This window comes from Bacillus sp. ES1-5, from assembly GCF_022487605.1.
Taxonomy (GTDB): Bacteria; Bacillota; Bacilli; order Bacillales; family Bacillaceae_G; genus Bacillus_A; species Bacillus_A wiedmannii.
This window is the reverse complement of sequence record NZ_JAKVPU010000003.1, coordinates 90,161-147,831: the sequence shown is the minus strand read 5'-3', so window position 1 is coordinate 147,831 and position 57,671 is coordinate 90,161. Positions and strand designations below refer to the sequence as shown.

Annotated in this window: 44 protein-coding genes and 14 pseudogenes (2 of these 58 running past the window's edge); 20 read left to right on the top strand and 38 right to left on the bottom strand. The window is 32.1% G+C overall.

The window, feature by feature from the left end; all coding sequences use genetic code 11:
• Positions 1 to 431, bottom strand: a pseudogene (locus tag MKO96_RS13070) (tyrosine-type recombinase/integrase) (it extends 669 nt beyond the left edge of the window).
• A 798-nt stretch (positions 432 to 1,229) separates the two neighbouring features.
• A complete protein-coding gene (locus tag MKO96_RS13065) occupies positions 1,230 to 2,435 on the bottom strand; it encodes a GmrSD restriction endonuclease domain-containing protein (RefSeq protein ID WP_240587659.1) in 1,206 nt (401 codons plus the stop codon).
• 478 nt (positions 2,436 to 2,913) lie between these two features.
• Here MKO96_RS13065 and MKO96_RS13060 point away from each other — a divergent pair, with 478 nt between their 5' ends.
• On the top strand, positions 2,914 to 3,102 hold the full coding sequence (locus tag MKO96_RS13060; protein WP_240587658.1) for a hypothetical protein: 189 nt from the start codon (positions 2,914 to 2,916) through the stop codon (positions 3,100 to 3,102).
• A 189-nt stretch (positions 3,103 to 3,291) separates the two neighbouring features.
• Here MKO96_RS13060 and MKO96_RS13055 read toward each other — a convergent pair.
• The 4 genes and pseudogenes from MKO96_RS13055 to MKO96_RS29500 form a co-directional block, all read right to left on the bottom strand.
• Positions 3,292 to 3,435: pseudogene (locus MKO96_RS13055) on the bottom strand (recombinase family protein); the annotation flags it as partial.
• A 167-nt stretch (positions 3,436 to 3,602) separates the two neighbouring features.
• Positions 3,603 to 4,283: a hypothetical protein gene (locus tag MKO96_RS13050; protein ID WP_240587657.1), complete on the bottom strand. Its 681-nt coding sequence runs from the start codon at positions 4,281 to 4,283 to the stop codon at positions 3,603 to 3,605.
• A 15-nt stretch (positions 4,284 to 4,298) separates the two neighbouring features.
• Complete coding sequence (locus MKO96_RS13045; RefSeq protein ID WP_240587656.1) at positions 4,299 to 4,886, bottom strand: AbiV family abortive infection protein; 588 nt, start codon at positions 4,884 to 4,886, stop codon at positions 4,299 to 4,301.
• 34 nt (positions 4,887 to 4,920) lie between these two features.
• Positions 4,921 to 5,522: pseudogene (locus tag MKO96_RS29500) on the bottom strand (tyrosine-type recombinase/integrase); the annotation flags it as partial.
• 224 nt (positions 5,523 to 5,746) lie between these two features.
• Here MKO96_RS29500 and MKO96_RS13030 point away from each other — a divergent pair.
• The gene (locus MKO96_RS13030) at positions 5,747 to 7,045 is read left to right on the top strand and encodes a PIN-like domain-containing protein (protein WP_240587654.1); all 1,299 of its coding nucleotides are present in this window, start codon (positions 5,747 to 5,749) and stop codon (positions 7,043 to 7,045) included.
• A gap of 98 nt (positions 7,046 to 7,143) precedes the next feature.
• Here the strand turns inward: MKO96_RS13030 and MKO96_RS13025 are convergent.
• Positions 7,144 to 7,653 (bottom strand): annotated as a pseudogene (locus MKO96_RS13025) (tyrosine-type recombinase/integrase).
• Between the two features lie 45 nt (positions 7,654 to 7,698).
• On the bottom strand, positions 7,699 to 8,469 hold the full coding sequence (locus MKO96_RS13020; protein ID WP_240587653.1) for a hypothetical protein: 771 nt from the start codon (positions 8,467 to 8,469) through the stop codon (positions 7,699 to 7,701).
• A 164-nt stretch (positions 8,470 to 8,633) separates the two neighbouring features.
• On the opposite strand from MKO96_RS13020, the pseudogene MKO96_RS29495 reads away from it, so the two are divergent.
• The 6 genes and pseudogenes from MKO96_RS29495 to MKO96_RS13000 all read left to right on the top strand — a co-directional run.
• A pseudogene (locus MKO96_RS29495) lies at positions 8,634 to 8,827 on the top strand (aldo/keto reductase); the annotation flags it as partial.
• Positions 8,828 to 9,227: 400 nt separating this feature from the next.
• The gene (locus MKO96_RS29490) at positions 9,228 to 9,404 is read left to right on the top strand and encodes a GIY-YIG nuclease family protein (RefSeq protein WP_369294515.1); all 177 of its coding nucleotides are present in this window, start codon (positions 9,228 to 9,230) and stop codon (positions 9,402 to 9,404) included.
• A gap of 333 nt (positions 9,405 to 9,737) precedes the next feature.
• Positions 9,738 to 10,808, top strand: a complete 1,071-nt coding sequence (locus tag MKO96_RS13015) for a hypothetical protein (RefSeq protein WP_240587652.1) — start codon at positions 9,738 to 9,740, stop codon at positions 10,806 to 10,808.
• A 1,059-nt stretch (positions 10,809 to 11,867) separates the two neighbouring features.
• Positions 11,868 to 12,371, top strand: a pseudogene (locus tag MKO96_RS13010) (DinB/UmuC family translesion DNA polymerase); the annotation flags it as partial.
• Entirely contained in the window at positions 12,368 to 12,709 is a 342-nt protein-coding gene (locus MKO96_RS13005; protein WP_240587651.1) for a YolD-like family protein, read from the top strand. The pseudogene MKO96_RS13010 and the gene MKO96_RS13005, both read left to right, overlap by 4 nt.
• A 48-nt stretch (positions 12,710 to 12,757) precedes the next feature.
• Positions 12,758 to 13,132, top strand: a complete 375-nt coding sequence (locus MKO96_RS13000; protein WP_240587650.1) for a hypothetical protein — start codon at positions 12,758 to 12,760, stop codon at positions 13,130 to 13,132.
• 95 nt (positions 13,133 to 13,227) lie between these two features.
• On the opposite strand, the gene MKO96_RS12995 is transcribed toward MKO96_RS13000, so the two are convergent.
• The 3 genes from MKO96_RS12995 to MKO96_RS12985 are packed head-to-tail and all read right to left on the bottom strand — an operon-like array spanning position 13,228 to position 15,515.
• The gene (locus MKO96_RS12995; RefSeq protein WP_240587649.1) at positions 13,228 to 14,247 is read right to left on the bottom strand and encodes a hypothetical protein; all 1,020 of its coding nucleotides are present in this window, start codon (positions 14,245 to 14,247) and stop codon (positions 13,228 to 13,230) included.
• Positions 14,248 to 14,988 carry a hypothetical protein gene (locus MKO96_RS12990; RefSeq protein ID WP_240587648.1) on the bottom strand — a complete coding sequence of 247 codons (741 nt, stop codon included), beginning with the start codon at positions 14,986 to 14,988 and terminating at the stop codon, positions 14,248 to 14,250.
• Positions 14,985 to 15,515, bottom strand: coding sequence for a hypothetical protein (locus MKO96_RS12985; RefSeq protein ID WP_240587647.1), 531 nt, complete (start codon positions 15,513 to 15,515; stop codon positions 14,985 to 14,987). The genes MKO96_RS12990 and MKO96_RS12985 overlap by 4 nt, the downstream gene beginning before the upstream one ends.
• A 668-nt stretch (positions 15,516 to 16,183) precedes the next feature.
• Between MKO96_RS12985 and MKO96_RS12980 the strand changes: the two are divergent.
• A pseudogene (locus tag MKO96_RS12980) lies at positions 16,184 to 16,276 on the top strand (recombinase family protein); the annotation flags it as partial.
• A 422-nt stretch (positions 16,277 to 16,698) separates the two neighbouring features.
• Here the strand turns inward: MKO96_RS12980 and MKO96_RS12975 are convergent.
• On the bottom strand, positions 16,699 to 17,331 hold the full coding sequence (locus tag MKO96_RS12975) for a hypothetical protein (RefSeq protein ID WP_240587646.1): 633 nt from the start codon (positions 17,329 to 17,331) through the stop codon (positions 16,699 to 16,701).
• Between the two features lie 946 nt (positions 17,332 to 18,277).
• Here MKO96_RS12975 and MKO96_RS12970 point away from each other — a divergent pair.
• On the top strand, positions 18,278 to 19,696 hold the full coding sequence (locus MKO96_RS12970; protein WP_240587913.1) for a right-handed parallel beta-helix repeat-containing protein: 1,419 nt from the start codon (positions 18,278 to 18,280) through the stop codon (positions 19,694 to 19,696).
• A gap of 143 nt (positions 19,697 to 19,839) precedes the next feature.
• Here MKO96_RS12970 and MKO96_RS12965 read toward each other — a convergent pair whose 3' ends face one another.
• A complete protein-coding gene (locus MKO96_RS12965; protein WP_200900946.1) occupies positions 19,840 to 19,968 on the bottom strand; it encodes a Phr family secreted Rap phosphatase inhibitor in 129 nt (42 codons plus the stop codon).
• Positions 19,965 to 21,077 carry a response regulator aspartate phosphatase gene (locus MKO96_RS12960; RefSeq protein WP_240587645.1) on the bottom strand — a complete coding sequence of 371 codons (1,113 nt, stop codon included), beginning with the start codon at positions 21,075 to 21,077 and terminating at the stop codon, positions 19,965 to 19,967. Before MKO96_RS12960 ends, MKO96_RS12965 begins: the two co-directional genes overlap by 4 nt.
• 499 nt (positions 21,078 to 21,576) lie before the next feature.
• Here MKO96_RS12960 and MKO96_RS12955 point away from each other — a divergent pair, with 499 nt between their 5' ends.
• The 3 genes and pseudogenes from MKO96_RS12955 to MKO96_RS12945 form a co-directional block, all read left to right on the top strand.
• Positions 21,577 to 21,918, top strand: coding sequence for a hypothetical protein (locus MKO96_RS12955; protein ID WP_240587644.1), 342 nt, complete (start codon positions 21,577 to 21,579; stop codon positions 21,916 to 21,918).
• Positions 21,919 to 22,187: 269 nt separating this feature from the next.
• Positions 22,188 to 23,309: an IS200/IS605 family element RNA-guided endonuclease TnpB gene (tnpB, locus tag MKO96_RS12950; RefSeq protein ID WP_240587643.1), complete on the top strand. Its 1,122-nt coding sequence runs from the start codon at positions 22,188 to 22,190 to the stop codon at positions 23,307 to 23,309.
• Between the two features lie 267 nt (positions 23,310 to 23,576).
• Positions 23,577 to 23,906, top strand: a pseudogene (locus MKO96_RS12945) (DUF5123 domain-containing protein); the annotation flags it as partial.
• Between the two features lie 796 nt (positions 23,907 to 24,702).
• On the opposite strand, the pseudogene MKO96_RS12940 reads toward MKO96_RS12945, so the two are convergent.
• From MKO96_RS12940 to MKO96_RS12900, 9 genes and pseudogenes are all read right to left on the bottom strand, one after another.
• Positions 24,703 to 25,108: pseudogene (locus tag MKO96_RS12940) on the bottom strand (GTP pyrophosphokinase).
• A gap of 182 nt (positions 25,109 to 25,290) precedes the next feature.
• A pseudogene (locus MKO96_RS12935) lies at positions 25,291 to 26,724 on the bottom strand (IS4-like element IS231Q family transposase).
• 462 nt (positions 26,725 to 27,186) lie between these two features.
• A complete protein-coding gene (locus MKO96_RS12930; RefSeq protein WP_240587642.1) occupies positions 27,187 to 28,095 on the bottom strand; it encodes a VanZ family protein in 909 nt (302 codons plus the stop codon).
• 320 nt (positions 28,096 to 28,415) lie between these two features.
• A complete protein-coding gene (locus MKO96_RS12925; RefSeq protein ID WP_016089907.1) occupies positions 28,416 to 29,600 on the bottom strand; it encodes an FtsW/RodA/SpoVE family cell cycle protein in 1,185 nt (394 codons plus the stop codon).
• Between the two features lie 411 nt (positions 29,601 to 30,011).
• Positions 30,012 to 30,668, bottom strand: coding sequence for a lysozyme family protein (locus MKO96_RS12920; RefSeq protein WP_016089906.1), 657 nt, complete (start codon positions 30,666 to 30,668; stop codon positions 30,012 to 30,014).
• Positions 30,669 to 30,793: 125 nt separating this feature from the next.
• Entirely contained in the window at positions 30,794 to 31,936 is a 1,143-nt protein-coding gene (locus tag MKO96_RS12915) for an acyltransferase family protein (protein ID WP_240587641.1), read from the bottom strand.
• Positions 31,937 to 32,217: 281 nt separating this feature from the next.
• Positions 32,218 to 32,545, bottom strand: a pseudogene (locus MKO96_RS12910) (IS4 family transposase); the annotation flags it as partial.
• A 325-nt stretch (positions 32,546 to 32,870) separates the two neighbouring features.
• Positions 32,871 to 33,818 carry a DUF4179 domain-containing protein gene (locus MKO96_RS12905; RefSeq protein WP_240587640.1) on the bottom strand — a complete coding sequence of 316 codons (948 nt, stop codon included), beginning with the start codon at positions 33,816 to 33,818 and terminating at the stop codon, positions 32,871 to 32,873.
• Positions 33,819 to 33,821: 3 nt separating this feature from the next.
• Positions 33,822 to 34,352 (bottom strand): RNA polymerase sigma factor SigX, encoded by a 531-nt coding sequence (locus MKO96_RS12900; protein WP_016089902.1) that lies wholly within the window; start codon positions 34,350 to 34,352, stop codon positions 33,822 to 33,824.
• A 1,023-nt stretch (positions 34,353 to 35,375) separates the two neighbouring features.
• On the opposite strand from MKO96_RS12900, the gene MKO96_RS12895 reads away from it, so the two are divergent.
• Together MKO96_RS12895 and MKO96_RS12890 are read left to right on the top strand one after the other, a co-directional pair.
• Positions 35,376 to 35,741, top strand: a complete 366-nt coding sequence (locus tag MKO96_RS12895) for a hypothetical protein (protein WP_064475132.1) — start codon at positions 35,376 to 35,378, stop codon at positions 35,739 to 35,741.
• 138 nt (positions 35,742 to 35,879) lie between these two features.
• The gene (locus tag MKO96_RS12890) at positions 35,880 to 36,152 is read left to right on the top strand and encodes an HU family DNA-binding protein (RefSeq protein WP_064475131.1); all 273 of its coding nucleotides are present in this window, start codon (positions 35,880 to 35,882) and stop codon (positions 36,150 to 36,152) included.
• Between the two features lie 489 nt (positions 36,153 to 36,641).
• Here the strand turns inward: MKO96_RS12890 and MKO96_RS12885 are convergent, their stop codons facing one another.
• Positions 36,642 to 37,157, bottom strand: a complete 516-nt coding sequence (locus tag MKO96_RS12885) for a hypothetical protein (RefSeq protein WP_240587639.1) — start codon at positions 37,155 to 37,157, stop codon at positions 36,642 to 36,644.
• Positions 37,158 to 37,908: 751 nt separating this feature from the next.
• Here MKO96_RS12885 and MKO96_RS12880 point away from each other — a divergent pair.
• Positions 37,909 to 38,001 (top strand): YjcZ family sporulation protein, encoded by a 93-nt coding sequence (locus tag MKO96_RS12880; protein ID WP_080548958.1) that lies wholly within the window; start codon positions 37,909 to 37,911, stop codon positions 37,999 to 38,001.
• Positions 38,002 to 38,080: 79 nt separating this feature from the next.
• Here the strand turns inward: MKO96_RS12880 and MKO96_RS12875 are convergent, their stop codons facing one another.
• The 3 genes and pseudogenes from MKO96_RS12875 to MKO96_RS12865 all read right to left on the bottom strand — a co-directional run bounded on the left by MKO96_RS12875 (position 38,081) and on the right by MKO96_RS12865 (position 39,787).
• On the bottom strand, positions 38,081 to 38,815 hold the full coding sequence (locus MKO96_RS12875; protein WP_240587638.1) for a DUF874 domain-containing protein: 735 nt from the start codon (positions 38,813 to 38,815) through the stop codon (positions 38,081 to 38,083).
• A 304-nt stretch (positions 38,816 to 39,119) separates the two neighbouring features.
• The gene (locus MKO96_RS12870) at positions 39,120 to 39,590 is read right to left on the bottom strand and encodes a DUF6773 family protein (protein WP_240587637.1); all 471 of its coding nucleotides are present in this window, start codon (positions 39,588 to 39,590) and stop codon (positions 39,120 to 39,122) included.
• A 1-nt stretch (position 39,591) separates the two neighbouring features.
• Positions 39,592 to 39,787 (bottom strand): annotated as a pseudogene (locus MKO96_RS12865) (helix-turn-helix transcriptional regulator).
• Positions 39,788 to 39,955: 168 nt separating this feature from the next.
• Between MKO96_RS12865 and MKO96_RS12860 the strand changes: the two are divergent.
• Positions 39,956 to 40,194, top strand: a pseudogene (locus MKO96_RS12860) (IS4 family transposase); the annotation flags it as partial.
• A gap of 242 nt (positions 40,195 to 40,436) precedes the next feature.
• Here MKO96_RS12860 and MKO96_RS12855 read toward each other — a convergent pair.
• Positions 40,437 to 40,616, bottom strand: coding sequence for a DUF4083 family protein (locus MKO96_RS12855; protein WP_139869140.1), 180 nt, complete (start codon positions 40,614 to 40,616; stop codon positions 40,437 to 40,439).
• Positions 40,617 to 40,950: 334 nt separating this feature from the next.
• Here MKO96_RS12855 and MKO96_RS12850 point away from each other — a divergent pair, with 334 nt between their 5' ends.
• On the top strand, positions 40,951 to 41,397 hold the full coding sequence (locus tag MKO96_RS12850) for a hypothetical protein (RefSeq protein WP_226546058.1): 447 nt from the start codon (positions 40,951 to 40,953) through the stop codon (positions 41,395 to 41,397).
• 336 nt (positions 41,398 to 41,733) lie between these two features.
• On the opposite strand, the gene MKO96_RS12845 is transcribed toward MKO96_RS12850, so the two are convergent.
• From MKO96_RS12845 to MKO96_RS12810, 8 genes are all read right to left on the bottom strand, one after another.
• Positions 41,734 to 42,333, bottom strand: a complete 600-nt coding sequence (locus MKO96_RS12845) for a TasA family protein (RefSeq protein WP_240587636.1) — start codon at positions 42,331 to 42,333, stop codon at positions 41,734 to 41,736.
• 256 nt (positions 42,334 to 42,589) lie between these two features.
• Positions 42,590 to 46,831, bottom strand: coding sequence for a S8 family serine peptidase (locus MKO96_RS12840; RefSeq protein ID WP_240587635.1), 4,242 nt, complete (start codon positions 46,829 to 46,831; stop codon positions 42,590 to 42,592).
• 403 nt (positions 46,832 to 47,234) lie between these two features.
• Positions 47,235 to 47,876 (bottom strand): response regulator, encoded by a 642-nt coding sequence (locus MKO96_RS12835; protein ID WP_240587634.1) that lies wholly within the window; start codon positions 47,874 to 47,876, stop codon positions 47,235 to 47,237.
• 1 nt (position 47,877) lies between these two features.
• Positions 47,878 to 49,710, bottom strand: a complete 1,833-nt coding sequence (locus MKO96_RS12830; protein ID WP_240587912.1) for a GAF domain-containing sensor histidine kinase — start codon at positions 49,708 to 49,710, stop codon at positions 47,878 to 47,880.
• A 638-nt stretch (positions 49,711 to 50,348) separates the two neighbouring features.
• Positions 50,349 to 51,101 carry a quorum-quenching N-acyl homoserine lactonase AiiA gene (gene aiiA / locus MKO96_RS12825; protein ID WP_000216603.1) on the bottom strand — a complete coding sequence of 251 codons (753 nt, stop codon included), beginning with the start codon at positions 51,099 to 51,101 and terminating at the stop codon, positions 50,349 to 50,351.
• A 291-nt stretch (positions 51,102 to 51,392) separates the two neighbouring features.
• On the bottom strand, positions 51,393 to 51,866 hold the full coding sequence (locus MKO96_RS12820; protein ID WP_003193530.1) for a GNAT family N-acetyltransferase: 474 nt from the start codon (positions 51,864 to 51,866) through the stop codon (positions 51,393 to 51,395).
• A 171-nt stretch (positions 51,867 to 52,037) separates the two neighbouring features.
• Complete coding sequence (locus MKO96_RS12815; protein WP_098235915.1) at positions 52,038 to 53,126, bottom strand: saccharopine dehydrogenase family protein; 1,089 nt, start codon at positions 53,124 to 53,126, stop codon at positions 52,038 to 52,040.
• 120 nt (positions 53,127 to 53,246) lie between these two features.
• A complete protein-coding gene (locus MKO96_RS12810) occupies positions 53,247 to 53,558 on the bottom strand; it encodes an ArsR/SmtB family transcription factor (protein ID WP_000995770.1) in 312 nt (103 codons plus the stop codon).
• A 247-nt stretch (positions 53,559 to 53,805) separates the two neighbouring features.
• Here MKO96_RS12810 and MKO96_RS29590 point away from each other — a divergent pair.
• Positions 53,806 to 53,954: pseudogene (locus tag MKO96_RS29590) on the top strand (IS4 family transposase); the annotation flags it as partial.
• A 501-nt stretch (positions 53,955 to 54,455) separates the two neighbouring features.
• On the opposite strand, the gene MKO96_RS12805 reads toward MKO96_RS29590, so the two are convergent.
• Positions 54,456 to 55,730 carry an alpha/beta hydrolase gene (locus MKO96_RS12805; protein ID WP_098884748.1) on the bottom strand — a complete coding sequence of 425 codons (1,275 nt, stop codon included), beginning with the start codon at positions 55,728 to 55,730 and terminating at the stop codon, positions 54,456 to 54,458.
• Between the two features lie 257 nt (positions 55,731 to 55,987).
• Here MKO96_RS12805 and MKO96_RS12800 point away from each other — a divergent pair, with 257 nt between their 5' ends.
• On the top strand, positions 55,988 to 56,437 hold the full coding sequence (locus MKO96_RS12800) for a MarR family winged helix-turn-helix transcriptional regulator (RefSeq protein ID WP_000798525.1): 450 nt from the start codon (positions 55,988 to 55,990) through the stop codon (positions 56,435 to 56,437).
• A gap of 181 nt (positions 56,438 to 56,618) precedes the next feature.
• On the opposite strand, the gene asnB is transcribed toward MKO96_RS12800, so the two are convergent.
• Positions 56,619 to 57,671 carry the 3' portion of an asparagine synthase (glutamine-hydrolyzing) gene (asnB, locus tag MKO96_RS12795; protein WP_240587633.1) on the bottom strand. Its footprint extends 774 nt past the window's final position, so 1,053 of the gene's 1,827 nt are visible here — the last part of the coding sequence; its start codon lies beyond the right edge, outside the window; the stop codon is at positions 56,619 to 56,621.

Sequence of the window (57,671 nt, the reverse complement as noted above, 5' to 3'; positions counted from 1 at the left end):
TCAAGAGAGTTCCGAATGATTTTGATTATCTTCTCAATTGTTCTTTGCTTTAAACCTTCGTCTCGCAGTGAATTAACGTAGTTTTGCATATGCAACGATGTTAGCTTAGCTAATTTGATATTGCCTAGAGATGGGATGATAAGACTATTCAAATACCCTTTTAGTACCTTCGCTGTTTGAATAACAACGCTGTGCTTCTTTGTATTAAACCAACTTTCAAGATATTCACCGTAAAGAAGCTTGCTAGGTTCTATATATGTTCAAGTATGAACTTCTGAAAGTAATACGGCTAAAGCATTTTCTGCTTCCTTTTTAGTAATGAATCCCCTCTTCTTCTTTTGCTTCCTTTTACCTGTTAAAGGGTAAATACCGATATCTACAATATAAAAATACTTTCCTGTTTCCTTATCTTTTTTGACGCTTCCTTTCATTGTTAAGAAACTCCTTGGAGTCCTTAACTGTGCTGTATATGGTAATTTTATTATAATTGATAATTGCTGATATTACTGGATAAAATTCTACGTCATACTAGCATAAAGACAAACGAGCATTATTTGCATATGTTTTCTAGCGAGTTAAAAAATAGCAATAGCTTTATCCCTTTGAGCAAGCTATTTTAAGTGATCCATTTAGTGACTTGCTCTCATGACTTAAAAAGTATTGGTAATACTGAATTTATCACTATTTGAGTAAATACGATTGTGAGAAAAAGTTATACCCTTGAAGCTGTAAATCCATTTTCCCTTCGATAACAAAGGTAATACTAGATATCAAAAAATCCTATCTCTCATATAAGGAGATAGGATTTTCAATTCATAATTACATCAATCCGTCCACGTCAGGCATTTTGATCAACAACTACTTCTGTTGTTAAGAACATTGCTGCAACAGATGCAGAAAAACCTTGATATAATCATGTATTACTTATATTCATTTAGCATTAACCATTTCTGGTGATAAAGCTCCATTTACAATTATAAAGTAGTGATAGAATCCAGTAAAACAGTTATGATTCCATGAAACTTTTTTAATAACAAAAATCAACCAATCTTCTAAGAATTGAAAACCCACGTGCTATCCGTTGCACCACGATCGACTCAAAAGAGCTTTGGGCAATATTATATCAATGGTTTATGCTTGCTTGGGTATTTCTATTAATGATGGTACTCAAATAAAATCCTGATGGCAAATAAACGCTATAACATGAAATAAGATGTGACCGAATGGAGTTACGATAACTTCAAGTAAGACTCAATTAATTGGTCGAATTTATCTCTTCGTAATTTGTTTGAGTTATTTACAAAATCTGCTGTATTGCACCAGTTAATCAAAAATTCTTTTTGTGCAGTAGTAATTTCCTTAACATCCGCTTCAACAAAAAGACCAATTAAATAAGTTATAATATCCAGTCGGTCTATTTCTTTTATTGACGGATTGACTTTTAGAAATTTTAAAACGTTATCCAGAGCCTCGAGAGTTTTGTCAATAATTTGTGTAGTTACCGAAATATCTAATTTACCAATTGCTTTTGGTTTTGCATCAGATGGAATGGGACTTGAATTACTGGTTTTAGGATATCCTGTTTTCTTATAATATGCAGAATTTAATGTAGCTAAAGGTATTGAAACCTCTGCTGATTTTCTTGGAAACAAATGCCCATAACCATGTGCTTCTAATCTTTCTGCAAAAGGATAGACATAATAAGTATAAAAATCTAAACCTTTTGTTAATAAGTCTGAAAGATATACCATAACTTCTGTTACTTGACTACCAGCTAAATTCAACACTTCAAACCATGCCATTTGTTCCTTACGAGATAAATCAGTAGCTTGATTTACCACGTATACATAACCAAAATGCTTACGACGAATTTCAGATAGAACATCCTTAATTTCACTTTGATTTAAAAACTCATTCTGTGCTAAATAATCCCTAAAAACAGAATGGTCTTTATTGTATAAAATACCGACTGGTATCTGGTATTCTTCACAATCGCTATCCACTTCATTAACTACAAATTTACCTTTTTTTAGGTCCAATACAATATGCCTGAATTCCGAATTATTAGTATAAGCTTTATAATTCGCTGACAATCTCTGCTGCCCATCAGCTACTGACATTTTGTTCTTTACAGATTCACCATCCAAAATCTCACGTGTAATAAAGTTCATTTGCTCTACTACTTTCTCAGGCTTAGTAATAATGTTTACCGAGATCGGAGCGATTGGAGAAGAACCATGTAATTGGTAATTAAACAGGGCGGCCGCCTTTTCATCTGTCCATCTAATATAAGTCTGAAAAACTGGTAAAACAATATTCCTTTCTTCTATTTCTTCACAAAGCCTACGAATATTTAAATCTCTTCTTTCCTTACTTGCATCGAAAAGCGCACTATCCATTAATTCTTCTAGGCTGTTTGAAATAGTTGTGGTCATGTTACCCATCCCCCTAAATAAAGTTTTATTATTGCTTTCATATTAAATCAAGCAGCCTGAATTATCAAATTATTAAGGCTGCTAATTTCCCCAAAAAATCCCAATGATTAAATGCCATTTTAATAGGTTTTTTACTACAAAACATTTCTAGCTGCTTAATAATATTCGATTAAATATTGCAGGAATAGCAACTTTATTCAATCTAATCATTCATAAAAAATGCTATAGCTAACATATAAGATTTGAGACATTTACTACACACTTACAAAACTCAGGATATACTTGCAGGAAATTCTTTTATCCAAGATTAAGATATTTAATAAAATCGAAATTTCGTTAAATTTCAACGCCTCACTCACCATTTATTAAGTTGAAATTTTAACTAGTCTAAATTCTTACTTTTTGCTAGACTGTCGACTAAGAATGATGTAATGAAAAAAGAACATACCTAAACATTTAATCTTGAAGGAGTGATCTGATGAGAAATAGCAAAGAATTTTGTCCGTATTGCAATTGTCATTTGCAAGGAGATCTAATCCCAAAACAATCACAAAAGGCATATAGTGCAACTCATTTTACAAGAAAAATTGGTATCACAAGCATTGAAGCTGATAAGATACTTAAATGGAAGTGTCCAGATTGTAATAAAGAGTGGGAGAAAGATTAATCATAAGAGTTTACAAATTTTCTGAAGTACGAAGCATTTAGCTTCGTTTGGAAACAACATTTTTTTCTTTGAGAGTGTTTTTACCTACCATGGGCTTGTGCCCAGTGAAAATGCGGAAATATAGAGGATATACGAATGGATGTATAATGTATCTCCATTACGCAAACGCAGTTTCAAAGCTTGGTATTAAGGTCGATTAAAGTCTTTGCCACTTTGCTTATCGATATGTATATCACGTTCATCAATTCCAAGAGCATACATGCTGTTCAATTGTCTTGCTTCGTTTTGGTCTTTACTACTTACTCGTACATATCCGAACTCTTTGTTATCCATGATTTATTCCACCTTGTTATTTGATACTCTTATCTTATCAAATACGTTTCAAAAGTGAATTTGATACCATATGAGACTATCAGAACCCTTATTCGACCGTTTCGTAAAACGTGTTTCAAAAAGTGTACCTTTTTGAACATAAAAAAAGGTGTAACAAAGTTACACCTTTACCTAAAATCGTCTTCACTTAAATCACTCATAGCTCTTTCATGATAAAATTCTTGCATTTCACGTTGGATTTCTTCCCATTCCGCTTGTGTTAGTTCGAAACGCTTATCATCTATTTTCTCCATGATTCCAGGTATATGTTGTTCAAAGAAATCTAGGGTATTATCATATAAGGTCTTTAGAACGGTAATGAGCTTATCCTCATCTGCAGCAGTTAGTTTAATTGAATGATGAGTTAAATCATTTCTATATTCATTAACGACAAATACTGCATTTCTAAAATCTTCTGGAATATCGATATCACACAAAAGCTCCACCCTCTCTAGGGCTTCCCTTAAAGTGACGGTGGTCAATTTCTTATTTCCGATTTTATTTGCTGGTACATCAAATACTGTTGTTTTATTTCTGTCTAGGTGGATACCAAAACCTTTTACCTTTGGAGGCATACCTTTTAAGTGTTTTTTTGCATCCATGTATACTTTCAAATCGGTGAATATAAGTGATTCGTTCCTTTTAGAAAGGATATGCTTTAATAAGATTTCAATCCCATGGTTTAGGAAGATGATAGCATCTTTGAGATGATGATAGCTATGTTCTCTATGTAATGCTTCAAACTGTTCAATTGATTGTTTAGCTTTCTTTAAAGAATCAGTTCCATTGTCTAATAACGTAAATTCCAATTTATGCACTCCTTATCATTTAATTAACCCAGATTTTTTAAACAGCTCTCTTTTTAGTTTGGCTCTATCGGAATCTAATGATTTTTTTATTCCGCCTTTAATATGAAACTCCGTAAAAGAGTATGTTTTGAACATTTCTTCAACTAATTCTAAGTGTTTTTTTGCAAGTTGTTTTTTAATTTCAAGAGATGGTTTTGTAAATTTATTATTTTTAATATCAGCATAAAGACTCATATTTTTCATTTGATTTATAGAATCAAGGTTTTCTTTAAGTTTCTCAACTTTAAAGTATGAATTTTCTTGTCCAGACGCATCTAACCTCATTCTGTAAAAAGCAAAATTTTGTTTATTTTTTAACTCATGACTTCTTAGGCGTTTATAAAAAGTTTTCCAATCATGACCTTCTTTAAAAAATGAGCGGCTAGCTTCTTGATATATAATCGGAAGTTTGGCTAGTTCTTCATGGGCGATTTGTGCCAAAGCATATACACGAGCATAGCGTTTATTCTCAAATAGTAATCTCGATTCTTCTAAAAGTTCTTTGGCGTTTTCGTAGACAAATATATACGCTTCTTCTAATTTTCCAAATGAAAGAGCAGTCAACAACCTCACCCCTTATCTATTCCGTGCCGCTGGCACCTAGTAATTCTCCCTGTCTCATTCCAGTTACAAGAGCCCTATGAAAGACCCTAGAATACCTGCTATCCTGCGCAGCTTTTAAGAACAACTGTACTTCCTGTTCATTCCACACCGTTAATTCTTCCTTATCAGCTTTAGGCAACTTCGTTTTCGCTGCAACATTTTTTAGTAATAAATTCTAAATCAATGTCATGTTCAAGGAAGTTCCGAATGATTTTAATTATCTTCTCGATTGTCCCTCTCTTTAACTCCTCTTCTTGCAGTGAATTAACATAGTTTTGCATATGCAATGATGTTAGCTTAGCTAATTTGATATTACCTAGAAAAGGAATGAAACGACTATTTAAGTATCCTTTCAGTACCTTTGCGATTTGAATACCAACACTATGCTTCTTCGTATTAAACCAACTCTCAAGATATTCACCATAAAGTAGCTTACTAGTTTCTACATATGTTCCGGTATAAACTTCTGAGAGCAGCTTTGTTAAAGCATTTTATGCTTATTTTTTGCTTTCTTTTAGCTGTTAAAGGGTCAATACCAATATCTACAATATAAAAATACTTTCCTGTTTTTTTATCTTTTTTAACGCTTTCTTTCATCATTAAGAGCCTCCTGCGGGTCCTTAACTATGCTATATATGATATTTTTCTTATAATCCTTGTATTATGGACTAGAAATTTACTTACACCTAAAAATAAATAGGAAAATATATTTCTTACCAAAATATTGTAGACATTTTCATAATATCATTTTATGCTCTATTATAGTTATTCATAGGAATTATTTTGAAATTCATAGTAATATACTTGGAGGAATAAAATTTATGAAAAAAGATGATATTGAACATTATTATAGACCTAACGAAAAAAAAGAAAAAAATATATGGACAGATTGTATTTTTATTTTCGATACTTCTGCCCTCTTAGAATTCTACTACTTTCCTAAGAAATTTCAAGAAGACATATTTAATAGTACTTTTGAAAGAATTAAGGAGAGACTATGGATTCCTCATCACGTAAAATATGAATATTTAAAAAACAGGGAAAATACGTTACAGAAACCTATTGAAGAGAAATATAAACGACTTGAGGATGAGCAAATAAAGGTAATTGAAAGTGAAATTAAAAATATTAAAAATAGAATCAATAATTTCATTAACCACACAAAAAAAGAAGATACTCACCCATATATTGATAACACAATCTCACTCAACTTTGAAGAAGCTAGCAAAACTTTCGAAACAGCATTCTCTGATTTTAAGTCAAAGGTTGCAATAGAATTTAAAAAGAGAGAAGAAGAGATCAATGCTTTTGCAACCGAAGATTTTGTTCTTGAATCATTCAGTAACTACTTTAAGATTGGGAGAGAATATAACTTTGAAAAACTAATGGAAATTGTAGAAGAAGGAGAAATTCGTTATAGAAACAAGATTCCCCCAGGATATAAAGATGGACCAAATAAAGAAGGTATGCAAAAATATGGGGATTTAATTGTATGGAAGCAAATTATAGATTTTGCAGAACAAAGCGGAAAACCCATTGTATTTATTACAAATGATGTTAAGGAAGACTGGTGTTATCATTATAAGAGAAGTAATGAAGTTCGAATTATTAGGCCAAAAGAAGATTTAATTACAGAAATTAGAAATAAGGCATCTGTAGATTTTTGCATGTATACATTTTCTCAATTTTTACATACGGCTAAAGAAATTTTAGGTACTAATATCCCTCAAGAGATCATTGATGAAGCTAAGACAGTTAGTGGCTCAAAGAAAACTTCTCAGGTAAGATTTGATGGGTACTATCGAACATTAGAAGACAGCTATGATCCCAAGGATAGTGATGGAGATATCACTGAGTATGAGTACTATTATCAGTTTTATGAAGATGGGAAAGTGGATTTCAAAATGGGTACAGAAAAAGCGTCTACAACTGGAATTTATACACTTAATGGGAATTCTATTAAAATAGAAATTAATTATCCATCTCCAGAAAAACACCTTGTTCTTATTGGAACTATAAATGCAGATTTCATACAGCTAGAATGGAGTAGTGATGCTGGTGTTGAAGTTGGTGATGATAATAATACTGGTTCGGAAAGAGGATTATTTTACTCACACTAAGTTATATAAAACTTTGAATTTGAATTGAACTGTTAAATATCTTTATTACTAAAACCTTGATAGCATCATAACTAAAAATAACTATATATTTAATACCCTCAAGTATGCACTTTATACTTAAGGGTATTCTTGGTTCTAAACATACGAATGAACAATCCTACGTAATAAAATAATCTAAAATAAGCACTCCACATGGTATGGGTACCCAAAGTTTCTACGCCGGCAAATTCTCCGGCTTTTTGTAACTGTCGGTAGGATTGAATTTTACTACTTGGTTTATCCCCTTTTCAAAAAGGAAATAACCAAGTACTTTTTTGATTTGCGGCATATGGAAGTACTTCCTCAAAAATGGATGTAATATTTATGATACGCTCCTTTTTTGTCTTTCCTTCTTTCACTTTAAATTCTTTCCACTTTTGCTTCAGTTTCAAAATTCCACTCGTTTCCATTTTAAATGAATTACTTACACGTAACCCCGTACTAATACCAATTAGAAATAAAATATAATCACAATCTGAAAAATGATGTTTAAGAGACCATTTCATGTCTTCAAGCTGTTCTTTGCTTCGAATCGGCTGTACATCAATTAAATGATTCTTTTTATCCATCTACATCTAAATCCTTGATTTCCAATGATTTAAATGTAGACTTCTTCAATCCAAATTAATTGTTGAACCTGATAATACTTCTGGACGTAACTTATTAACTCTTTTCAGGTAGAAAACATGCATATTTATTATTAAAAGCATTGGCATAAAGAAGATACTTAATAACGCTATGATATAAATATAATTTAGATATTTCAATATTACAGTTATCACTAACATAAAAACAAAAGCAAGAATATTACTACCAATTACAAAGATACTACCCTTAGTAGAAATGTTTCTAATAAACATATAATATTTATTCTTTTTTAACTCATAGTATATCTTAATGTCCTTCTCTTTTACTGATTTTAAATCACGATATATCACTACCCTGTGGCATCCCTCATCTTCTTTACCGTTCCTACTTAACACCACCTGAGATTTACTGATAACCCTCAATATTCTCCATTCTTTATCCCCGTAATTAACAAACATTTTAGATGCAATAGGATTAATTTTTTCAAACAATATAATTATTATATAAACATATAAAGATATAAATAATGCCATTATACTAATTAGTAAAAAAAATAATTTCGTACCATTCTCTTCTCCAAACTCATTATATAAAGGATATGCCATGGAAATACTTCCAAAAACAAAATTTATTAAAATATTAGCTAAGAAGATTTGCAATCTTTGAAAATTAGTTAAAAATTTCTTTTCAATATCTGTAATATTAAAATTATTGATCATAAAATATATAATTGGTATTAAGAATGGAATAAACCCCATTTTCGTTAATATATCTAATAATTCGGTTAAATCACCCAACTAACTCCACACCCTTTTCTCAAACAATTAAAAACTTAAATTATAAAAATAATTAACTCTTATTATAACTCCATTTTCTGATCCCCCTTATAAGCATTATTTTAATTTTCTTATTCTGATTAAATTATACATTAAATACCATAAAAACTTCATTACAAATCTTCGTCTTTAAATTACGTTCATTTGCACGATTAAATCGGCGTTTAGCGCAAATTGCCTTACGTTATGTTTTAAGCCACCCAGCCGTTTCAGTTACTATTTATGGTGCAAAAAATTCGAATTATGTTAAAAAAACTCTTTACACTTAACTCGTCCATTATTATTAGATGATGAAATTGAATTCATTAAAAAGCTTTAACTTTACTATTATCCTTCCATAAAAATCAAACTAAATTAACTACCAATTCATCCCCTATTCATATGTCTATCTACTCTTCATCAAAGAATCCAATACGGATTTACAGTAAAAGGAATCAACCATTCCATATGAAGATTTCTTAAGGACAAAGAATGTAATTTAATGGTTTCTCCTTTCTTCTCACTATTTTCAAGCCGATTTCTACTATATTCCTACTAAATACCATATCAATTAATCATGAACAATTTGTATAGCTAAATATAAAGAATACCCAGTAAAAAAATGTGGGATCAGAATAAGTTTGTTTAATTTTAAATATAATACAATCTTATCACTAGAAATTGAAAACCTAAAGGAATGTTATACATAGAAAATTGAGCAACTCCTTATTAAATCAGACGTGTATAAAATTTTTGGACGAAATCAAAAAATGATTTATGTAGGTGAAGTAGAATCTATTAAGACCAGAATTTCTCAACACTATGATAAAGATGAAAAAGGAAGATATATAAATATAATAACAAGAGATAGAAATAATTCCTGCTGTAAACCTAATATGATACAAGCGATACTTTAATAAAGTAAACTATATTGAATGCGAATCAGCAAAGCGAAAATACTGGATATTTATATAATTAAACAGTTATATAGCGTTTAACTAGAAACACTATATGTACCATAGATAAGAAGTCACCAGGAATACCAACATAATTTACTTTATCTATGCAGTATTAGCATTTGAATTTAGAGAGATTATTAACGAACTTCAATTTTTATATAAATTCATTAGAAAATAGTAACATTTTATTACCTAATAGATTATTATAAAGATATGATGTTATCTTTATAACTAAATCTTATTTCGAGGCCTTATTACATACTAATAAACTGATTATAGAGGAGGATATAAATGGATATAAGCAAAAAGAAGGAATTGTTAAACTTAATATTAAATTATAATAAAGAAAAACATGAAAAACACTTAGAACATAAGAATACTGTAGGTAATTTATTAGTACCAGGCTCCTTTAAAACAATTAATAGTACGCACTGGAGTGATGACTCCTGGTTGTCTCAAAACAGTCTACCACATACAGCAATAACGCATCTCCTTGATTCATATTATCAACTTCCTGAAAGACCAGACTTAGCATTCAATTCACTTTGGGCGAGTATAAACAGTCTATATTCAAAGCTCGCAACAGAACATGCAATCCTTAATAATACCAAAATCCCCGGGGATGCTGAAAGTATTCGCATTGCTTTAAAACTTATTAATGATGTTCTAATTCATAAAATTAATTATAGAGGAAATGAATATGAAATTGGAAGCTTAATTACAAATTATTTAGAGTATCTTCCTCTTCAAACTTTCCGTTTTATTGCAAGTTTTATACTAAAAGGTATTGTAGTCAATGATTTTAATCCCAAGTACATATCAAGCCAGTTTAGAACATTTAAAAGTAAGGAACGTTTCGAATTCATATACAACGATATATATGATTCATTCGGTAAATCATATAAAATATTATATAACGTAAACTTAACTAATTCTGATATAAAACTTACCCTAAATGGAACAACTAAAGAGGAAATTAAAAACAATAAAAGAACGTCTGAAGGTTTAACTTATCAACTGGCTTTATTCTTGCAAGAATTAGCTATAAAACGAGTATCCTATATTGAAAAAGAAGAAATATCAGTTGAATTATCAGATGATGAGAAATATTTAGAATTTATTTTTCAAACAATACTATATTCTATACGCAATAACACTTTACATGGTAATTCCTCAGCTAGACTAAGTAGTATTAATGCTAATTCTGCTTATCTTGCAACAAGTACATTTACTTATCTATACGGACACTTATTCCTGTCATTACTGTTGTATGTTTCCAATGAAGTAAAAACCCAAGACTTAGAATTGAATTTTTTTAATTTAGAACTTTGGAAACATAAATATGAACAATCACTCACCTAAGTATTTTAATTATACTACTAGACCTTTCCTACTCTTGCACACTACTATCTAAATAGGTGTGCAAGATATAATGTTAAGAGGCTAAATTACCATTTTTCACCTCTTAGTTTTTTTAATATTAATGTCGCAAATGCATTAGGCTTTATGAATGGAAATCAAAATCTAATATATTTAACCCAGACCGTAACAAGACGGTCTTTTTATACATAACATACAATTCGCTTGATTAAAGTTTAATTAGTAGCGTTAGAATGATATTTATAAAATACCCTTTAATTCCCTTGCAAACCTTGAGGCAACAATTACTTACCTACATTTATTAAAATACAATATAAGTTCCGTAGTGATCTTATTCTCTCAAATATAACTATATATAACCGACTTCCCAATAAATCCACCAATTAATACCAAACCAGTATATCTAATTATTAATCTGTTATCTTAAAATATTCTTTCTCCTCAATTTATATATATTTTCCTATTGTTTACTTAGAGTGCAGCAAATAGTATGAGAAATTATAGAATGCAAGAATTATTTTACTAACATATTAATATCAACATACTTTCTTAATTTTGATATTAAAGAAGAAATAATAAAGGAAGACATTCCAAATGTAATATGCAATCTAAGGATATTTCTTGTTAAAATGTATGTCTTCATTAAAATATTTCACATTAAATCTAAAAAAAACAAATAAAAGCACCTATTAGGTGCTTTTATTTGTTCTAACAGTTTAGAAAGTTCCGTCCACTTATTAAATGTCTAATTTTAAGGTTTATTTTCATAAGTTTTGAAGACTACAATATTGGACTTTCCCCAAAATTACACTTCCATTTTTCTATCTAAAACCCTGTAACCTATGCCTCCTTACTCTAGCTCACTTTTAAATTCCACTTTATTTCTTGCTATTTCGCCAATCTTTAGTAGTCAGCAACTTATTATTAGATAAAAGGATTACTTTTTTATCTAATAAAATCTTTTGAGTTTCTTTGTTGTACATATCAATAATGTCAATAGCTATAAAGACTTGTTTTGTCATTGAGTTGTAAAACTTAATAATTTGTTCAACAACTTCTATTGAAAAAAGCCAAATTCTAATGCGTGACTATACAATAGAAGAATTCCCAATTGTTCTACTGGAACATATTGAAGAAGTTTGTTATCGCCTTAGAAGACAAAACAAACTTGCTCAAACTATTCATTTTTCTGTCGGTTATAGCAAGAGTTATACAGGTGGTATTAGGAAAACACATACTTTAAACCGTCCAACAAATCTAACGATGGATATTTATCATATATGTACATACTTTTTACATCAACAATATACTGGCGAACCCATTCGCAGCATAAACATTTCCTTAACAAACCTAATTCAAGAAGGGGAAGAACAAATCTCTCTTTTTGATAATGTCTCGAAACGAGAACAAGAAGTGAAGTTAACAAAAGTAATGGATGAAATACGCACAAAATTTGGGAAGAACAGTATTTTACGAGGGATTTCCTACACGCATAGCGCTACAACCAGACACAGAAATACACTAATAGGAGGCCACAGATTATGAATAACGCTAATATGCCAAAAGGAAGAGGAATGGTGAAATTCACTCCGTTTACCGCAATTCCTGAACAGTTTGCTGGGATACGTGAAATCATCAAGGAGAAAAACAAAGTAACTCGGCCGATCTTAACAGATGAAGAAAAAGAACTAATTGAGAACATGTTATTATGTTCCTTATTATCTGAAGAAGAAATACTAATTACATATTATGAGAATGGTTATTTGCTCTCTAGCTATATGACTGTTGTTGATATTGATCCCTCAAATAGTGCTGTTATATGTACCGATTCATTTTATAACAGGATGAAACTGCAATTTTATAATATAATAGATGCAAAATAGAATATATTTACGTAAGCACATTTAAACCATTATAAAGGAGTGTAAACAATGCAAGAGGCTCAAATAAGAAAGAGTGCAGCAGGAGCAATTATTCATAACGATATAAATGACTATCCCTATTTAAATATACCAATGATTATTAATGAAAAAGATGGAATGATTTATGAAGTTCTAGGTGCTGGTTTTCACACTAATGATGCTGTAGCAATAATAACTACGGATGATTTTGCTACAACCAGGGTAACTGCGCCGATTATAACAGTAAAAAACAATGATGGTAGTATTCAATTATATCGCTTACCTTTAGAACTAGAACATTGGGTACTTTCTTGTATGCGTGCTGCTTCAGTAGAAAAAAATCCGTTTCCGTGTAAAGTTGCTTTTGGGATCATTGACACTAAATTTTATGTAGAATTAAAATAATAAAAAAGGTAGAAAGACATTCCTTCTACCTTTTTTCACTCTTTACTTTACTGATAAATAAACAATCCTTCCAATTGATTAAGTAAACATAATTATCAACTATGCTCTTGTTCACATGAGACTTCTACCAAAAATGATTCAAGATCTTTCAATGAAATATTATTTTTTTCAACAATTGATTTAATCACATCAATCCCAATTTTCTTTGAAAATTTGGGATTATCTTCTTTGATAAAGCTATCAGATTCATTCTTATACAATTGTTTTAACCTAAGGATTAAGTAACCATATAAATACAATAACAAAAAAGTGGCTTTATCCATGCTATCCATTATTCTTAATTTTAATGAGGCATTACAACTTATTACAACAGTAGAATTTTCATTAACCATACAAGTAATATCTACATCTGTGTCTCTAACTCTAAGTGTTATCTTTTTTAGTTCTCCACCATTACTTATAAATGCTTTGGTCGCTATTAGTTCTGTTGTCTGATAAGATGCTCCTGTAAAAACATTGGCGTCATCAGTTACATTACCTACAAAACCACTAATATTTTCTAATTTCGTGTCATCGTTTAAAATTCCATCACGTTCCGTATAAACATAAAATAACCAATTAAACATATCAGGTTCAAGAGAGTATTCAGTATTTATGAGGGAAATATTGTGTTCACCAATCAGCGTTTTAAATCTACTAATGTTGTAATCATTTGACGTAATAATAAGTACATATACTTTATTTCCTTTTTCAAAAAACAATGACTCAACATCTAAATCATTTACTCTTTCAGCCTTTGGTAGGAAATCTCCAAAACTATCTTTTCGCTTTTTCTTTGAGTACTCTAAATTAGCGATTGCCTTCTGATAAAAAATAATTTCCTCTGTAGAATTATTTTCACCGTTAATTTTAGGTAATTTCATTTCTTCTAATTGGCCTATCTCTTTCCACGAATAAATGAAATTTTTTTCAGACTCACACATACGAGCAACCTGATCTACATCTTTTTTCACATGAGATAGTAACTCCCTATGTTGTCTTCTGAACACTTCATCCAAAGAAGATAAGCTATTAATATCATTTAGTAAAAAAATATTAGAATATATTTTTGCCATCTAATTACCTCCTTCACATTCAATATTCAACTCTTTCATATTAGAATCACATAATGCACTACTTATTTTGCTTCCTACGACTGACGTGAGTTTAAAATCTATATGCGCAGTATCTCTTTTAACTCGCTTCGGAAGAATAACTATACTCTCTGTCATTATAAAAGGTTTCATAGAAAGTCCACCTAAACGGTAGTTTTCTAAAATACTAATACAAATTGCCTGTTTCTCATTGACTCTAGTACTCGCTTTTTCATTAAGCCATTCTTGGTCATTTACCAAAGTTACATCAATTATCTGCGGATTAAAGAAAATCTCTATCTGCAATCCTAATAGTTTTAATATAAACATTGAAATTTTACCAGCCGGGGCAATTTTTAGTTCAATATCAACTTGTTCTTCTACGTACTCTCCGCCTACTGGTTTAAATTTGATTAATTCTTTATTTCTATTATTGACTTTAAAGTTTATATCCACTGTCAAACGCTCAAAATATCTTTTAATACCCCATAATAAAGTTTTATAAAGCAAACCAAGTAATAATTGTATAACGCCAACAACAGCAGCAATAATAGCGCTCAATATAACCTTTTGTGTTGTAGGATCAGAATATCCATGTCGATTTAGAAAATCATATAAGATATTTGAATTATTTGAAGAAATAATAGCAGTAACAAATGTTATTATAAAAGTTACAATAATTTTTATACCTGATTTTATGAATTCATAGAAAGCTTTTTTCATGTGTCAATTACCTTTAGTCCAAAATTTAGAGTATCAATAAATTTTAGTAATTCGGAATACTCAGACTCCGTTAGCCCGTCGTCTATTCCAATTACTCCATTTTTCTGAAGAACTATTTTTCTTTTACTATCATTTGTAATAAATGTAACTTCTTTTATATTAAATCCGTATCTACAGACTACATCCTCAACGCTTTCCGAGGACAATTCATCATATTCCTCTAAATACAAACTATTATTGTCTTCAACAAATAAGCAGTCTGCCATTTCCATATGAAAAAAATCAATATAGTTTAAAATAGCGAGGAACTTTTGATTTGTAACAAATAATTGTTGGATAGATCTGCTCTGGTACTCCCTGAATGTTACACTATTATTAAGCAACTGGTTAAATGAATCAGGATTATATTTTATTGCAAAAGAGTTTGGGTAATTCCCTTTTACATAATCATAATTTTGCATATCAAGTAAGTTGCAAAAAGATTCTTTCTTCATTTCCCTTTGTCTTAATATCTTGTAGAATTGCATACTATCCCTCCTCACCTTTTAATTTCCTATAATGATTATATACTGTAAACGTTTAGTGCATTTGGATTAAATGATCTAAAACCAAATTTTCCTTACTAATCTTAGTACCTTTAAATTTTTCACTTTTTTTGAGTTTATATACCCACTATATATCGTTCTTGATATAATTACCATTTTTTCTGTTTAAATAACCCAAAAACCCCTAAAAGCAGATCGTATTAAGCTCCTTTACATATTTAAACACATATACTTGTATATAATAATTCTATCATGAAATGATTCATAAAAATTGTAAATTTTCATTTTAAGATTTAAGAAAATAATGAAATCCTTTTCTAACCCTTTATCCATTTTATTATATTATAAGGAATTAATAATGTTATTAACATCCTGAGAAACAGCTAATATACGGATTCCTTTTTCGTCCCAAAAGGTACAACTTTTAAAAATAAGAAAAACGACTAAAAATCACACGTCAAAAGGTATAAAAAATACTTTTGGGATACTTCAAAAACCAAAAGTACCTTTTGGTGTATTATTGTTATAATTTAGGTTAACTAGATTGGACAATATTATAATTCTTACTTTTAAAAGAAGTTGTTATTTTGTGAGTACAAAAAATTAGACTATATTCGAGTTTCCAGTAATGATGAGAACGAAGAAGAAAAATAAAAGAACCATTCATTATTGTGACTTATAACGGTAATGCCACAAATACTGTCATTCAGAGCACTATCCAAAAGGCAACCGCACACACTTTATAATCCTCTACTCAGTTTGATACAGATTAAACTTTTTCTAATTTATCAAAAATGAATTATAACCTCTCTACCTCTGTATAACAGAGCCTACTTTGTATTTAAGATCTTTCGATTCTTCCATTTCTTCAGAATCTACAAGTTCTTATTCTAATTCCTTATTGAACTAATCTACTCCATTATTGGAAGAAGAATTTTTAGACACTACAGAAATGACTTTAATATCCCTGCACAGATACAATACTTTAATGTATTTTAACTATGTTCCTTTCCAAACATGAAATACATAAAACGTGCTCAATAAATAATTATAATTATTAACATGAAAAAGGCGTATCTTATTTATTAGATACGCCTTTTCACTATTTTTCTATACAACTACCAAATAATAATTTTATCTACTTTAAGAGATTTATAATTACATATTATCTATTTTTTATAAGATTTATTAAGCCAATAGTGTTTCCTTCATCTACTTTATGATTAGTAACTCTTTGTAATTCCTGAATCGTTCTTAATTCATCTATTTTTCGTTCATTATGTCTTTCTTGCTCAAATATATTCACGCAATCTTTATAGTTATCTGCTCTATAATTAGAGAGGTAATTCTCAAACCTACTAATTGCATATGGATAACGATAATCTACAGGTATCTTTAATATATCTAATTGTTCTACTAATTGTTTCTCAGCTAGTATTAGATTCGTCAATGTATGATTATTTTTTTCAACTCTTTTCTTTATTTGTATCCTATTTAATCTATAAATTACCTCGGTATACAATCTTGCCCCTAAATATATTGAACCACCAAAACTGATCCATACAAATATAAATCGTATTATTACAAAATACTCTGGAATTATACTAAAAACTAATGCAAAGGGAATAAAAGCTATAAATATAAATACTATACTTAAGATAATATTTAAGAAGTTTGGAAGTTGATCTAGATCAAAATATGGACTACTTAATCTATAGTATTCTTTCCTAACATTATACAAGTTTCCTACTAAAGGTTTCCCCTCACAAATATTATTGAAACATATTTCTCTTTCCATAGATGCACCTCTTATACAATTAATAATTATATATATTATATAATATCAATGTTTTATTACTATTACATACTAAATAGACTACGCTGGGTATCTCCTCTTACATATTAACTGTTTTTATTGATACAAGTCATAAATCGTAAATTTTGACTATACGGTTGAAAAGGAATGCTATAAAATGAATAAAGATGATGATTAAAAATCAAGCAATATTTTCACTTAATTTTCCCATCTCTATTCCCTACATAATTCAAAAACAGTGCCATGTTAGCTCCTATAAATATTGCAGCAAGTCCTATAATAATCAAACCAATAATGTTTATAATAAAAAATAAACATTATGTTATTTTTATATACTTATTATTTATGTTACAATTTAATAGTTGTTAAATTAAGTAAAATCATTGCATTTTACTTTCTAAATAATTTATAATAAAAACCGATAGAGATAAAATTCAGCGGAGTTCTTTTCTGTTTCACCTCCGTAATTACACAAATTAAAAGAACAGGCACGTATTTAGCGAAGTTCTTACCCATTCACCTTCGTAATGATATAAATTTAAAGAATGGCGATTAAATTTTTATGTTCTACTACAGAGCACAAAAAACTGCCTCCCAATTGTTAGATATGTCTAACAATTGGGAGGCAGTTTTTTTCTATTAAGAACTACAAATACTCTTTGTACAAAAAAATCAATGACTAAGAAACTCTTAATGATTCAAGGTTGGCTTATTTAGAGATGTCTTTTCTATTTCCTTATATTGAGATTCACCATGTAATGTCATTCTTGAGTCAATAAAGACTTCCACAAATTGAGTATACCGTGGTAGTTGATGTCTCTTGATCCATAATACATTACTGAGTCTTTTTTTATTAGTACAAGATATAAATCGTCAGTTTGAATTATATAGTTGAGAAGGAATGCTAATAAAAAGGAGGAAGAAAATGATGAACTATCAAGAAATATTTCCCTCATTAAAAAAATCTCTTTTTATCTTCATGTTTTCTCTCAGTATGTTAATTTTCACACTTCCAGTACCAGCCTTTGCACAATCCAATAACAATATAAATTCTGTTACAAATTACTATGTATCTCCAACAGGTAACGACCTCAATCCCGGTACAATAGATCAACCTTTTGCTACCATTCAAAAAGCTGCTAACGTTGCTAAAGAAGGAAGTACAATCTACATACGAGGCGGGATTTATAACCAAAAAGTTCGTGTCACTCATTCTGGAATCTCGGGAGCACCTATTACTTTTCAAAATTACCAGGATGAAAAAGTAATCCTCGATGGTTCCACAGTCAAGTTAGAGGATGATGGGTTATTTACAATAGAGGACAAAAATTATATTCAGGTAAAAGGATTAGAGTTTCGCAATTTAAAATCAGCAAAAGTGAACGAGACCCCTATTGGTATTTATATTACTGGAACAGGGAGTCATATCGAGATTAGAAATAATTATATCCATCACATTGAAGCAAATGTAAAGGATGGAAACGCACACGGCATTGCTGTCTATGGTACTTCATCCAGTGCACAAAATAACCTAAATCATATTGTCATCGATAATAACGAAGTAACAAATTTAAAATTAGGACTGAGTGAAGCAATTGCTGTGAATGGGAATGTAGATTCTTTTGAAGTTACTAATAACAAAGTACATGATAACAACAACATCGGAATTGTTCTGATAGGACATGAAGGTGTATCACAAGTAGCTTCTTTAGATCAAGCACGGAATGGAATTGTACGTAACAATATTGTCCATCATAATTCATCTATCAATAATACCAGTTATAATGAATATTCAGCTGATGGTATTTACGTGGATGGCGGGAAGGAAATTATTATTGAGCAAAATCAAAGCTATGAAAACGACCTTGGTATTGAGGTGGCAAGCGAACATGCAGGAAAAAGCGCAAGCCAAATTACCGTTAGAGACAATACGATATCCAAGAATATCATGAGTGGTATTGCAATTGGTGGATATGACAATCAGCAAGGATATGCTGAAAATAACATGATTACGAACAATGTAATTTATAAAAATGATACAAAACATCAAGAGAGTGGCCAAATAGAATTAAATTATGATACCCGTAATAATGTAATTACCAATAACCAAATCTATGCAAGTAATAGTCGTATCTTTATTAGCAATAATTTTAATAAAAACACTGGAAACAAGCTTGATTACAATCAATACTATGGTGAGTTCGATCAAAATAATGGCTTATGGCAATGGAAAAGAAAAACGTATAAAGGATTTTCACCTTATCAAGTAAGTATGAATCAAGAAGGAAATGAACAACATAGTGTATTTAGCAAATTACCCCCTTCTTTTAAATTAATTCCAAAATAAAACAAATGCACTAAAAATTCTCTATTTTTACCCAGTACCTCTCCCATGTAAAAGTTATACAAAAAACAAAAAGTTGTAGTTTCATTGAAACTACAACTTTTTATTTTCCAAACTCATTTCAATTAAATTATAACAAAGTACTATTAGTGATGATCTCCATCTGCAAATCTTGTAAACTCCGTATTATGTTGTTTTTCTACAAATGTTTGTACGCCCAAAGTTAAAGTTAACACCGTAATCATTCCCATTAAAATAGTCATTGTTTTCTTCATTTCAAGGCCTCCTTATCAACTGCTTTTTTTCTCGCCTGTGTACTTAAATAAAAATACTTACTAGCATTAGAGTGATTTTCTTCTTGATAAAACTTAATCGCTAACTCTTCCATAGACTCTTGCATATACATGTATAACTCTTCTCTCTCAAAATACTTAACTCCTTCTAATACTACTTTTTCAAGCTTTTCAGCAGTAGCATCTCTATTCAGCGCTTCTAAAATCATAAAACGATGCTGATATTCCTCAAGTTTCAATTCATTACAGATTTCCAACCCTTTTTTAATAAGGTCTCTTGCTATTTCATGTTCCTTAAGTTTATAATGCTCCTTTGCTTTAATAAGGATAGCTTTATAATGTTTAGGCTTCTTATCAACCACTTCAGAAAGATAACGAATTGCTAATTCAGAAAGATTTTGACTTGCATATAATAAACCAAAGTTGTGTCTAGCCATTAAAATATAATAGTCTTCATCGATTTTTTGAAATTGATTCATTGCGGCTGCAAAGTGTTCTTCAGCTAGTCCCCACTCCTTTAAATGGGTACAAGCCAAACCTAATAGATTTTCACAAAAAGCAATGTTTGTTTCACATCCATTAAATTTACGGTAAATCTCTTGTGCCTTACTTACATACTTAATCGCTAAAAGTCCTTGAAATATATCATAATAAAACGAACCTAATTTGTAATAGAATTCAGCCTTTTCCAATTCATCAGATATATTCTCCAAAAAAACTTTTGCCTTATCAAAATATTCGCTCGCTTCATTATATTTCCCTGTTACACTCCTATGAATAGCTTTAAAAAAATAATAATAATAAGATAATAGCTCATCCTCTGGCATTTCAAAAGACTCAATCTTTTCAAAGCTTTGTTCAGATAAGCTTACATTATCCACTAAATAACTATATCGAAACTCGAGGAGAGAATAATATAGTAATAACTTCTTAGTTTCTAATGAATCCCATTCATCCTCTTTTAATTCCTGGATCAGGCTATCAATTTGTTCTTTCATACGGTGTGCTTTAGAAATGTTTCTTGAACGAATTTCAACATACCAATTATTCAATAACTTTGTAACTTGTTCGCTACCTATAATTACAGACATATAAATCCCCCTCACCCATATTATGTATATCTATTTAATTCTACCAGAATATTCCGTCTATATGGATACCACCTTCAATTCTGACGTTTCTAAATAAAAGATTGATTATTCTGAATATATATTTAGCAAAATTAGAATAAATAATCCACGATTTAGGACCTCATTGCTAATTTAGTTACATATTTACTATCTATTGCTCGATATCCAAGTAAAAATACTCTAATAGCAGCAGAGTTAAATTTTATTTCAAACTCTTTCACTAATTTTTATATTTCCGCACCCTACCATTTTTCTACGGTACTATATAATGTGCTTTATTATGATACGGATGATTGTGTATTAAAGTTAAAATTCCCCTAAGTAAATCCAGGGATTTATTGGTATAATTAATACTGCACTTCATTTTATGTATTTACCAAGCAATATAGGGCTATGTTTTATTACATATAACACAACTACTTATTTAATATAAAAAATGATTAAACATAGGAGGTAAAATATGAAATATACATACGAATTTTATCGTGATGAACTTGGCGGATTGAGAATACGTTTGCCAAAGGAGATTTCTATAATTTCTCATTTTTTAGAAGATATTTTAGATGATGAAGCAGATGAGTATATACAGATTTTGGATAATGCAGTTGACCAAACAGTTCCGCAATATGAAATAGAAGGGAACGTAGCAGCAGTCTACATTGAACCTAATTATACCAGTGCTATTAACTTCTTTATGAGTGCCCCAAATAACCTATGTAAAATTGAGACCTCTGAATTTAGAAAACTACTTGTATTATGGAGAGATACAGTGGTAGCAGAGGGGAAAGATATAGAAGTATAAAAGAAAACCGCCTGAATAATGTGCACCCCAATTGTTAGACACGAACAACAATTGGAGGTGTACTTTTTTATCATTTTAGCCAAGAAGACTCCTTCCTCAAGGAGCGTGAAGGGTCACAGCCCAGTGAGTAGGTGGGAGATGAATTGGCTTCGAACAAGGGATGGCAGGAAGCCATCTTAATTGTTTGACATACAGAAAGTGTTACTTTACTATTTACCGAATGTATGTTTGGTGTATAATAGTTATATACCGAAATGGAGGTGAATGAAATGATGATTAATAAAGCCTATAAGTTTCGTATCTATCCAAATCAAACACAAGCAATTCTAATCAACAAAACGATTGGTTGTTCCCGCTTTGTATTCAATCATTTCCTATCCTTATGGGATCACACATACAAAGAGACAGGAAAAGGCTTGACTTATGGTACATGCTCTGCCAAACTCCCTGCCATGAAGAAAGAGTTTGTTTGGCTAAAAGAAGTGGATAGTATTGCGATTCAGTCGTCTGTTCGCAACCTTGCGGATGCTTATACGCGCTTTTTCAAAAAACAAAACAGCGCACCGTGCTTTAAATCAAAGAAAAACAACGTACAATCTTACACCACAAAACAAACAAATGAAAACATTGCCGTTGTAGGGAACAAAATAAAGTTGCCGAAACTAGGCCTTGTTCGATTTGCCAAAAGTCGTGAAGTAGAGGGACATATTGTAAATGCGACTGTTAGACGAAACCCTTCTGGCAGATATTTTGTGTCACTATTAGTTGAAACAGAAGTACAAGAACTTCCGAAAACACATTCTTACATTGGAATAGATGTAGGACTAAAAGATTTCGCTATTTTATCAGATGGAACACTCTATAAAAATCCGAAGTTTTTCCGATTATTAGAAGATAAGTTGGCGAAAGCACAGCGTCTTCTTTCTAGAAGAATGAAAGGATCTTCTCGCTGGAATAAACAGCGAGTAAAGGTAGCTAGAATTCATGAATACATATCAAATGCTAAAAAATATTACTTAGACAAAATCTCAACCGAAATCATCAAAAGCCACGATGTTATCGGTATAGAGGATTTGCAAATATCGAATATGTTAAAGAATCATAAGTTAGCAAAAGCAATTAGTGAGGTATCCTGGTCACAGTTTCGAACCATGTTGGAATATAAAGCAAAATGGTATGGCAAACAAGTCATTGTTGTATCGAAAACATTTGCTTCCAGCCAATTATGTTCTTGTTGTGGATATCAAAATAAAGACGTTAAAAATCTAAACTTACGTGAATGGGAATGTCCTTCTTGTCGTACACACCATGATAGGGATATTAACGCAAGTATCAATTTAAAGAATGAAGCGGTAAGGCTTCTAACCGCAAGGACTGCGGGGTTAGCCTAATCAATTAGAGTTCGATAGAACTCTTTACTTAGGAATCCCTCACTTCTAAACGAGGTGAAAGTGGGGGTAGTTCAAGGCTAAATTCTCACCAGAAGAAAAAGTAAAGGCAGTAAAAAATATTTAGATGGCAGTGACGGAGTGAACAGACTTGCGAGATCTATAAAGGTTCATCCGGGTGTACTCCAACAGTGGATTAAACAATATAAAGCGGTAGGGGAAAAAGCTTTTGAAAAACGCTATACAAGATATTCCCTTCAATATAAACTGGATGTATTTAATTATAATGATACAAAATATCAAGAGAGTGGCCAAATAGAATTAAATTACGATACCCGTAATAATGTAATTACCAATAACCAAATCTATGCAAGTAATAGTCGTATCTTTATTAGCAATAATTTTAGTAAAAACACAGGAAACAAGCTTGATTACAATCAATACTATGGTGAGTTCAATCAAAATAATGGCTTATGGCACTGGAAAAGAAAAACGTATAAAGGATTTCCAACTTATCAAGCAAGTATGAGTCAAGAAGGAAATGAACAACATAGTGTATTTTGCAAATTGTCTCCTTCATTCAAACTTATTTTAAAATGAAGCGAGTTTACTAAAATGACTTTATCTTAGCACACTTCAAATCCCCTCCCCTATAATGGCAAGGATGAATTAAAAATTGCAGTTTCAATTGAAACTGCAATTTTTCCCTGCTTATAAAAACTCTGTATTTATTCTTTAAGTACATAGGCCTATCTATAATTATATTAGTAAGCTGTGGCCAATTTCTCTTAATATTAAGTCCTATTACCTCCGGAGAAATTAATCTATTATTAATTCAGTAACAATTATATTAAAAATATAATCCTTTATTATTAGTATTTCTTTTTATATTTAATAGAGATAAATATCATGACTGTTAACCACCATATTTATGATACTATATATAATAATACAATTAATAAAATGGAGGTCTACAACATGAAAAACATAAAGGAATTCCTCAACAAACCATTTATTAAATACCCATTAGCTATCATTTCAGCTATAGCTATAATAAAAACAGGCCATGATTTAGGTTCCTTTATCATAAAATTTAAACATATTTAAATCGTAAAAAGGAAATTGATTTTTTTAACAAATGGTCCATTTCCTTTTTATATTTTATCGCACCTTTTTTCAAAACATATTAAAAAATCATTTACATATTCCTGAATTGACGCTTTAAGGCTTATAATAAGAGATGATATTCTAGACTCCTTTAGAATATCGTCTCTTATTTTTTTATTTTACAGCAACCAGAAAATTGTTCTTACATGCCTTAAAACTTTTGAAAGAAGGAGTTTCTTTAAACAACTAGTATTATAAGAAATTGTCACTAAAGAAGCTGCTGTTTCTTTTATTCCCCTAAAAACTGAATCGCTTTGCTATACTTCTCCAATCGTTTTAGGTCTTTATCTGTTATCCTAGCAAGTCTTGAGCGATCAGAATTATGTTTTAAGTCTGCAAGTTTAACTGTACGGGCGAGAGAATTTTCTTTCACTCTGCTGAGATACTCAAAATAAGGTGTGTATTTCTCTTTTGTCAGTACCTGCACTGCCTCAACTACGTTATGAGGTATATCAGCATTTAATAAATTAGCAGCTGTTATCTCAGTATCTTCAAGAACATCATGCAAATAAGCACCGTATTTACAAAGCTAGCAACTGTCTCAAGGTGTTTGATATAGTCCATACCAGCTGTATCTACTTGTCCAGCATGGGCTTCTTAGCTATCTCATGAGCTATTTTTATAAAAGATGCCATCCTCTCTGTATATTTCTACAAAAAGTATAGCGTTTTTGATTATAGGGGGCACCATACATGCCCATCAACTTAAGGATGGATACAAAACAAAATTTTGTTCATTTGAACTGAAATCTCTCCAAATGGGGGGATTTATTAAAAATAAGCACGCAAAATAAACCCTAACGGGTTTCATTTTTTCACTATGCAGCTTTCTTTTGCTTGCTGCATCCACTATACTCATAGATAACACCCATAATATCAAAGACAGTCTTTTTTTCGTATCTATGAGATTTCCGTCCGTTTTGTTGTAGAAGGTGAAACAGGCGGGTTAGAAGCTTTGTTATCTCTTGGGTGTTTTGTATGGATTGATAGAGGAGAAATAGATGGTCTTGAATCATTCCAATTGCTTTATATTCACTTAATTCTTTTTGCTTCTTCTGTAATAAAAGTTGACGCATTTTAAACATGGTAGAAGAACATAAGAAAATAGCGATCAGTTTTCCGTATAAATGGCACTCTATTCTTTCTTGTTTGACAGTGCGACAATGATCTATATCAAATAATGATTTCCACGTTTTAAAAACAATTTCTATCTGCCAGCGTAATGTATACAATTCATGTACTTGTTCCATCGAAACCCACTCCCAAGGTGCATTTGTCACATATACATTTAATCCCGCTACTAATTTACTTTTCTCTAAATAGGTTCTGTGTTTTGACTTTTCTTTTTCTGCAATTTTCTCTAGGCGTTTTTGTAATTGTGCCGCTGTTAAACGATGAAAAACGAGACGTGAAAATAACTGCTGTTTATCTCCAATATAAGCTTGCTGATATTCTATCGTTTCCCCTGGTTGGAGTTAATTCAAAATCTGTATGACATTGATTTGTATGTATTCTGATTGTTTTTTAATGGAACCATTTTTAAAATATTCCGGATCTGGATTTTTTACATATACGTTTGTATTTAACTTTAACCGCGAAATATAATACGTACCTCGTTGATCCATTTGATCTAAATCCTCTAATGAAAAATATCCTAAATCACGAATACATAAATCGCCTGGCCGTAACGTATCTAAACATTCTGTTCCGAATGTTTTATCATTATTTTTTCCAGGTCCCACTTGAAAATTAAGAAATTGTCCACTATGCAAATCATATTCTAATTGAATTTTGATCCCAGCTGTTTGCGCACAGCCACCTGAACCAGGATATATATGTTCCAAAGTATGGGGTACTTGAAACATAGTGGCATCCATGATGCGAATACGTTTAAAATGCGCAAAAAGTTGGCTAGAAATGTGAGTTTGTTCACAGATTTTTTGTTGTAACAACAAAGAAAAGATATGTTTTAAAAATAACACTGATTTTTCGTTAAATCGTTTATTTAAGCCCTCCGGGCTAAGTACAGTACCTGTAACTGCATGAAGTCTACTACATAATCGTACTAAAGGATCACTGGCCACCCTTTGACTAATTCAAATACAAATGGTAGCTAAATCTGATCCCGAAAATTTGCGTTTTCTCTTTACAAACTTCATCTCTCTTGCTAGTTCTTCCAAAAATTAGGGTGTGATATAGCGCTGTAATTCTTCCGCAAATGGTTGTAACTCCTCTTGAATCGAGAGATTAATAAAAAACGTCACCCTTTCTCATTTATATTATGTAAGAAAGAATAACGTTTTTTTGTACTTGGGGGTAGTAAAAATCCTTAAGTTGATGGGCATGGGTGCCCCCGCATAGGTAATGCTAAATGAAGAAGCGTCATTAATACTTGACCTTGACCTTGTCCGTATCCTGTATCTACCATTGGATTCCATGATATTCAAATTTTTTTATCCACATGCGGACCATTTCGTGATTCGCTCCTAGTGATTTCGCGATGTCTTCTATACTTTCATTTCCATTTTAATAATGTATAACTGCATTCATTTTGTCTTCTGCAATAAATTTAGTCATAAAAAACTGCACCTCCGATTGTTAGACACAGTCTAACAATCGGAGGTGCAGTTCACATTTATCAACCTGTTTATGTTTTTTTCAAACTTTGCAACAAAACCACCCTATTGATCATATATAAAATAAGAAAATTCACATTATTTTCTCGCGGAAATAGGTGGAACCGTAATAACTATGTCATGATTTTTTAACTGTACGCGAAAAATATATACCGGTTGAGAAAAACCTTTTGTATCAGTGACGTGCTCCAAATTATACTCTGTAATGACTAATGTCTCACCTTCAAATTCTTCACCCGCTTCGAAAGTTCCCATAGGATAAATGTCTCCTTGTTTCAGCTTTTGAAATGCTTCTTTTGGAGAAATAATTTCGACGTCTCGCACTATTTCACCTTTAGAATCGTAAACAGGCATTTTTTTACCTTCATTACTTAACTCTAGTGATGTTTTTATAGTGACATGAGACATATCTGTTTTTCTGTAAGGATCAAATGGCATATTACCAAATTCCTTCATTTGATACGAAATAATTATTCCAAGTGCGACGAAGCTTACTGCAGTAGGTAAGATTAAATATTTGACTATTTGTGTGTGTGATTCCTTTTTTTTAATAAAAATAAGAATTATATTTAATATACAATACCCAAGCATCATTCCTATAGTATTATGAAGTAAATCGTCTAGTTCCGCACTTCCACGAAGTGTTATAAATTGAAGAGTTTCAATAAATAAAGATGTTGTAATTGAACTGATTAACATCCATTTTGCTTTTAAAAAAACTTCACTAAATAAAGGTAATAAAATCCCTAACGGCAACAGCATACCTATATTAACAATGATATGAAAAAAAGAATTAAATGAAAATTGATTCCATGCTTGTTGATACTGGCTTAATACATCGAAATCAATTGTTCTTACAAAGATATTCCCAGCTGAACGACCAAATGTGGTAGCCGTTATTAAAAGAGAATAATATCCTATTATTGATATAAATAATATAACTTGTCGTTTTGTAAATTTCTTTTCTAGTTCATTAATAAAATTCATTTTACACCTACTTTAAAAATTCCGCCTAATCCATTGATAAACCTTGCATATCCTGGTATTGCTTTTCTAACAACTTGGGATTCTTATATTTACTAAAGAAATAAGATTCCGCCATGTATTACACTTTTTTTTGAAACTTTGTTGTTCTTTTCTCCTTTCATCCTTACAAAGAGCAAAACCTCTCCTGACCATAATTTGTAGATTTATTTTTCTCCTACCTCTGTCTATTAACAATACTTGATTATAGCTCTGTAACCTTTTTTATTCATCTCGTGTTATTCTACGAATAGTTTAAGGTATAAGCACTTTTTATTTGATATTTAGTTCTGGTTCACTGAAAACATATATTCTTTGTATGTTTTTCGTGTGGATAGAATAAGCCCCATCATTAGCATGTTCGAAAATAAAGAGCTTCCGCCATATGATAAAAATGGAAGTGCAATACCTTTGACAGGCATTAATCCCACAATCATACCGATATTTTGAAAAAATTGTAACATTAGAACGCCTACAATTCCTGCGCATAGTAAGGTGCCGAATAAATTATTTGCGGAATTACCAATTATAAGTATTCGGGAAAGCAGTAAGAAGAATATGCATATTATAAAAGTGGCAACTATAAAACCGCCTTCTTCGGCAATTGTGGCAAAAATGAAATCAGTATGTTTTTCTGGAATATAAACATTTCCAGAACCGAAGCCTTTTCCTTCTATCCCTCCACTACCAACAGCTAAAATTGATTGTTGAGTTTGATATCCCTGATCTGTATGCTGAAATGGATCTAACCAGCCTAAAATTCGCGATTGTTGGTGAGGCTTTAATAAAGTAACTAACTTATTGAAGAAAATATCTGGATATTTTACGTATATAAATATTAAAGCAGACAATACAGTCATCGGAATTCCTGCACATAGTACGATTAACTTTTTTTGAATTCCTGACATAAATATAATACATGCAATGGCTGCTATATATAGGAACACCATTCCCGTATCCGGTTGACTATAAACAAATAACGCTGGTGGAATAGATATCAAAAATATTTTACCAATCAAAAGTAAATCAGTTTGAAATGTCCGTGCCATATACTGTGCATTATGTTTTACGACTAAACTTGCGACCAGAAGAAGTAAGGCAAGCTTAAAAAATTCAGCTGGTTGAGTAGCACCGATAATTGGAAATCTAAACCATCTTTTTGCACCTGATATTTCAGGTGTAAAACTTGATACTGGTAATATCTTTAAGATGATAATTGAGATGAACCCCACAATATAAATCGGCCAAGCTAATTTTTGTAATTGATCTAAATCGAGATTGGCAACAATTAATAATAAAACAAATCCGATGGCGTAATTTACCATTTGTTTCATAGCAAAATTTTGGTTACCATATTGCCCGGTTTGCTGACTACTGTATATTGCAACAATACTGGTGACACATAATATGAATAAAATGAATATTAGTTTCTTATCTAATTTTTTTAAAAAAACTATTTTTTCCACCATTTCAACCCCCTAGCCATTGTGGTATATACTTTTTATAGGAGCTATCCTGTTTTTTATGTGTACATTAACATTTATTAATATAATTTTACAATAATAAGGATACATTGAACATTCTCAAAATTATCCATACTGATTAGACTACTTTAAAAAGGTGTATAATTAGTTTGGTAAGGAAAGTTTATTTAAATAGAGACATTATCAACCTAATATTATTTTGTAGAATGTGAAATGGTACCTACGGTAAAACCTAAATTCTCGTAACTTGGTGGAGTGCTTTTTAAATCCTGCCTACTTTGCATGAGTCACTCCAAACTTATCAGAAACAGACATGTAGTCAGACTATTTTTAGAATACGGGTATCACTATGACCTGATTTAATAGATCTCTCACATGAATCTTAAAGTTCTTACATTAAAAATTTTCTGAAATATATTTTGAATTTTTTCGGAGAAGTTCTTCAATAAGTTTTGCTTTTTCATTCACCTTTGTTGCATATGTGAAATCACCATAACAATATGGATACCTAAAATTTTTTTTATTTCCACCACAAGTGTACATCTCTGGATTTTGATCAACTTTCATCTTAGAAAAATTTTTGGCCGAATCTTCCGAGTGTTGTTTAACTTCTTGACTAGCAATAAAATCAATATACCCTGGTCCCATATTATAGCTTTGAATAATTGTATCCATGCTAACATCTTTTTCCGTTCCATATTTGTACATTTGAGCAAAGTGTTTTACCCCTTGTTTAATGCTCGAGCTTGTCTCTTGAATTTCATTTGGCGTTAATCCAAGTGATTCAGAAGACTGCATAGGATCGTTACCCTCACCTCTACTCTCCTGGTACATAATTCCTAATAAAACTGCTGTTTTCTCTCCTAAATTATATTTTTCTAATTCTCTTTTCAAGGTGGGCTCATATTGCAATAAACGTTTTTCGGCAGCAATCACTTTATTTCTTTGAATATTGGTTTTATGCTTAACATAAAATATTCCAAGCATGGTTCCTAAACCTAAAATACTAATATAGAATAATATAATAAATCGTGTTTTAATCGTATCCTTCATATACTCCTCCTCGTATTAAAAATTCGTACCTTTTCGGACTCAAAATTATTTCTTTTAGGTGCAAAGTTTAATAAAGAAATTTAAAGAAAAACAACCGCCTGAATTGGAGGATTTTTCAAAGGGGGTTATTCTTTGAATCGTTTCCGTACCCCTACAAATGTCACACTTTTTTTGAACTTTGCTGTTCTTTGTTTTGCCCAATTGATACATTTCTTTTCAATTAAATGATACGATAATATAGAACAAAGTATTGTCGTTGTAATACATAAGATAAGAAGGAAAAGGGTGGGTATCTTTGTATACAAAAGTTTAAAGAGTACCATAGTGATTGGAAAATGACATAAATAGATACTATATGAAATTTCCCCTAAATAAACAAATACACCCTTATTTAAAATAGCTTTTACCTTTAGGTTATTCATTGCCATAATGATTATTATACTAACACCAATTACGACACCCCAATCTTTTAATAAGAAAGTAGTAGCATTACTAGAAAGCCCATAAATCATAATGGAATATAGATATAGAAAGACCCCTAATGCGATAAGAAGTTTTCTGTTTAAGTTTTTCATACTTCTATATAATTGAGTAAGTTCTTCCTGATGTTTAAAAAGTAGCATTCCTACCATAAACATAGATGTGAAATGCAGTGTATCGGCATAACCATTATAAAACCCCTCAGCTTTCCCAATATGCAACATATTAAGGAAAATACCAATTAAAGAAAAGCTCATAGCAAACAGTATCGTTTTCTTCCAACTCTGTTTATAAAACAGAAGGAATAACAACGGAAACACAATAGATATACGCATTTCTTGAGCTAATGACCAGATAACCGGATTATAATTATCCGTAAAAAAGTTATTCAGAAGTACAAAGTGATTCATAATATCTAAGTTTGTTATTGGCCCTTGCCACTTATCATAGAACCAATCTCGTAGTCCCGTAACTTCATATGGTGAAAACAAAATAAATAAAGCAAAGGTGATGAATATCCAGAAATAATAAGGGATATAGATTCGTACAAATCGCTTAATTAAATATCCCCAATAATTTGTTTTTGAATGATAGAGTGCCATAGATAGCACAAAACCACTGAGTACATAAAAAACGATTACAGCTTCCCCACCAGCCCATAAAAACCTAAGCGGGGAAAATTTAATAGAATTAGGCAACGATGGTAGCATTAAACAAAAATGTCCAAATACAACTGTAATAGCCGCTAGTCCTCGTATTGAGTCTAATTCGTTTATTCTCTTACTCATAAAGTGTTCTCCTTGTATATTGTAGTTTTTGCTGTTAATAAAGTTCATTTCAACCCTTGATACTACAAAAAAAGTTGTGTATCTTTTAAAGAGAGTTTTCATATTCATGCATAAATTATACAAAGAAAATATAAAATTTATCTAAAGTTTTTTTTAAAGTTTATCTAAAGTTTTTTTAAAAATTCATCTAAAGTTTTTTAAAAATTTAGATATTTTTTAGATGGTATTCCAATTTATTAAAATACATAAACATATTTATGTATTTTAAATGCTAAAGTCTGTGTTTGTTCACAGGTTTTTGTTGTAACAATAAAGAAAAATATATTGTAAAAATAAAACCGCCTTTGTATTTAAGCGTTTATTTAAGCCATCAAGGCTGAGTAAGGTATAAGTGGCTGCATGAAGTTTACTACATAATTGTACTAAGGGAGCATTTGCTACTCGTTGACTGATTCAAATACAAATCGTAGCTAAGTCTAAGGCAGAAAACTTACGTTTTCGCTTTATAAATCCGATTTCTCTTGCAAGTTCTGCTAAAAATACAGGTGTAATATATTGCTTTAATTCTTCAGAAAATAGTTGTAATTCATCTTTAATCGAAAGATTCATAAAAAAACGTCATCCTTTCTATTTAGCTTTTTAGAAAGAATAACGTTTTTTACAATTGGGGATAGTAAAGATTCTTAAGTTGATAGGCATGGGGGCACCATATCATTTTAAGAAAATTGTACGTTTGGATACCATTTGAACGCATTTCAGCCGGTTCCCTGTACGTTACGGAACCGGCTACTTAATTTACTACCTTCTTATGATTATGAATTTAACAAAGATAGAGTAGAAATCATGTATGAAATAAATGTAAGTAACACAAACAAGAATATAAACATGGTATTGGAAACACATCGTGCTATTCTTTTTTTCATTTGAAATTGCTTTATTTTTTTAATTTGGTAGGGTCAATTTGAAGTTGTGCTTTCCAAGATCCAGATACTTTTCCAATTCTGTTTATGTTTACATCTAACGTGAGCGGTTGTTTGAAAGAACCTTTTCCTTTAGGACCTTCGATAAATGTGATTACACCTTCTGGTCTATCCTTAAAACGAATACCAATTTCCTTTAATTCTGCACCTGATGCTTTTAGTTCGAATGGTCCATCACTTCCTCCTTGAATAAATGCTAATTGTCCGAAGTACCCATTTTTCTTATACTCTGGGTTATTTTCTTGTTGACCATTTACTTTGCCGTCATCTTCAAGTTGTAACCCTGTTGTATCAAATTCAAACTGTACTACATTTCCATTTTCTTTTTCAATTTTGTAATGAACGGATATACGTGCATCCGCTACATATAATTCTTTCAGATGTACTGTAACACCTTGATCTGTAATCTTTTCATCAAGAGGAATAAATTGTCCTTTTGTAACGTCTCTTCCTTCATCAATAATCGTATCATTTGAAATTGCATTGGAAAAATAAGAGGCAACATCTGTAGCTGCCACTCGAACTTGTGGAATCATAGCTGTTGCAAAGAGCCCTGCTACCGCTACTGCAGTATACATGAAACGTTTTGATTTTTTATTCATATTTGTAAACAATCCCCTCTTCGGTTCAGTTTTTTCATTGATATAAGAAACATTTTCTAATTTTGTGTGACTTTCAAATACTTTCCACGCTTGGTCAACATCAATCTCAATTTCTTTTGATGAATGTACTGTTGCTTCCTCTAACTTGACATTTTCCCATTGATTTAATTTGGTAATTTCGATTAATAAATCTTGGCATGCGTTACAAGTATCTATGTGTTTTGTGAATTCTTTTCTTGTCCCATCAGATAATTCACCGTCTATATATGCTTGAATAAATCCCATATCATAACAATTCATTTATTACGCCTCCTCTAATTGTTGATAGATTTTACGAAACTTTTGCTTGGCTCGTACTAATAATGTTCCAATAGATGATATGTCGATTTGTAGAACCTCTCCAATTTCTTTATATTGAAAACCAGAAAATTTCATTAATAAAATGGTTCGATCTTTCTCATTCATTTCACTTAGCGCCATTTGCACTTGTGTAATTTCTTCTTTTCTAATCCAATCATCATCTAGGGATGATATGCGCTGTACTTCATGATATTGTATGGTTTTATCTACTCTCGCCTGATGCCGTTTTTCGGATCTTAAATACTTATAAGCTACAAAAGTAGAAGATTTTATTAGCCATCCAGATAAGTTCTCAATCCCCTTCCAATTGTTGCGGTATAACTGTAAAAATACTTCTTGTGCCAATTCTTCAGCAATCGTCTGGTTTTTGACAATCCAAACAATCTGTTTCACAACGTACACATAGTTTTGTTTAAATAAATCTTCAAATGTCACATCTGAAACAGGCCTTTCTTCCCTTTTTATCTTAAACATGTCGGTTAAAACCTCACTCTCATTTGATGCCTGTATTATAAAGAACCCGGAATAGCGATTTTTGTGACAAAAATTTTTATTTTTTTATATGTACAAAAAAACATTCATCTTTCAATCAGATGAATGTAAAAATTAAAATCATTTTGGTTTCTTGGATTATTTGTGTAGTTTAAACCAAAAAACAAATTATAATAATCTAAGACCATTAAGAGACAAAAATCATATCAAAAAGTAATAAAGAAGTATCCAGTTCCTTAACGTACAGGGAACTGGTTCATTTGTGTCTAAACGTACAATTTCTTTTTTTGATATGGTGACCCCTTAAAGGGATTCAAATTCATTTTAATTTGAATTAGGCCCATTTCCCTTAAGAGTATTTACTATATTAATAAGAAAAATTAGTCCGAAGATAAGGAATAATAAAGGGTGTATCCATGTTCTAAAACTAACAAGAATTATAATGCAAAGAATACAACCTATAATATCAATGCTAAAAAATAACTTGCCCTTTATTGTTTTCAGTTATAACTATTACCTTCCAGAAGCCACTTTTAATTTATAATTCTCAATATAATAATAGCATACGTTTTAGTTTTTAACTTTTTTCACATTTAATTAATTTAGTTGATTCTGGTGCAAGTAATACTGTTATTGTGTGCACCCGGGTAGCAAGATAGCAATAACCCCTGAAATTAAAAGTAAATCTGAATAGATTGAAGAATCCACTACAAAAAAGCTTACGAAGCAAAAATAAACAACATATAGATTTAAATTATATTTCTCAACAACCAAAATTAATTAACGTGGTAAAATAATAATTGGATTGGCATCCAATACCATATTACGATGGTTCAAGTCGCAGGAAGGCACCTTAGGGTGTCTTTTCTTTTGTTTGAAACACATTCTGCCAAAATACCTGTATCTTTGTTGAATTACGACTCATATAATCCAACAAACTTCGTATATATAATTTGTTACCCTAAATGGGTTGACAATACGAACAGTTATAGGAGGATTTTGTGAATGGTAAAAACAGCATGTGTAAGTATGATTACTGGTATTCTTTTAATATGTTCAACAGGATGTGCCACTCAAACTGATTCTATTACAGCTAAAACTCAGTCAATTGATGATGGGACATATACAACAAAAGAAATCACAGACGCATTTCCTGTAGGAACACCCATAACTACTTACATTCAAAAAGAAGAAAAACTGAACGTAAAACATCTCACCAGTATTACACTTACAGATGGTGGCGTCGGTAGAGTTCTGGAAGCAACAGATGGTTTTGTTATCGTATGTGGGAATGAAAAAGGAGTTTTTGATGTGTTAATATTTAAAACCATGGAAGATGTAAAGAAATATGAACAGAGTTTAAAGCGATAATTAATATCCTTCTTATGCCTTTTACACAGACATTGTCCTCTTGCTCTTGCTATGGCTTTTTCTAAGTACAGTATAATTGCGTCATGAATACACACACGTTATAATAGTCACCTAATTACATATCAAGAGGTGCAGAAAATGAATAAAACAGAATTAACAAAAATAGTAGCAGAAAAAGCTGAACTTACACAAAAAGATGCTGCTGCAGCAACACAAGCGTTATTAGATACAATAACAAATGCGTTAGCAAATGAGGAGAAAGTACAGATTCTTGGTTTTGGTACATTTGAAGTACGTGAAAGATCTGCACGTACAGGACGTAACCCACAAACAGGTGAAGAAATGCAAATCGCCGCTTCAAAGGCACCTGCTTTTAAAGCTGGAAAAGAATTAAAAGAGGCAGTGAAATAATTATATATAGTCAAAAGGGTTTGATATTTATCTCAAACCCTTTTTTAATAGCCTTTTTTTCATAAAACAAAAAATATCATCCAAAGTTTATATAAATAATATAGATTCCCCAAAGAATGTAACTAACTTGTGTTATGATATACATTGTAAATTCGAAACCAGTGAGCTTTCTTTCTCTTTTTATTTTTCGTAAATACAGATAAAAACAAAAAGTAGATAAAAGCATTAAGAAGACAGAAACATTATATATATTCTCTATACTAGTAATAACCGATCAACTCCTCACCTGAAAATTAGTTAGTATAGAATAAGCATATCATATGAAAGTTTAACTTACTTCAAATCTACTTTTTTTCAACAGAATATACTTAATATTTTCATATTTAACAGAAATACTTGTTTAAAAAGATAAAAGAATCTCTTTTGCATCAATAGATTCACAAAAGAGATTCTAATTTTAGTTCATTTACCTATAAGATATCAGGCTTATTATTCATGAGGGTTAGGTGCAATATAAGCTGGAGCTGGCCCGCAAGTTACTGCAAAAGCAAATAACAACGCAGGCTTATATGGTAGCCCAAGCAACGAAAGCATACCCAATGCTCCCCAGTAATCCTCTTTCTTAAGATACGATTTTATTTGATTAAAATATGATTTACTAATACCTAATGCATCCTGCCAACATCTTTCCCAAACGTTACTAGAGTACATATTAGATGGAATTTCTTCATCATTCATTACATAAACACCAGCTATAATAGCTGCTTTTTCTTCATTGTTATATGAAGATTTCGCTAACTCTTCTTTATTAAGAAGATACTTACCTGTTTCTTCATCTTTTACCATTAATACCGAAAATATATATTCTAATTCTTTAACTTGAGCTTCTAATTCCTCGTGTGTTGCGTTGTATTTTTTCCCATCCTCTATAGTTGCAGCTGAAGCGAGAGTTGGGACAAAAACTAGAGTAAGAGCCATTAACATAAACATCATTTTCTTTAACATAGTGAATTAACCTCCAAAATTTAGTTTTTCTTCTTCTCCCAAAACTATAAACTTACTATAGAAAGTTTCAAATTTCATCTAAATTATTTACATTTATCACCCTCAATTTCCAATATTTATAATAATATTAATACAACTAACTATAAATGTATATATTTTACAATCAATTTACCTATTACAATTATTAGGATTTCAATATATAACTATAAAAAAGACTATTATGTATAACATAATAGTCTTTTGGTTTACCAATCCTACTAACTTAGTTCTAAATATAGAAAAATATAATTTTCCTAATAGTATTTGAGATAAACTCAGTTATATAATATTAATATATAAAGTTTTATTAATGAAACCTCATATTTATGTTATGCTAAGATTAAACAAGAAGCATCCAACAATCTTTGATTAATCAATACATTTTCTTTAGAGCTATATCAACAAGAAAAAACACTATATAGTGTCTTTTCTTATGTTTCATGCCTTTAATCAATAGTAAGAGGATATATATCTATACCCTCTTACTATTAATTGTAGTTAGAACTGCTGCTACTGCAAGGCGAATATCTGAAAGACACTCTGAAATCTTTTTTGATTTTAACGAAAGAAAACATCAGTAAATAATAGAATTAAAAAATAGTCCTCCACTAACCCTTTTTTGATTAGATGGAGGGCTATTTTTTTCATATTTTGGCAAGCGACAGTTAGGTAAGCCTGGATTTGGACAGATTTCAGTCCTCAAAACATTATTATGGGATATGGTGGTAGTTGGGGCGGCGGCTTTGCTTTACTCGTTGTACTCTTTATACTATTAATCATTATCAGATGCAGTTGTTTCTGCTAAAAACTATTGGAAAAGGCACATTCGGGTGTCTTTTCTTTATGGAAAAATCCCCACACATTGTGTAGGGACCTTGTTTTTCTTACCATTTAATTTTTGTTGGATTTAACTTGGAAATATATCCACGTACTAATTGTTTTTCGTTGCTGTCATAGATACCGATATCACCAGAGAAATTTTCCCAATATTCCCCTAAATAGTCTTTTGATGGTGTTTTCAAATCTACATATAATCCCATTGTCCCGAAACTTGCCACCTGGCGCGCTGCTATGTCGCCTACTTGTTGCGCTCGTTCTTTCGATGTTCCAGCTGGAACAATAACAACAATTCGAGTTAGGCTGTCTTTTGCTTCAATATGGACGTCTTGTGCCTGTGCAGCCACCTTTATTCCATCCTTTGCTGTTTGGATTCCTAATTGACTTAACTTCACATCCTTATTACGTGCTCCCTGGCCTTGTGCTGTCTTTGATTGTTCCATTTTTTCTTGTGCTTGTGCTTCTTTTAACCCACTAGCTTTCGGTTGTTCAACAGGCGTTGGCTCTGCTTTTGCTTCTTCTTTAACTGTTTCCTTTTCTACATTTTCATGCTGTTTTGATTTATCCGTCGATTGCTCCACAGTTACTTTCCTATTTTCTTGCTGCTTTTCTACCTGAAATGCTTTAACTTTTTCTATTTGTTCCTCTTTCTTCGCATCTTGCTCTATTTTCGCTTCTTCAGTACCACACGCTACCAATAATAAACCTGCAGCAAGTGTTAAACCTGCTAATTTAATTGCTTTCATAGTAAATTCCACCTTTTCATAATTTAACTCTTCCATATGTATAAACGACCTCAGATAAAAATATTAACTTTGTATCCCATATCTGAATCATTCAAATGATAACATATTAATATTCAAATTCTTTATATTTAAATATTAACTTTATAATCTATTTTCAATCAAAACAAATTAATTTCTTCTTAAAACGTGGAATCATTCTTTTAATTTGATAGTGATGGAGTACCACCACATCGTTATCAACCTAAGAGAAGGAACTATCACAAAAACAAAAAAACGATAAAAAAATAATAAAAAAGCTTATCATTAAGTGCTAAAGGATAAGCTTTTTTGTCTATATTTATTAAATCTTATTGGATCTCTTCCAAGCTATTACTGTAATAAGATATTGAATACCAAATAAGAAAATGAAAAGTATAATGAATTTTGCTATTGCTACTAACCATCCACCGAAATCTTCGGGGAAGTAATATTTGTATGTAGTAGCACCAATTGCGACAAAACAAAAAATAAAGGTATTACTCATTTTTTCTTTTAATTTTTCATTTAATTGTTCTTTATTATTAATATCTGTTTCATAAACGCCAGTCAGAATAGATTTAATAAAAAAGAATATCATATAACAAATTATAATGGCTAATGAAGCAATCCATTCTAGGAATGGGCGGTGTAGATATGCTCCCCTTATTACAACATCTATAAAAGCTAAAAGTAGGACAATAATTCCAGATTGCGCCCAAATTTTCATTTCGATTTGTTGAATTCTTTCATCAGAGTGTGTACTGAGTGAAAACCATTTTTTTAGTTTTTCCATTTTAGAGTTCCTCCCAAAATAATTTAGCTAAACTCTTATCTAATGTTTAGCTATATGCATACAAGCCTTTAAAGAAGGGTTACACTTATTGCTTTCAATAAGGCTACTGGTTTGTCGCGTAACGTTTACAACATCGGCCAACTCCTGTTGAGTTAGACTCTTTTAACTCTTGCAATTTTCTCTTTACTTACAAACATTAAATAAATCTTATATTCTATATATTAAATTATCAACCTAATTAATGCAATATATATTTTACATTAAGACACATATACATTGCTAATCTCTTTATTTTTGTGTCTAAAACTATCCTACAAATATAAAAGTAAAATTTTTGTAGGATCATAGAAAAGGATGATTTTTTTATGTATGTTTCTGTGTATGATGAATTAGAACTATTCGCTCAAAAGATTCAAATTTTTTATCTCCAAATATCTTGCAGTATCTTGCTAGAGATGTTGGTTTTGTGCAACAAAACAGACAGTACCAAGCAAAAGATTTAGTAGATTTATGTATATGAGTTGGCCAAAATATAGCTATAGCTTCTTTTGCCCAATTATCTAGCTGCTTAGAAGTATCAACAAAAGTACTCATCAGCCCGGAGTGACTGAATCAACGGTTTAATAAGGGGACCATACCACTGTTACAACACCTACTTTCTGACAAAGACCGGCTTATTTATTATTTTAAGGATATTTTCTTTTGTTAGCTTAATAGTGTTTGGTTATCTTCAACATTTCAAAGAACACCCATGATAAGAAAAAATAAAATGAGCCCTCCATATGGACAGCTCATTTTATTTTTTCTATTGGGAGCTATTGCAAACTACTTATATTTTGAGTAAGGTCAATCTTTGTTTTGTTTTTCTAAAAGTTGAATAACTTTATCTAACTTTTGCTCAACTGAATCTTGCTTTTTGTAATTACTAGTATGTTGAATTAAACGTATAATCCCCCCAAGCAGTGCACCGATAATCAATAAAATAATAGCAACTCCAATGTAATAAATAGAGTTTTCTAAAGGCATTATACAGGACCTCCTTTTCCCTATTTTACCATTTAAAAGAAGTGATTTATTGTTTATTTTTGGTTGTATACACTATACATGATGTCTAGTATAACGTCTCATAATCGGTACCAAGAGCAAAGAGGCCCCCTATTATCAGAAAGAAATCTCCTTTTTCTTTTAGTTATTTTCGTAACCCTAATGTAACAGCAAGGGATTTATGTATCCGAGTTTTGGCGTACTTTATATTAAATATGCATAATTACATAATTATTCTTTATATAACAATATTGAAATTTACATTTTTAACCTGTAAAATACAGGATGTTAAATAAATACCTAAGGAGTTGTTAATATGAAAAAATTTATGGGCATGTTAGCTATGTGTTTTGCACTTACACTAGCATTTTTACCAACTATTTCAAAGGCGGATTCTTCTCCATTACGAAGTGTTAGTATTAGTGCTGTAGGCGATAATAACAAAATGTATAGTGCAAGTTCTTACTTATCTATTCCTGTTCTTAAAGGCGATTACCTTTATGTGAAAGTTAGTGAAGTAGGTACACCGGATTCATATTCTGAGGCTTTAACTGTTAATGGTGTTAGATATTCAGGAAGTTCTTTAGACGAAGTCAGTTCTTATACTGGTCCATTCGGATCTGAAAAAACATTTAGATTACGTATTAAGGATTCTTACATCTTCTCAAACACACCAAATTCAACAAACACTATAGCTTTTGAAGCTAGAGTTCCTTTCTCAATGCAAGTATTATCTAAAAGTATATCGGTTCATGTAGAATAATTTATAACATTATTATTAATAAAAAATACATCCCTATAAGGATGTATTTTTTATTTGATAGAAACATAATTTGAACTTACCGTTATAGAAAAAGAGGCACCATAAAAATGGTGAACTTAATATTGTTCAAAGTTACTTGTATTTATCCCCCAATTAATTGCGCAATCTAACCTATTTATCAACTTAGGAATAGAATCTAAAAAAGGAAAATCGTCATCAGTTTTTCCCCATATATTTATAGGGAGCTTTACCATTCTCGATAAACTCCTCAATTTTATAACAGTTCTTTTAATTGCACACTATACGTTTAAACATATAGCATTAAAATTATTACACTTACTTTTCTTCACCGCTTGTTTGCATGGAATTAAACGTCCAATTTAATTTCAATGCATCTCCTTGAAATACATTTTGGTCTTCACCGCTATCTACAAATGTGAACATTACATAAAATGTATCATCATCACCAGGAGCAAGTCCATTTCCTTCTCGATCTACAATACCTTTCTTTACAAGGTCAGGAATACTTCCATTTTGCGTAGCTACCTTTAATTCAGATAATGTAGTAGACCATAATGGAACTTCATTTTTATCCAAATTCCACAAGAAATCCACACGGATATGATCACCAAAATCAGCATTTCCATTATCCCCTTTCGCATCGATTACACTGTAATCTGTCAGGAGTTTCACGTCTCCTATTGCTAAGGTTCCTTTGTTCACTAATTGAAAACCGCGCTCCATTTCATCACCTGGTTTCAGATTGTCGACATTAATAACAACTTCAGGATTTACACTCAAATCTAAAGTACCCGCTGCAAACGTGTTTTGTGATACTTCCTTATCACTAAAATACGCAAATGTTCCCCCGCCAATTAATGATAAGCCCAGCGCTGCAGTTATAACACTCATACCAAGTTTTTTCTTCATACTCATTTCACAAGTCCCCTTATTTTTAAAGTTTAAACTACAAACCTAAATTCCATCCCACAAACAATAATCATTAAGCAACTACCTTGTCCCTTAACGAAAATGAATTTACTTTTATCTAGTTACTTCATGTACCCAACGACTATTACTTTTAAAATAACGGGCAATGATACCGTAAATCATTACCCGTTATTTGTTAACCAATCCATTTCATTTACTATTCATTGTCTGATTGCTTTATTTACTCTAGAAGTTTGTCCACTTATTTTTTTGGTTCTAAACCGATAGAGCGTAAAATTTTCTCTAACGTCACTGGCCCTACATTTTCTTTCGGTTTCTGATTTTCTTTAGCATCTGGACCCTTTTTCAAGAAGTTTTTCTCAATAAAACGAATATCAGTTTCGTTCACAACACCGTCTTGATTTATATCTCCATCTTTTACAGATACTTTTCCTTTTCCATATGACAGTGCTGCTATTCTAGCATCTTGAATATCCACCATTTTATCGCCGTTGACATCACCTGCAAGGTTATCATCCATGTCAGCTCTAAAGTTTTGTCCCACTAATTCTCCATCCTGCATTTTTCCTATTTTTGTTGTTAATTTACTATTTAAATGACCTGGCATTTCTACGAAAATATCATATTCTTTATCGCTCACTGGGACACTATGAATTTCAAATTGTCCATTTTCATTAACTGTTCCTGTATATTTCTTTCCATCCTTGCCAACTGCGTACACTTTTGCTCCTAGTTTTGTATAGTCTTTCTTACCTAAATACCCCTCTTCATTCAAGAAAGCTTCCGGACCAATATATCCTGTAACCGTTGAATGTTTCGAAACAATAGCAAAAGATTTATCTTTAAACACAGGAATGTCAATACCTTCTGATGCACCAGCTTTTGTATAAGTGAACTTATCTGCTCCAAATGCAGTTAAATCATTAAAATATTCATCACTCGTCATTTCGAATGTCACATCTAAAAATGGTGTATCACCATCTAATCCTTTAAATTCTTTTCCTTCCAATGACGCGCCAACTTTCACCTTATTTTCCCAAGTTCCTTCTTCATTTATCTTCGGATCCTCTAATTTAAGGTTCAGTCCATGCTGTTTTACATATTCCGTCAGTGCTGGATTTGGTTTCACATCTGCAAATTTAAAGAGCTGCTTATAATAAGGAATTTCAAACGTACCTGACATAAGCTGTTTTACATTATTGAGATTCAAAGTTAACGTAATTTTTTCACCTAATTTTATTTTATCTTTGTCATAACTTGGAACAGCGTATTCTGTCCCTTCTTTTACAAAGACATAATCTTTATATCCAGTTGCCATATTCCCTGCAGTGGCAAGGTCATATCCAAATAATTTTAAATTTAACGGCTCATTTATTTCCTCTGGAAGTAATCCAAATTTAAAATCACCATTTGCTTGAATTGTATTCAACCAACCTGATGGGAAGGCTGAGTTTTGATAATATACAATTTGATTCGCTTTTTGATCATACTGCAACCCTTTTGCCTTTAATGCATCTACTGTAGAATCATAAATATTACCATGCACCCATAACGCACGCTGGCCGTCTTCTTCTTTAAACATGGAATCATTGACCTCATGTATACCAGGTTGTACATCTTTAAATTTCATTTCAGGAATTACATTATCAATAATTATACTATCTCCTTTTGTATACGATTTTCCTTCTTTATCATATCCAACGAAGTCCAATTCGTAATCTCCATCAGGCAACATAACAGGTTTATCCCCAATTGGGTGAGCTGGATCCCCTGTGAATGGAAATACATACCCTCCCATACCAGAAAACATCATATATTCAACATTCGGTATTAGACTACTTGCATTAAGTGTACCAACGACTCCTAATGCCTTCCCTGTCTTTCGGTCCTTCACAACTGCATCAATAATTTCAAGAGGACTATTTAATTTAAATGCCAACGGCGAACTTGGTCTTTCCATAAATGGATGGAATTTAGATGCATCTGTTGCCATTGCATCTCTCAGTAAATCTACAGACGCAATCCCTTTTTCTGTAAATTTAACTGCAAACGGTACTTGATATACTTCTTTTTCATTGTTTTTATTTGAAATATGAATATATCCCTCATATCTACCAAATTCAGCGTTTTCAGGAATGATAATTTCAGGGCTAATTTCCACTGATGTACCAGGAGCTACTTTAATAGAATCGTGTATATTTAGCTTCACACCATTCTTCGCTGCATCTTTCACACCTACACTTGTAGGTGAAAACTCTACTTCTAATTTAAACTCTTTCCCATCTGTTTTACTGCTGTTCTTAATTAAGACTTTTCGACTATCCTTAATAGGCCCATTTTCAAGTTGATTTTTATACCCAAATGCAATAGAACCTGTTTTTTCTTCAATTTCTACTTCTTCATCATCTACAACGTTTGATGTTTTATCGATAACCTCAATAGATGTATCTGCATGAACTGCACGATATGCATCAATTCTTCCCGATCCCACCTCAAATACAGAACGCTCTTCTTTTAAGTCAACTGCAGTATTCATAAGTGCCTCTTTTACTTCAAATGGACTATAGTTTGGATGTTCTTGTAAAATGAGTGCCGCTACTCCTGCAGTATGAGGAGTTGCCATAGAAGTACCTGACATACGTCCATACGCTATCGGATAATTTTCTCCATCCTTTGGATCATTAATATATTCAGGAACAGTTGAGAAAATAGACACACCTGGTGCTACAATATCTGGCTTAATATCATCTGTTTTAGTTGCAGGACCACGGGAACTGAAATCAGCTAAGTGATCTCCCTCTGTTTTTATATTACTAAGTTCCCCAAACGCTAATGATACATCTCCTTGTACAGCCTTTGCTTGTAATTTCTCACCATCTACTTTTGTTAAGCGGAATGATGGAATAGATGAAGTACTTTCCCCAAGATAACTTGTAATTTCACCATCTACATTGTTATATACAAATACTGCCTTTGCGCCTGCTTCCTTAGCATTTTTAATTTTTTCATCAAATGTAATCTCACCGCGTTGGATAAGAGCTAACTTCCCTTTCACATCTTTCCCTGTAAAATCACCTGATTTCCCAAGCCCTGCATATACAACCGATAAGGATTGACCTTTCAAATCTTCAATCTTATCAGTAAAGCTTTTTCCAAGTAGCATCATCTTATCTACATGTACATCACCTGCATCGGCGGAAAACGTTGGAATATTCATTGCAGCATCACTGGCTCCAACTGTAATTGGAAGTGCCGCTGCACTAGGTGATCCAATGGTACCTTCTCCCGGACCACTATTACCTGCTGCTACTACCGTAACAACACCTGCTAACATTGCATTGTTCACTGCGACAGAAGTAGGATATAAAGGATCATTAATAGACGCTCCTAGTGATAAATTGATAACATCCATATCGTCTTTCACTGCTTTATCAATTGCAGCAAGAATACCACTTGTTTGTCCACTTCCATATGGACCTAATACGCGGTAAGAATATAAATCTACATCTGGGGCAACGCCCTTCACTGCATAATCCACACTATTCTGTTTGTCTGCAGCAATTGTCCCAGCTACATGCGTGCCATGGGATGTATAATATGCACTTCCCTCATAAATCTCAGGATATCCTCCAGAATTTTGCCAATCCTTATACGTTGTTTCCATTGGATCAGCATCATTATTAACAAAGTCCCATCCTTTTATGGAGTTCGGATCTATTTTGCTTGGGTCCTCACCTTGTTTTGCACGATATCCTTTATATGCATCTTTTAGATCTGGGTGGTTGTAATCAATACCTGTGTCCAGTACCCCTACCTTAATTCCTTTACCTGTTATTTTTTCATCATGTAGCTTGTCCACACCAATTTGCGGTATACTATCTGCCATTTTAGGTTCAACAGCAGTCTTAGCTGTTTCTTTCGGCAAATCAATTTTAACCTCATGATCTTCCCATACACGCTTAACCAAACCAGTACGAACTAAATCTTCAATCATGTTTGCGGGTAAAGAAATCGCTACACCATTAAAAGCATTCTTATATTCTCTTGTTATCTTTGCAGATTTTACATTGGTCCCTTTCTCTTTATTCTTTTGAAGCTGTTCAAGCTCTGCTTTAAACCCTTTATGTGATGCTTCTACCTTTTGTTCCGCATTTGAAAGAGCTACCTTTTTCCCTTTAGCCGCTTGTTTTAATACTTCAATTTTGCTAGGTGCTTGCTTAAATTCTATAATCACATTCACATTATTAGGACTTGCTGTGTTGATACCTGGTGAAATAACAAAACCTGGTTTTGTATCTAACGTTTTTAAGGCATTACGTTGTTCCTTTGTAAGACCTTTCAAGATAGCGTTCGCATCATCAATTCCAGTTAAAGTAGATGTATTTACCTCTTCCGCTAATACGTTATATGGAATCCCTTGAGACAATAACATTCCAGCTGTTAACGTTCCAATAAGAATCTTTCCAAATTTCCCTCGTTTCATATTGTATCTCCCCATTTTTAATATTATTTTTTGAAACAAATTGATTCTTAAATTCCCATTTAGCATTGGAAACTCTAGTAATCTTAATCTTTTGTATCATGAAAGTTTACCAACACTACTACCATCCCCATACCTCATATAGCTAATCACTCACTCTACTCTTTCTATAAGGGCCCCCCATCATTTATTTTCAACAAATTATTTTTACAAAATGAATTATTAACAAGGTTAAAATGTAATTCTATTTTTATTATTCCACATTTAGATTATTCTGAAAATTAAACGAAAGGAGTATCTTTTCTCTAAGGATTCTATGCCTACATAGTACAAAAGAACTATCTTGTCCTTTATTCTTTGTGATACAGAATAAAGCAACACGATAGTTCTTTGAAAGATTTCTTATTTAATCTAGCGGCACCAATTGATTTCGGACTGCATAAATCACTGCTTGCGATCGACTTTTCACATTTAGCTTTTTAAAAATTTTATTGATGTGAATTTTAACTGTTTTATCACTAATATATAAAACTTCAGCAATCTCTTTATTACTAAGTCCTTTTACTAGTTCAAAGAGAATTTCCTTTTCACGTTCCGTCAGTTCATTTTCATTTGATTCTACTTTCATTTTTTGCTGATGATATGTAATTAATTTTTTAGTCATACGCGGATGAATAACTGAATCGCCTCGATATAACATTCGAATTGCTGCTACTACCTGCTCTGATGAGGAATCCTTCAATAAATAACCATCAGCACCGGCCTGGAGTGCATCCATTAAATGCTCATCATGCTCATACATTGTAAACACAAGTACTCGGCAATTTGGATATTTTTTTTTCACTAAATCGGTAGCTTCAATCCCATTTTTCCCTGGAAGGTTAATATCCATCAAAATACAATCTGGTCCGCATTTTTCTACTTTTCCCAATACTTCATCCCCAGAGCTAGCTTCTCCAACCACTTTCATATCAGATTCATCCTCCAGTATGCTCCGAATTGCATCCCGTAAAAAAGCATGATCATCTACTACTAATATTTTAATCATTTTACGCACCCCTTGTTTGTGAATCTGGAATTAACAGTGTAATTTCTGTCCCTTTCCCTACAGAACTATCAATCTGTAAAGTAGCCCCTAATTGTTCAGCTTGTTCATTCATATGTAATATACCATAATGTGGCTCATTCTTCGTTTTAACCATAGACTCAAACAGTGAAAAACCAACTCCATTATCCTTAACCCTTAAAAGCACGTGCTCACTTTGATAACTGAGTAAAACATCAGCCTTTTTTGCTTGTGCATGTTTTACAATGTTTTGCAAACTCTCTTGTAATGTATCAAATATCACTCTTTCTTTTGAAAAGCTAAGCGCACGCGTATGACCTCTTTCATGATAGATAATGTCTAGTTCATATTCTTGTTTTACAGATTTTATTTTACTTGCTATCGCCTGCTTAAGGCCTAGTTGTTGTGTCGGATATGGTTTTAAAGCATAAATAGAGTAGCGAACTTCTCCTAGGCTTCCTCTTAAGTCTTTTATGCTTTTCTCTACTACCTGCTGCATATCAATTGGTTTATCACGGTATTTTTTCCGCGCGGATTCTAGTTGGAATATCACCCCGGCTAATGTTTGCGCAATACCATCGTGAATTTCACGGGCAATTCTATTCCTTTCTTCTAAGATCATTCTTTTTTCCTGTTCAGAAATCAATAACCTTGTTTTAACTACGTTAGCTAATTGGTTAGAAAATGTAGCTAACGACTGTACATCTTCTGGAAAGAAACCCGCATTTCTACTTTTCCCTGCAACAAACATTCCGACTAGTTCATCATTTACTATAAGAGGAAAATATACAAGTGAGCGTATAACACTATCAAATATTTCATCTCCAGGAGCAGTACCAATTTTCCAATCATTAAATACAAGATTTTTAGAAAGTTCCTCAAACGCCCTGAACTTTTCTGAATCATCAGATATATCAGATCGGACTTTCCCATCTTTTAATAGAATATTCCAGTTCCCATCATCTTTTGTCCATATTACATAAGCTTGTATGCCAAAAAAACCTTTAAGTGCTTGTTTAATATGTTTCAAGTTTCCTCCGGTTAATCCTCGACTAATTTCGGTCGTAATAAGAAATAACTCATATAATCGTTCCTTTTCCATCCTTATCCGTACAGAAAAAGAACTAATTACTGAAGTTGCTACAAGTGGGGAAAAGAAAAACAGTACTGTAATCTCGTTTACTTCCACACTATATGTACTAATTAATACGTGCATCAGTGCCGCATAAGAGAAACCAAAAGTTTCACAAAGAAATACCGTTACAGTTTTTTTGTACCACTGATAAATTGAATATGGTTGCGGAAGAAGTATCATTAACAAATCGTAAAAGCGATTGTTGAAAAAACAAAAAAACACACAAAATAATAATAAAGATATTAAATTTTCATACAGAACCGACATATCTATTTTATTAATTAATAAGTACATACATTTGTTTGAGAGCCATTCGGCCAAGATCAAACTAAGCGCATGCTGAGTACTATTAAACAACATTCTTTGTATCGGTGATCGACGATGCAGGTGAATAATTAGCGTGACGAGTACAATAGCAACAATAGTTATACGGATTCCAAACTGCCAACTCATAGCGTAAATGATCGGAAAGGTAAGCGAGCTAGTTCCTCTCCAAAACCTTACAGGAAAATACTCTGCAATCCCCATAAATAGTAACAACAATATGAGTATTGTTGGATGAGAAGGGATTTTAATTTCAAGTAAAGATATAGTTATAGTAACCAAACCAAGAAAAGAAATAAAATAAAGATAAAAACTAGCAATCTTTTCTCTCATAAAGATAGAATTTACATCTTTCAAAACAACCCCTTCTTTCCTTATAAAAACTTCATTTTCTCTATTATCCAACAAAAAACCGGCACTGGCAAAATGGAAGGACATCCACTAGCCAATCACCGGCTGTGTACTGCACCTAAAAAGGCAAGACACAATACTAGTATATAACAGTTTGTAAAGTTTACCCATTAGTCAAATGGTGTAATTGTACATACTTATAGACTTAGATCTACTAGTACAAAAGATGTATACAGAATTTTAATTTTGATTCACTAAAACAATCCTAAAAAAATAGGAAGGCAATCGTAAATACTTATCTATTAAGTTCATCTAAATCCTTAGATTATGTAGGTGTCAAATACTCCCCATCTAATATTTGCAAATAACCTATGAGATAATCTCCTTATATACTACATATGAAGTTTATCACTTAATATTTATTGAAGAAAAGACGATGCATACAATATTCAAATCTAATTAACATATCATTTGATTATCGGTAGCGAGATTAAAGAGACTCCCTACTCTTAGAAAGGAACCTCCAATTCATATTATTACCCCATGCCCATCAACTTAAGAATTTTATAACACCCCAAAACAAAAAGTCATGACCTAACTTTCGGGGTCACCTCAAACGAGCCCATGACTTTTTATATGCTATCTCACAAATAATCCGGGAACACTTTACAGCCCTTTTCTTGCTCCATATCATGGCCAAAGAAAATAATCGGATTTTCTTTCTTAACAACATCTTTTAAACGTTTTATTGAAGATAAAGCTAAATCCGAATCAAATCCAGCAAACGGTACTTCATCTTCAAAGTTTTCTTTCGTATATGATGCATCAATAGTTAGCAACACTGGACCTGATTTTTCCGTCTCAATTAATAATGACTGATGCCCTGGCGTATGTCCCGGTGTATATATTAATTGCACACCTGGCACTACTTCATAATCTCCTTCAATGATTTTATAGTTTAAATTCGGCAATATACATTCTTTCAAATATTCCTCTCTGTAGAGTGCTACCTCATATTCAGCACGCTGTACAATAATTGGTGTATTTGTAAAAACGCCATTTCCTCCTGCATGATCAAAATGCAAGTGAGAACTAATGATATAAAGAAGATCTTCTGGCTCATATCCGGCACGCTTTAAAATATTTGCGATCCTATCGTTCTCATTCATTTTAGGTAAAACTTGTCCTTCAACAAATGTACCTTTAAAAAGATTCTCATTATTAAGAGCACTTTCTGGCATACCTGTATCTACTAAAATAAGTCCCTCTTTTGTCTCCAAAAGATAACACCAAACAGGTAAGTTTAGTAGTTTACCCGGTGTAAGTGTACTATTAACTGAAGAATGATCCAACATACAACGACCTGCTGGGAGGAAATAAAGCTTCTTTACTGTCATTATGTATCCACCTTTACAAATAATTTAGGATAAAACAATACAATATAATATTTCGCTTATTAGAAATAAACTCCTTTTCACCTTTCATTATTTCAACCATTATTTTTTCAATTGTTCACAACTTTTCATTACAAATTCAGTGATACTGGAAAACCTATGCAGGAATTCAGTCCGCCTTTAGGCATAGGATAAAAGTGTCAGCTTTCCGTAGAAAAGTTAACGTCAAGTAACTCCAAAATATATAATAAAGGTTGATTTTAGAGTTACTTTTCCACATTGGAATATCTTGTCTTATTCCCCTTTTTCGGTGGATGGGCAAAAACACCCTAATTCTAGAAATTCATCAGTTTCCATAAAACCAAACTTCTTATACACTGGTCTACCCATTTTTGAAGCCCCAAGCCATATTTGTGAGATACCTGAAATCTTAACTTCATCAACTAATTTAGTTAACAGCTTTGTTGCGATTCCTTGCCCACGATAATTTTCATTAGTATACATATTTGTGATATAAGCCTTTTTTCCAGTCTTATTGGTGTAACAAGGTGGAAATTCATAAAAAATTACTGCACCACAAGCTATAGTTTCTTCATTATCTTCCACTAGCCATTGAATTAAAGTACCTTCACTTAGTTTATTTTTAAAGAAAGCATATAGTTCTCTACCAATATCTATATTAGGTTCTATCCCCTCATCAACTAATTGCTTTTTTCTTAACTCGACCAATTTATCAATATCATCGATATTTGCTTTGCGATATTTCAACTTTTCACAACTCCTTTATAAAATTACAACTGACCAGCCCCATAGCATAATTAATTCTCATCATTTTACCATTGGTTCTTATTAAACTAAACTGCCATTAAGTTATTTGGGGTATTTGCTCTTCTTTGCTTGATAGCCATATGTGTACTACCACGAATAGAACGATACCTTTTATATATTTTCTTTCGTAATATTAACCCCATATTCCCTATAAAAATCTAAAATTACAGATGCATTCATACCCAAATCTAATAAATTTTCCGGAAAGTAAATTTTAGAATCCGGAACCATAATATCAGATGTTTGTAAAATGTTCTCTGCTTGGACAGCTGCTCCTAAAGCAGTAAGATGTGTCTGTCCTAACGGATCTGATATGTTCACACATCGCCTATGCAATACACCATTAGCATCATAACCTTTAAGATGAATAACTATGTTATGTGCACTTCCACTTCCGGGTTTATAAAGAATATTTTTTCGTAAGTCATTAAATTTTTCTCCACTAATCAGTTTCCAAATTCCTGTATTCACCAGAGAAACCAGTCCATATGTAGATATTTTACTATCAAAAGCAATCCGAAAGTTAGCCGAAACAGCATGAATTGATTCTGGCAGGGTTACGTGATCAGGAGTATCCAAACGATAACATTTGGTTATATAACCGTTGGGAAAGCGGACTTTGATCGGATCAGTCATTGGATAAGCCTGTCGCATTCCCTCTCGAGCTTTGACTTCAAATGGAATCGTTAACCGGTCCATATATGCTGTTGAATTTGGTCCTGCTTTGTCTTGAAGAGAATATAGTGCGTTGATATCAACCGTAACCTCTTGAATATCTTTTGAATACATTTTAGCAAAAAGGGCTGCTGTCCCTCCCATCCACCCTGAAGCTAATACAACAGGGGATTGGACCTCAACATTTTTTAATCGATCAATAGAACTCTTAAAACGTTCAGTCCAACGAGTAATGTCAACCAATGGAATTTTTTTTTGAACTGCAGATAGAAGTAGTCTATCTTGCGGGTCATTAACCGCATTAACAACTAATGTGAAATTATCATCCAAATTTCTTAACGGATCATCTGTTGTGTTGTCTACAGTGACTATTTTTACTCTATCTGATTCAAAAGGTAACGCTTTCCCTAAAGTTCTTCCTCCTAATCTAATTTCCAAATCAGGATGTCGATCATGTAAAATTTGAGCAATTTGACTACCAACAACACCATACCCACCAACAATTAATACTGTTTTCTTATTCATCTGAAACCTCCATTTTAATTAGCGTGAGATCATAAGTTTAAATGATTAAAAACTTAAACCTTTTAACATAATGTCGCTAAAAAAAGGGACAAAGGGTGTCCCTAAACTATAAATGAGTACCTAATTCTTACATTCATCTTCAACTAAAGAAACAAGTTCTTTTAAAAGATTTATTGTTTCATTAAATTCAAGACAATAATACATTTCAGTGCCTTTTTTCTGAACTCGAAGTAACCCTGATTGTTTCAATATTTTCAAATGATGAGATACAGTAGGTCTTGACATGGGAATATGCTCCGCAATTTGCGTCACATTCAAGCTATCTTTATCAATTAAAAGCGATACAATTTGCTGACGAGTTGGATCTCCCAACCCTTGGAAACATGGTCTTAAATTTTCTAAAATATGCATTACTTTATCATTACAGTTCATTTCGCTAACATTACCTTCCGTTTAAGAATTTAATCATTTGAACGTATTATAAATTACATTGCTATCTAATGCAATAAAGAAGTAGCACCAACTTTAATTATAAATATTGAAAGTTTCATAAACAGCCATTTTCAATTTTCCAGATTTGTAAGAATGTCAGTTCTTTTTTCTGTAACAATTGTCAAATTCATTCCAGCTATAACCAGGACAAACCCACGAAATTTACGAAGCTTATATCGGATTGTATCAAGAACTTTCAACTCAAGTAATCCTGCTTCGCCTGTTTATCCTCCTACAGAAAAATGGCGAAAGTTCCACTGTTATGAGAAAAAGAAAGTCTTTAATATTTTAGATGTTGTCTATAATTGTACTCTGTGTCACAAGAAAACAGCATAGCAATAAATAAAATGGCTTAACTTCTCATAAATGACTGTTGTAGTGATATAAAATTTTCGTTATGGGGGTAATTTAAAATATTAACTTAATAGCTATGGGGTATCGCCACACATCCATCAACTTAAAAATTCAAAAATAGGGACTTTGATTTGTCTTGCAATCCCATCCAATGATACTTAGCCTTTTATGAAGGTCATGTTCCTCAGACCGTAGATTTGTCATTGTCTGTCTCAACAATTCGGGTCTGGATCCCTAGAGAATATATGTATGCTAGTTGTGCTCAAGAAAAAATATAGTTTGTCTTCCTACTTTATAAATCCCTTAACATTTCCTGTAACTTTCCTCCGTGTTTTTCAGCAATTCGAAGTCTTCCGAACTTTGAATATCCTCATCAATGTCCATAATTATGAGGAGTCTAAAAATTTGAAGAAAACAACAAAAATAGTGTAAAAAAGCTACATACTATTTTTGTTGTTTTCTTTTTTAATCAGTATAAATTTGTTAATTATTACAAGCGTTTAATTTATTACACTTTTTGCGTGCTTTAATTTCCGCCGGCTGGGCACCAAGCCAATAAGTTGGAAAAGCTGTCCCTTCAGTAACACCCCCATCACGATGCATGTAATAACGCTCATCATGGTTAGCTTTAAAGTTTCCTTCAAGTGCAAGTTCCACCCACTCTGCACCAAAACGAAAAATTTCTGCAGCTACTCCACCAAGCGGGTGAAATTCATTCTCATAGACGCGTATCTCCTTTGGTGCTTCTACAAACTCATAAAGACTTAATGCTTCTTCCAAACGGGTAAGTTCATCAAATTCTCCTATTCCCATGAAGACTGGACAAGTAATCTTTGGTGCCAATTTCCACAGGTTCATCTGGCTACTCAACTCGTTTTCAAAAGCAACTTCATCAGTGTAACCAGACATGTACATAAAATTGGCTTTGAAACTCGGCTGAGCTCTGTTAAAGATGGTATCAAATTCACCATATACACCTTCAAAAGTGGCTATAGCGTTTATACGATTATCACTCGCAGCAGCTCGCATCCCCCAATACCCACTCATACTGATACCAAAAAATCCAATCCGTTTTGGATCAACCTCAGGCCGTTTTAATAGAAAATCGATATAACAACTAACGGCGCGTTCGTAATTAGTCAAATCTACTTTTAGACCTTCAGATACAGATTCACCTTGACCCGGTCCTTCAATTGATAGAGCTACGATACCACGAGACGTATAATAACGTTGCGCAATCTGTATATAGTCTTCCTTAATCATATCCATACCTGGACCTAATATTACTGCTGGTGCATTCTGAACTTCACCTGAGGGCAAATGAAGTAGTGCATATATCTGTTTGCCTTCAAATTCTAGTACTATACGTTGTACTGTTCCTCCTCCAAGTGATGAAATAGCTGCCACACATTCGTTACAACGTTCTCGAAATGCCAATTTTCGTGGATCATCATTAAAATATGAATATTGTGCACGTCCCCACATAACAGCAGCTCGCTGATATAGATCACGAGCAGTAACAGTGAATCCCTTTTGTTCATAATGTTTTGCACGTTCTTGAGCCTGAGAAGCAACCGTCGCCCATGCTTTTGGTATCATTGCTCCACTCTTTACTTGAGAAAAAACTTTATCAAAATCAGTGTGGTCGTGTCCTAACTGTTCCATAGTTGCCTTTGCTTCAGGATGCAAAGCATCAAACCCACCAAGTGCAAGGGCTATATCTAAAGCCCATCCTTGAGATTGTGAACGTTGAGTCATAATAATCATCCTTTACGTTTTTAATTAAGTACTTAATAATTAAGTACTTAATTAAAATAATGAAGTATAATTTGTACTTTTGTCAAGACTACAAACCAAGTCGTCTTATTATTTTATTGATGATTTAAGGTGAGCATATATAATATTGCTTGGAAAATGAATAGCCAGTCTCTACTTAATTTGACTCTACTCTTTTTCATATGTTAATGTTAACACCATATAATTAAGTACTTAGTTAACGGGAAAATGGTGATGTTATGAAAAATTCTTCAAATAAGTTAACTGCGATAGACGAACTTAGTCAGGCTATATATAGTCTGACTGCAGCCGATGGACGTTTAAGAGGGCGAGCTACTCGTACATTAGGGGCAGTTTCAATGGTCCATGCTCGAACCCTTAAAGTATTAGCTGAAGAAGGCGAATTGTCAGTCAAAGAATTAGCTGATCGAGCAGAAACTACCGCCGCTGGTATTACTCAATTAATCAATGGATTACAACAAGCTGGTTACGTTGAGCGTGTTCGTTCAAATAACGACCGGAGAGTTGTCAATGTCCAACTTACGCCTAGTGGTTTAAACTGTCACTTAGAAAGAGAGAAAAAACTAAAACATATTCTTAATGCGAACCTTTCAGATTTTGATCCAGAGCAAATCGAGAAATCCTCTGAAATAATTAGATGTCTAGTTCATGTCCTTGACCAACTATAATAGTATTCTAAAGCTTTCTTGAGTTTTTAGAACTAACACATCGCTATTATGCTAAAAGAACTAGTTACCCCAAAATAATAAAACCGCATCTCCAAGTATTAGATAACTATCTAATACATTGGAGGTGCGGTTCACTTAGGTCATTGATGTTTCAGCTATTCTCTTTATTTGAAAATTACATCTACCATACTAATTTAATATTATATTCCTGAAGCCAACTATTAACTTGAAGTAAATAATCTATTATACTTCGTGCATCATTACCAGAAATTACTTTGTCTTTTCCTTCTGCAATAGCACGAACTCTTTCTACATTTATTAATGATAAAATAGGTGACTGGGGATCGTTCAACACATCTAGCATCCAATCACTAATACCTTGTAGATATGAAGCATCCTTTGTGCTTGGATATGCACTTTTTTTGCGATAAAGTACATCCTCTGGAAGTACATTTTCAAAAGCTCGACGTAAAATACCTTTTTCAATATTGTCTATGCTTTTCATTTCGAATGGAACATTCCATAAGTATTCTACAAGCCGGTAATCGCAAAATGGAACTCGTACTTCAAAGCCATTCATCATACTTGTACGATCTTTTCGTTCAAGCATAAATGGCAAGAAACGTGTAATAAACATGTAAGACATTTGACGTTGCTTCATTTGCAGATCACTTTCACCTTCTAAAAAAGGAACTTCAGCAACCGCATCTTCAAATTTTTGTTTTTGATATTTTTCAGGGCTAATTTTCGCTTTAAGATCCTCTGATAAAATTTCTGTACTATACCATAAATTAACAGCCCAAGGGAATATCTCTGCATCTAAAAACTTCTCTTGATGGAACCATGGATATCCTGAGAACACTTCATCTGCGGATTCGCCTGAAAGTGCAACTGTTGCTTCTTTTTTCATTTCCTTAAATAGCAAATAAAGTGATGTTTCTAGTTCTCCAACTCCAGGTAGATCACGCGCTCGCATTGGAATTAATAAATGCTCTATTAAACTATCTGATCCCAACTCTATAGAGTGATGCTTTGTTCCTACATATTCAGCCACACGTTTCACCCAAGGTTCATCACGATCAAAACGAAGGAAGTCTTGCTCAAAGTCTTTTTCATCATTGATGAAATTCAGGGAATATGTATGAAGGTGTTCCCCTTTATTCCCAAATTCGTTTCCTGCTAAACCTGTTAGACCACTTGAATCCAAACCTCCGGAAAGCATAGATACCACTGG

Coding starts and splice junctions, on each gene's coding strand:
- MKO96_RS12930 (WP_240587642.1), bottom strand. CDS start 28,095: ATGAATTTTATTAATGAACTAGAAAAGAAATTTACAAAACGACAAGTT.
- MKO96_RS13015 (WP_240587652.1), top strand. CDS start 9,738: ATGGATATAAGCAAAAAGAAGGAATTGTTAAACTTAATATTAAATTAT.
- MKO96_RS12960 (WP_240587645.1), bottom strand. CDS start 21,077: ATGTCTGTAATTATAGGTAGCGAACAAGTTACAAAGTTATTGAATAAT.
- MKO96_RS12890 (WP_064475131.1), top strand. CDS start 35,880: ATGAATAAAACAGAATTAACAAAAATAGTAGCAGAAAAAGCTGAACTT.
- MKO96_RS12955 (WP_240587644.1), top strand. CDS start 21,577: ATGAAATATACATACGAATTTTATCGTGATGAACTTGGCGGATTGAGA.
- MKO96_RS12840 (WP_240587635.1), bottom strand. CDS start 46,831: ATGAAACGAGGGAAATTTGGAAAGATTCTTATTGGAACGTTAACAGCT.
- MKO96_RS12895 (WP_064475132.1), top strand. CDS start 35,376: ATGGTAAAAACAGCATGTGTAAGTATGATTACTGGTATTCTTTTAATA.
- aiiA (WP_000216603.1), bottom strand. CDS start 51,101: ATGACAGTAAAGAAGCTTTATTTCCTCCCAGCAGGTCGTTGTATGTTG.
- MKO96_RS13000 (WP_240587650.1), top strand. CDS start 12,758: ATGCAAGAGGCTCAAATAAGAAAGAGTGCAGCAGGAGCAATTATTCAT.
- tnpB (WP_240587643.1), top strand. CDS start 22,188: ATGATGATTAATAAAGCCTATAAGTTTCGTATCTATCCAAATCAAACA.
- MKO96_RS12850 (WP_226546058.1), top strand. CDS start 40,951: ATGAAAAAATTTATGGGCATGTTAGCTATGTGTTTTGCACTTACACTA.
- MKO96_RS12855 (WP_139869140.1), bottom strand. CDS start 40,616: ATGCCTTTAGAAAACTCTATTTATTACATTGGAGTTGCTATTATTTTA.
- MKO96_RS12815 (WP_098235915.1), bottom strand. CDS start 53,126: ATGAATAAGAAAACAGTATTAATTGTTGGTGGGTATGGTGTTGTTGGT.
- MKO96_RS12965 (WP_200900946.1), bottom strand. CDS start 19,968: ATGAAGAAAACAATGACTATTTTAATGGGAATGATTACGGTGTTAACT.
- MKO96_RS12995 (WP_240587649.1), bottom strand. CDS start 14,247: ATGGCAAAAATATATTCTAATATTTTTTTACTAAATGATATTAATAGC.
- MKO96_RS12905 (WP_240587640.1), bottom strand. CDS start 33,818: ATGAATTGTTATGATATGGGATTTATTCAAGCATATATAGACGGTGAA.
- MKO96_RS12845 (WP_240587636.1), bottom strand. CDS start 42,333: ATGAGTATGAAGAAAAAACTTGGTATGAGTGTTATAACTGCAGCGCTG.
- MKO96_RS12880 (WP_080548958.1), top strand. CDS start 37,909: ATGGGATATGGTGGTAGTTGGGGCGGCGGCTTTGCTTTACTCGTTGTA.
- MKO96_RS12915 (WP_240587641.1), bottom strand. CDS start 31,936: ATGAGTAAGAGAATAAACGAATTAGACTCAATACGAGGACTAGCGGCT.
- MKO96_RS13030 (WP_240587654.1), top strand. CDS start 5,747: ATGAAAAAAGATGATATTGAACATTATTATAGACCTAACGAAAAAAAA.
- MKO96_RS12985 (WP_240587647.1), bottom strand. CDS start 15,515: ATGCAATTCTACAAGATATTAAGACAAAGGGAAATGAAGAAAGAATCT.
- MKO96_RS13065 (WP_240587659.1), bottom strand. CDS start 2,435: ATGACCACAACTATTTCAAACAGCCTAGAAGAATTAATGGATAGTGCG.
- MKO96_RS12810 (WP_000995770.1), bottom strand. CDS start 53,558: ATGAACTGTAATGATAAAGTAATGCATATTTTAGAAAATTTAAGACCA.
- MKO96_RS12925 (WP_016089907.1), bottom strand. CDS start 29,600: ATGGTGGAAAAAATAGTTTTTTTAAAAAAATTAGATAAGAAACTAATA.
- MKO96_RS12885 (WP_240587639.1), bottom strand. CDS start 37,157: ATGTTAAAGAAAATGATGTTTATGTTAATGGCTCTTACTCTAGTTTTT.
- MKO96_RS12920 (WP_016089906.1), bottom strand. CDS start 30,668: ATGAAGGATACGATTAAAACACGATTTATTATATTATTCTATATTAGT.
- MKO96_RS12835 (WP_240587634.1), bottom strand. CDS start 47,876: ATGATTAAAATATTAGTAGTAGATGATCATGCTTTTTTACGGGATGCA.
- MKO96_RS12805 (WP_098884748.1), bottom strand. CDS start 55,730: ATGACTCAACGTTCACAATCTCAAGGATGGGCTTTAGATATAGCCCTT.
- MKO96_RS12970 (WP_240587913.1), top strand. CDS start 18,278: ATGAACTATCAAGAAATATTTCCCTCATTAAAAAAATCTCTTTTTATC.
- MKO96_RS13005 (WP_240587651.1), top strand. CDS start 12,368: ATGAATAACGCTAATATGCCAAAAGGAAGAGGAATGGTGAAATTCACT.
- MKO96_RS12975 (WP_240587646.1), bottom strand. CDS start 17,331: ATGGAAAGAGAAATATGTTTCAATAATATTTGTGAGGGGAAACCTTTA.
- MKO96_RS12900 (WP_016089902.1), bottom strand. CDS start 34,352: ATGTTTAAGATAAAAAGGGAAGAAAGGCCTGTTTCAGATGTGACATTT.
- MKO96_RS12875 (WP_240587638.1), bottom strand. CDS start 38,815: ATGGAAGAGTTAAATTATGAAAAGGTGGAATTTACTATGAAAGCAATT.
- MKO96_RS12800 (WP_000798525.1), top strand. CDS start 55,988: ATGAAAAATTCTTCAAATAAGTTAACTGCGATAGACGAACTTAGTCAG.
- MKO96_RS12870 (WP_240587637.1), bottom strand. CDS start 39,590: ATGGAAAAACTAAAAAAATGGTTTTCACTCAGTACACACTCTGATGAA.
- MKO96_RS13060 (WP_240587658.1), top strand. CDS start 2,914: ATGAGAAATAGCAAAGAATTTTGTCCGTATTGCAATTGTCATTTGCAA.
- MKO96_RS12990 (WP_240587648.1), bottom strand. CDS start 14,988: ATGAAAAAAGCTTTCTATGAATTCATAAAATCAGGTATAAAAATTATT.